The organism is Streptomyces microflavus (assembly GCF_014650075.1).
In the GTDB taxonomy this organism is placed as follows: Bacteria; Actinomycetota; Actinomycetes; order Streptomycetales; family Streptomycetaceae; genus Streptomyces; species Streptomyces microflavus.
Genome location: NZ_BMUG01000014.1, coordinates 1 through 57,671 on the forward strand (window position 1 = coordinate 1; position 57,671 = coordinate 57,671).

The 57,671-nt window shown below is 72.4% G+C and carries 41 protein-coding genes and 1 pseudogene (1 of these 42 running past the window's edge); 25 read left to right on the forward strand and 17 right to left on the reverse strand.

What is annotated here, in order from left to right:
- Positions 1–246: 246 nt before the first annotated feature.
- Together IE264_RS32545 and IE264_RS32550 are read right to left on the reverse strand one after the other, a co-directional pair.
- Entirely contained in the window at positions 247–1,407 is a 1,161-nt protein-coding gene (locus IE264_RS32545) for an IS701 family transposase (protein ID WP_032759536.1), read from the reverse strand.
- 53 nt (positions 1,408–1,460) lie between these two features.
- Positions 1,461–2,861 (reverse strand): isopeptide-forming domain-containing fimbrial protein, encoded by a 1,401-nt coding sequence (locus IE264_RS32550; RefSeq protein WP_190167746.1) that lies wholly within the window; start codon positions 2,859–2,861, stop codon positions 1,461–1,463.
- Between the two features lie 482 nt (positions 2,862–3,343).
- Between IE264_RS32550 and IE264_RS32555 the strand changes: the two genes are divergently transcribed.
- Positions 3,344–3,973, forward strand: a complete 630-nt coding sequence (locus IE264_RS32555) for a TMEM175 family protein (RefSeq protein WP_032759538.1) — start codon at positions 3,344–3,346, stop codon at positions 3,971–3,973.
- Between the two features lie 151 nt (positions 3,974–4,124).
- On the opposite strand, the gene IE264_RS32560 is transcribed toward IE264_RS32555, so the two are convergent.
- On the reverse strand, positions 4,125–4,706 hold the full coding sequence (locus IE264_RS32560; protein ID WP_032759539.1) for a snapalysin family zinc-dependent metalloprotease: 582 nt from the start codon (positions 4,704–4,706) through the stop codon (positions 4,125–4,127).
- Between the two features lie 355 nt (positions 4,707–5,061).
- On the opposite strand from IE264_RS32560, the gene IE264_RS32565 reads away from it, so the two are divergent.
- Positions 5,062–5,967, forward strand: coding sequence for an NAD-dependent protein deacetylase (locus tag IE264_RS32565; RefSeq protein WP_032759540.1), 906 nt, complete (start codon positions 5,062–5,064; stop codon positions 5,965–5,967).
- A gap of 57 nt (positions 5,968–6,024) precedes the next feature.
- Here the strand turns inward: IE264_RS32565 and IE264_RS32570 are convergent, their stop codons facing one another.
- The 3 genes from IE264_RS32570 to IE264_RS32580 form a co-directional block, all read right to left on the reverse strand.
- Entirely contained in the window at positions 6,025–6,765 is a 741-nt protein-coding gene (locus tag IE264_RS32570; RefSeq protein WP_106973141.1) for a DUF1775 domain-containing protein, read from the reverse strand.
- A gap of 72 nt (positions 6,766–6,837) precedes the next feature.
- A complete protein-coding gene (locus IE264_RS32575) occupies positions 6,838–7,248 on the reverse strand; it encodes a hypothetical protein (RefSeq protein ID WP_032759541.1) in 411 nt (136 codons plus the stop codon).
- Positions 7,249–7,604: 356 nt separating this feature from the next.
- Complete coding sequence (locus tag IE264_RS32580; RefSeq protein ID WP_032759542.1) at positions 7,605–8,183, reverse strand: TetR/AcrR family transcriptional regulator; 579 nt, start codon at positions 8,181–8,183, stop codon at positions 7,605–7,607.
- A 91-nt stretch (positions 8,184–8,274) separates the two neighbouring features.
- On the opposite strand from IE264_RS32580, the gene IE264_RS32585 reads away from it, so the two are divergent.
- The 4 genes from IE264_RS32585 to IE264_RS32600 all read left to right on the forward strand — a co-directional run bounded on the left by IE264_RS32585 (position 8,275) and on the right by IE264_RS32600 (position 12,494).
- Positions 8,275–8,721: an anthrone oxygenase family protein gene (locus IE264_RS32585; RefSeq protein WP_032759543.1), complete on the forward strand. Its 447-nt coding sequence runs from the start codon at positions 8,275–8,277 to the stop codon at positions 8,719–8,721.
- Between the two features lie 199 nt (positions 8,722–8,920).
- On the forward strand, positions 8,921–10,336 hold the full coding sequence (locus IE264_RS32590) for an NAD-dependent succinate-semialdehyde dehydrogenase (RefSeq protein WP_032759544.1): 1,416 nt from the start codon (positions 8,921–8,923) through the stop codon (positions 10,334–10,336).
- Positions 10,337–10,481: 145 nt separating this feature from the next.
- Positions 10,482–11,309: an aldo/keto reductase gene (locus IE264_RS32595; protein WP_032759545.1), complete on the forward strand. Its 828-nt coding sequence runs from the start codon at positions 10,482–10,484 to the stop codon at positions 11,307–11,309.
- Between the two features lie 204 nt (positions 11,310–11,513).
- Positions 11,514–12,494, forward strand: a complete 981-nt coding sequence (locus tag IE264_RS32600; protein WP_032759546.1) for an amidohydrolase family protein — start codon at positions 11,514–11,516, stop codon at positions 12,492–12,494.
- A gap of 60 nt (positions 12,495–12,554) precedes the next feature.
- On the opposite strand, the gene IE264_RS32605 is transcribed toward IE264_RS32600, so the two are convergent.
- From IE264_RS32605 to IE264_RS32635, 7 genes are all read right to left on the reverse strand, one after another.
- Positions 12,555–13,268, reverse strand: a complete 714-nt coding sequence (locus IE264_RS32605) for an LmeA family phospholipid-binding protein (protein WP_158706569.1) — start codon at positions 13,266–13,268, stop codon at positions 12,555–12,557.
- Between the two features lie 80 nt (positions 13,269–13,348).
- Positions 13,349–14,992 (reverse strand): MFS transporter, encoded by a 1,644-nt coding sequence (locus IE264_RS32610; protein WP_078657593.1) that lies wholly within the window; start codon positions 14,990–14,992, stop codon positions 13,349–13,351.
- A gap of 92 nt (positions 14,993–15,084) precedes the next feature.
- Positions 15,085–16,701 carry a bifunctional 3-(3-hydroxy-phenyl)propionate/3-hydroxycinnamic acid hydroxylase MhpA gene (gene mhpA, locus IE264_RS32615; protein WP_032759547.1) on the reverse strand — a complete coding sequence of 539 codons (1,617 nt, stop codon included), beginning with the start codon at positions 16,699–16,701 and terminating at the stop codon, positions 15,085–15,087.
- Positions 16,698–17,834, reverse strand: coding sequence for a VOC family protein (locus tag IE264_RS32620; protein WP_032759548.1), 1,137 nt, complete (start codon positions 17,832–17,834; stop codon positions 16,698–16,700). The genes mhpA and IE264_RS32620 overlap by 4 nt, the downstream gene beginning before the upstream one ends.
- Before the next feature lie 22 nt (positions 17,835–17,856).
- The gene (locus IE264_RS32625) at positions 17,857–19,773 is read right to left on the reverse strand and encodes an acyl-CoA synthetase (RefSeq protein ID WP_032759549.1); all 1,917 of its coding nucleotides are present in this window, start codon (positions 19,771–19,773) and stop codon (positions 17,857–17,859) included.
- Positions 19,770–20,729, reverse strand: coding sequence for a fumarylacetoacetate hydrolase family protein (locus IE264_RS32630; RefSeq protein ID WP_032759550.1), 960 nt, complete (start codon positions 20,727–20,729; stop codon positions 19,770–19,772). Before IE264_RS32630 ends, IE264_RS32625 begins: the two co-directional genes overlap by 4 nt.
- A 683-nt stretch (positions 20,730–21,412) precedes the next feature.
- Complete coding sequence (locus IE264_RS32635; protein ID WP_032759552.1) at positions 21,413–22,048, reverse strand: TetR/AcrR family transcriptional regulator; 636 nt, start codon at positions 22,046–22,048, stop codon at positions 21,413–21,415.
- A 144-nt stretch (positions 22,049–22,192) separates the two neighbouring features.
- Here IE264_RS32635 and IE264_RS32640 point away from each other — a divergent pair, with 144 nt between their 5' ends.
- Entirely contained in the window at positions 22,193–22,546 is a 354-nt protein-coding gene (locus tag IE264_RS32640) for a DoxX family protein (RefSeq protein WP_032759553.1), read from the forward strand.
- Between the two features lie 169 nt (positions 22,547–22,715).
- A complete protein-coding gene (locus tag IE264_RS32645) occupies positions 22,716–23,723 on the forward strand; it encodes an alpha/beta fold hydrolase (protein WP_051821989.1) in 1,008 nt (335 codons plus the stop codon).
- 89 nt (positions 23,724–23,812) lie between these two features.
- On the opposite strand, the gene IE264_RS32650 is transcribed toward IE264_RS32645, so the two are convergent.
- Positions 23,813–24,499, reverse strand: coding sequence for an SDR family oxidoreductase (locus IE264_RS32650; protein ID WP_032759554.1), 687 nt, complete (start codon positions 24,497–24,499; stop codon positions 23,813–23,815).
- A gap of 115 nt (positions 24,500–24,614) precedes the next feature.
- On the opposite strand from IE264_RS32650, the gene IE264_RS32655 reads away from it, so the two are divergent.
- The gene (locus IE264_RS32655) at positions 24,615–25,178 is read left to right on the forward strand and encodes a TetR/AcrR family transcriptional regulator (protein ID WP_032759555.1); all 564 of its coding nucleotides are present in this window, start codon (positions 24,615–24,617) and stop codon (positions 25,176–25,178) included.
- Positions 25,179–25,314: 136 nt separating this feature from the next.
- Here the strand turns inward: IE264_RS32655 and IE264_RS32660 are convergent.
- Positions 25,315–26,055, reverse strand: a pseudogene (locus tag IE264_RS32660) (hypothetical protein); the annotation flags it as partial.
- A gap of 3 nt (positions 26,056–26,058) precedes the next feature.
- Here IE264_RS32660 and IE264_RS32665 point away from each other — a divergent pair.
- From IE264_RS32665 to IE264_RS32710, 10 genes are all read left to right on the forward strand, one after another.
- Complete coding sequence (locus tag IE264_RS32665; RefSeq protein ID WP_051821990.1) at positions 26,059–26,262, forward strand: hypothetical protein; 204 nt, start codon at positions 26,059–26,061, stop codon at positions 26,260–26,262.
- Between the two features lie 159 nt (positions 26,263–26,421).
- Positions 26,422–26,841, forward strand: a complete 420-nt coding sequence (locus IE264_RS32670) for a hypothetical protein (protein ID WP_229887871.1) — start codon at positions 26,422–26,424, stop codon at positions 26,839–26,841.
- 62 nt (positions 26,842–26,903) lie between these two features.
- Complete coding sequence (locus IE264_RS32675; protein ID WP_032759556.1) at positions 26,904–27,236, forward strand: antibiotic biosynthesis monooxygenase family protein; 333 nt, start codon at positions 26,904–26,906, stop codon at positions 27,234–27,236.
- Positions 27,237–27,558: 322 nt separating this feature from the next.
- Entirely contained in the window at positions 27,559–28,050 is a 492-nt protein-coding gene (locus IE264_RS32680) for a hypothetical protein (protein WP_158706570.1), read from the forward strand.
- A 237-nt stretch (positions 28,051–28,287) separates the two neighbouring features.
- Positions 28,288–40,863, forward strand: a complete 12,576-nt coding sequence (locus IE264_RS32685; RefSeq protein ID WP_190167747.1) for a non-ribosomal peptide synthetase/type I polyketide synthase — start codon at positions 28,288–28,290, stop codon at positions 40,861–40,863.
- Positions 40,864–41,151: 288 nt separating this feature from the next.
- On the forward strand, positions 41,152–41,397 hold the full coding sequence (locus IE264_RS32690; protein WP_229887873.1) for a thiazolylpeptide-type bacteriocin: 246 nt from the start codon (positions 41,152–41,154) through the stop codon (positions 41,395–41,397).
- Positions 41,398–41,535: 138 nt separating this feature from the next.
- Positions 41,536–44,325: a lantibiotic dehydratase gene (locus tag IE264_RS32695; RefSeq protein ID WP_032759557.1), complete on the forward strand. Its 2,790-nt coding sequence runs from the start codon at positions 41,536–41,538 to the stop codon at positions 44,323–44,325.
- Between the two features lie 50 nt (positions 44,326–44,375).
- Positions 44,376–46,277, forward strand: a complete 1,902-nt coding sequence (locus IE264_RS32700) for a hypothetical protein (protein WP_229887875.1) — start codon at positions 44,376–44,378, stop codon at positions 46,275–46,277.
- Complete coding sequence (locus IE264_RS32705) at positions 46,274–48,184, forward strand: TOMM precursor leader peptide-binding protein (RefSeq protein ID WP_032759559.1); 1,911 nt, start codon at positions 46,274–46,276, stop codon at positions 48,182–48,184. The genes IE264_RS32700 and IE264_RS32705 overlap by 4 nt, the downstream gene beginning before the upstream one ends.
- 59 nt (positions 48,185–48,243) lie before the next feature.
- On the forward strand, positions 48,244–50,010 hold the full coding sequence (locus tag IE264_RS32710; protein WP_051821991.1) for a thiopeptide-type bacteriocin biosynthesis protein: 1,767 nt from the start codon (positions 48,244–48,246) through the stop codon (positions 50,008–50,010).
- Here the strand turns inward: IE264_RS32710 and bla are convergent.
- The gene (bla, locus tag IE264_RS32715) at positions 50,007–50,984 is read right to left on the reverse strand and encodes a class A beta-lactamase (RefSeq protein ID WP_032759560.1); all 978 of its coding nucleotides are present in this window, start codon (positions 50,982–50,984) and stop codon (positions 50,007–50,009) included. The two genes, IE264_RS32710 and bla, sit on opposite strands and share 4 nt — an antisense overlap.
- A gap of 221 nt (positions 50,985–51,205) precedes the next feature.
- Between bla and IE264_RS32720 the strand changes: the two genes are divergently transcribed.
- From IE264_RS32720 to IE264_RS32730, 3 genes are all read left to right on the forward strand, one after another.
- The gene (locus tag IE264_RS32720; RefSeq protein WP_015606374.1) at positions 51,206–52,078 is read left to right on the forward strand and encodes a LysR family transcriptional regulator; all 873 of its coding nucleotides are present in this window, start codon (positions 51,206–51,208) and stop codon (positions 52,076–52,078) included.
- Positions 52,079–52,101: 23 nt separating this feature from the next.
- A complete protein-coding gene (locus tag IE264_RS32725; RefSeq protein ID WP_229887876.1) occupies positions 52,102–52,989 on the forward strand; it encodes a serine hydrolase in 888 nt (295 codons plus the stop codon).
- A gap of 111 nt (positions 52,990–53,100) precedes the next feature.
- Positions 53,101–53,529 (forward strand): pyridoxamine 5'-phosphate oxidase family protein, encoded by a 429-nt coding sequence (locus tag IE264_RS32730; protein ID WP_032759562.1) that lies wholly within the window; start codon positions 53,101–53,103, stop codon positions 53,527–53,529.
- Positions 53,530–53,603: 74 nt separating this feature from the next.
- Here the strand turns inward: IE264_RS32730 and IE264_RS32735 are convergent, their stop codons facing one another.
- Positions 53,604–53,858, reverse strand: coding sequence for a hypothetical protein (locus tag IE264_RS32735; protein WP_031125350.1), 255 nt, complete (start codon positions 53,856–53,858; stop codon positions 53,604–53,606).
- A gap of 314 nt (positions 53,859–54,172) precedes the next feature.
- Between IE264_RS32735 and IE264_RS32740 the strand changes: the two genes are divergently transcribed.
- The 3 genes from IE264_RS32740 to IE264_RS32750 all read left to right on the forward strand — a co-directional run.
- The gene (locus IE264_RS32740; protein ID WP_032759563.1) at positions 54,173–56,383 is read left to right on the forward strand and encodes a HelD family protein; all 2,211 of its coding nucleotides are present in this window, start codon (positions 54,173–54,175) and stop codon (positions 56,381–56,383) included.
- 161 nt (positions 56,384–56,544) lie between these two features.
- Complete coding sequence (locus tag IE264_RS32745; protein ID WP_015606379.1) at positions 56,545–57,429, forward strand: SIS domain-containing protein; 885 nt, start codon at positions 56,545–56,547, stop codon at positions 57,427–57,429.
- 44 nt (positions 57,430–57,473) lie between these two features.
- Positions 57,474–57,671 carry the beginning of a class II fructose-bisphosphate aldolase gene (locus IE264_RS32750; RefSeq protein WP_032759564.1) on the forward strand. The gene runs 672 nt beyond the window's last position, so 198 of the gene's 870 nt are visible here — the first part of the coding sequence; its start codon is at positions 57,474–57,476; its stop codon lies beyond the right edge, outside the window.

The following is a 57,671-nucleotide window of genomic DNA, read 5'->3' on the forward strand; positions in this document are numbered from 1 at the left end:
CCAGCATCGCCTGCACCCTCATCTGCTACCGCAGACTCGCCAAATGAGATGACCTCTAATACTGCAACGGTCTTTGTTGTGACGTGTGGGCAGTTTCTGGTGGTGTGTGTCCGCGTCGTTTGTAGTGGCTGATCTGGGCCTGGAACTGTCGTCGGCGGCGCCAGTGTGACCAGTGCAGGACATGGGCGATGAGGTGGGTGCGGGGCCGGGGCAGGCGGGTGGTCAGTCGCCGGATTTCGGGGAGGGTCAGGGCGATGAGCTGGGAGGATCCGTTTCTGCTTTCTCCGTGTCGAGCGCGCGGGCCCGCAGGACGGTGAGGCAGGCGTGGGCGGCCATGGCCAGGGTGATGTGGCGGTGCCAGCCGGGATAGCGGCGGACCTGGTAGTCGTCCAGGCCGCACTCCTGTTTGGCGGTCTGGAAGCATTCCTCAACGGCCCACCGACTGCCGGCGACGCGGATCAGCTCATCGAGTGTGCTCTCGGCGGGGCAGTAGGCGATGTAGTAGGAGATCTCCTTCGGCCGGCTGACGCTGCGACGGGCGATGACCCAGTGCCGGCGGTCTTCGCGGTGCCAGGGCCGGACTTCGACCCTGGCCCAGTCGTAGACGCGTGGCCCGTGGGCGCCGTTGCCGCAGGAACGGCGCTTCCACTTCTGCCGGGACAGGCCGGGAAACAGATCGTGCACCGGGTGGTCCATGGCCCAGCGGGTGACGACCGTGTCGTGCCGGGTGGTGGCCATGACGTGGAAGACATCGGCCCGCTCGAGCTCGGTCCGCCAGCCTTTGGAGAAGCCGTAGGCGGCGTCCGCTGTCACCCACCGGAACGGGATCTTGTCGGTGATGGCCCGGCGGACCATCGCTTTGGCGGTGACTACTTTCGTCTCGAAGGCGACCGCGTCGTCAATGCCGGCGGCTCGGCATCGTTCCCGGTCATCGGTCCATGACGTGGGCAGATACAGGCGGCGGTCGATCAGTGTGCGGCCACGAGCGCCGGCATAGGCGAGGAAGACCCCGACCTGGCAGTTCTCCGTCCGACCCGCCGTCCCGGAGTACTGCCGTTGCACCCCGGCAGAGCGGACCCCCTTCTTCAGGAAGCCCGTGTCGTCCACGATCAGCACGGCGTCCGGGTCACCGAGATGCTCCACGACGTAGTCGCGAACGTCGTCCAGGACCTCATCGGCGTCCCAGTCGCACCGGTTCAGCAGCCGGTGCATCCGATCAGGAGCCGCGTGGCCGGCCTCCTCCGCCAGCGTCCAACCGTTCTTCCGCTCCAACGGAGCGATCAGCCCCTGCATGTAAGCCAGCGCCGACTCCCGCGGCTCCGACCGAGCGAATCGGTGCACGAACCGCTCATGCAACTCGCCCAGACCCGCTGCCCACGCCCTGACCTCACCGAGTTCCCCACCCATATTCGGATCAACGACTGTCCCGACCACCAGTCACACCAAACGCCGTTGCAGTACTAAGTTCCACTGGAGCACGGGTCGCAGCAGGAAGGCGCCCGTTCCACGCAGACGGTGACGGTGTCGGTGTTGTTCGTGACGTCGGGATCCTTCTCCTGGCCGGTGACCGTCGCGGTGTTGGCGATCGGGCCCGGCCTGGTGGCCTTGGCCCGCAGCACGAGCGTGGCAGTGGCGCCGTCGGCCAGGTCGCCCACGGCCCAGTGGCCGGTCGTTGGGTCGTAGCCGCCCTGGGTTCCGTAGGCGGACAGGAAGGTGAGGCCGCCGGGGAGTGGGTCGTTGACGGAGACCCCGGTGGCCGGGTTCGGGCCGGTGTTGCTCACCGTGATGCGGTACGTGACCGTCTGGCCGACGGTGACCGTCGTGGCGTCGGCCGCCTTCGTCACGGTCAGGTCGGCGGCCGGCTTGACCTGGGTGATCTGCTCGTTGGAGGTGGACGTCAGTGGCTGCGGTGTGTCCCCGAGCCGGTTCTCGTAGGAGGCGGTCGCCGTGTTGCTGATCTGACTGCCGCCGCTTTCCCGGGAGATGACGACCCGGTACTCCACGGTGGTCCCTGCCGGCAGGGTCTCGGTGTTGGGCAGGCTGCCGCCCGAGACTCCCGAAGCGCCGTTGCCGAGATGGAAGACGACCTTCTCGTCAGCAGCGTCGTAGTACGCCTGGTCGTCGCCCTGCGCGTCGCTCTTCGTCCCGGCGTTCGGACCGTCCACGACGCGCAGGGAACCGGGCAGATACGTCGTCCCCTGCGGGATGACGTCGGTCAGGACGAGGCTCTCGGCCGCTCCCCCGCCCTCGTTCTTGGCGGTGACCCGGTAGGTGACGGTGTCCCCCACCTCCAGTGGCCCCGTGGGAACCGCGGTCTTGGTGAGTTCCACGTAGGGGGCCGTGCCGAAGAAGATGCCGTCCAGGAAGTTCCCGATGCCCTGATTGCCACCGGCGGCCGAGATGGAGCGGAACGCGAAACGAGTCAGCACCTGGCCCACCGGAACGGTGTAGGTGCCCGTGTAGTAGCCCCAGGCGGTCGTGCCGTCGGTGAATCGCCGCTGCTCCACCGCGGAGCCGGGCGCACCGATGTCCAGCGCCATGGTGTCGTTCCCCTGGCGGCCGCGGTGGTAGAGCCGCCAGTACAACGTCGTACCGGGAGTGCTCGGCAGGTCCTGGTAGAGCGTGGACACCTGATTCGCGTTGAGTTCGGCGAACTGGGCGCCGTGGGCCGACGGCACCCCGTTGAAGCCCGAGCGCCACAGCTCGATCCTGTGATCGGTAGCGGTGGTCAGCCAGCCCGGGACGCGCTTGGCGGCCTGGGTCTGTGAGGAGTCCGGCAGGATCTCCACTCCGGTCACCACGGGCTCTTCGAAACTGCCGTTGGCCAGGGCGACGCGGAGTGGAGCAGAAGGTGTGGACATGGGTCTTCCCCTCAAGTCGATGCTCTTGGAGTGCACCGCCGGTCGGCACGTACCTCCATGCGCCGTAGCGGGACCGAACAGGCAGTAGCTCAACGCATTCGACTCGTTACGTAAAGCGACTTCGAGTGGTCGTCGGCCAACCCCGCGCCACGCGTTTGCGCCGCGGTTCCCGGTCGTTCCCCCGGCCCCTCCACCGCCGTCGGAACGCTCCCGCCCCACTCGCCTCACATCGCTCTTCCCTCCACCCCTGTCATGGCCTGAAGCTCACCGCGCCCTGCCGTCCCCACCTCCGCACAGGGTGAATCGGCAGCTGGGGAAGTTGACGCTCCGGGCGGGCAGCTGCGGTCCATCGGCGGGGCCCGTGGCCAGGGCGGAGCTGTCGGTCGTGGCTCCGGAGCCGTGGTCCCGGCCGTCATCAGTGGTGGAGAGCGGCGTGCCCGCAGTCGGAGCAATTCGCGTGCGCCTGCGGGCGAGGGGCCAGGGTGAACCGGGTGAGTAACGGCAGCCCTTCATCAGCACGCCCCGACCGTCTGATCACGTTGTCCGACGGCATCTTCGCGATCGCCATGACGCTCCTCGCCCTCGAAGTCAGGGTCGCGCCCGATCTGGACTCCGAGCAGTTCCACGACGCGCTGCGTGAGACCGCTCCCCAGCTCGCCGCCTACGCGTTGAGCTTTCTCATCCTGTGCATCTTCTGGCGTGACCAGCGTCAGATCCTGCTGATGTCCGCGAAGACGGGCGGTCTTCCCCAGCATCTGGCCCTCGCGGTGCTCGGCATGATCGCCCTGGTTCCGTTCCCCACGTCCATCCTCGCCGAGTACGGGGCCCGCGAGCCGTTGGCAGTGGCGATGTACGCCGCGACCATCTGCCTCATCGATCTGCTGCAGCTCGCCATGTTCGCGACGCTGAGGGGCCGGCACGGGGTACGCGCCGTGGGTGAGTGGCGCGACACCGCGGCGGACCTGGGTGCGACGGTCGTCGTATTCGGGGCCTCCGTGCCCATCGCCTTCTTCGCCCCGCAAGCGGCCATGTGGTGCTGGCTCGCCCTCTTCCCCGCGAAGGCCGCACTCGGCAGGCGGGAGCGGCTCCGGAGCACCCCGCAGGACAGCTGAACCCCGTGCCGTTCCCGTACGGGAGCACGCTCCGGAACGTGTACGCCCAGCACTCCGGTTCCCGGGGGTCGGCGGGAAGCCGTCCGGGGACCGGAGTGACTGAGGAGCGGTTCGGGAGGGGGCGGGTACCCACCGCTCGCTGTGCGAGGCGTTACGACGCGTCCACCAGGACCCGTCCGTCAGCGGGGATGCGTGAGGCGAAGCCGTTGGCGTAGAAGGATTCGACGCGGGACTGCTCGGTCGCGTTCGGGACCGCGTTCCGGCAGCTGGTACCGGCGCTGGAGCCGGACATCAGCTGGGAGCACGGGCCGGGCTTGGTGTCCGGCAGGCCCAGGCTGTGGCCGATCTCGTGGGCGGCGATACGGGTCTTGTCATGGCCCTGGGTGACCGCCTGGCTGCCCAGTTCCACCCGGACCTGGCCGCCCGGGCGCACCGGGCCGAGCGTGGCCTGCGGCCAGCCGCTGGTGGCCACGATCTGGATCTCGGCGCGCGTGCCGGGCGCGGCCTCGACCAGCTTGACGTTGTCGACGTTCGAGTTCCACGAGGCGACCCCTGCCGCGATCGCCGCCTCCCAGCCGCCCGCACGACTGTCGTCGTAACGGATTGTCACCACCGCTGCTGTGCTCTCGGCGGCGCGCGGAGTCGGCGCCGGCGTGGCGTTCGCCGCCGTGACCGTGGTCAGGGTGACTGCTGCGGCGATACCGGCCGCCTTCAGCCATATCGAATCCAGCATTGCTGTCCCTTCACTCATGGGGGGTTCGGTCCCGGGCGGGACCGTCAGTGCGGGAGGACGGTTGCTGCGAACAGGCCCGGCCGAAGGGCCGGTTGCCGAACCTCCGGAGCCGCAGAACCTATGCCCATCCAGAGGCATTCGTCATGCTCCTGTCATTCGAGGTAGGCCGGAAACGCACCTGTGCCCGACCGCGGGTCGGCAGCCCCCTCCCGTACCGGCCGGTACAAGGCACCCGCAGCCGTGGCTGGATAGCGCCTGCTCCCCTGGGCACGGGACAGGGGCATCGCTCTCGGGCGGCCGTGGCGCTATCGGTGGCGGAGCCGGGTGTCAGCGGCCTGTTACGTACCCTGGGGGCATGCGCATGCGCCCCACTCTGAGCTGGACCCCCACCGAGGAGCTCTCACCGGGCACCACCGATCTGGAGCCGGTCGCCGACGCGCTGAGCAGTGGCGGTGTGCTGGTGCTGAGCGGGGCGGGCATCTCCACCGAGTCGGGCATCCCCGACTACCGGGGGGAGGGCGGGAGTCTGAGCCGGCACACCCCGATGACGTACCAGGACTTCACCGCCGACGCCCAGGCCCGTCGCAGGTACTGGGCGCGCAGCCATCTCGGCTGGCGCACTTTCGGCAGAGCCCGCCCCAACGACGGCCACCGGGCCGTCGCCGCGTTCGAGCGGCACGGCATGCTCTCGGGGGTGATCACCCAGAACGTCGACGGTCTGCACCAGGCCGCCGGCAGCGAAGACGTCGTGGAACTTCACGGAAATCTGGGCCGGGTGGTCTGCCTCTCCTGCGGCACCCTCAGCCCGCGCCGTGAGCTCGCCCGGCGGCTGGAGGAGGCCAACGAGGGCTTCGCGCCGGTGGCCGCAGCCATCAACCCGGACGGGGACGCCGACCTCACCGACGAGCAGGTCGGGGACTTCCGCGTGGTCCCGTGCACCGTCTGCGGCGGCGTCCTCAAACCCGATGTGGTGTTCTTCGGGGAGGCCGTGCCCCCTGAGCGGGTCGAGCACTGCCGCGCGCTGGTCCGCGAGGCGTCCACGCTGCTCGTCCTCGGCTCCTCGCTGACGGTGATGTCCGGTCTCCGGTTCGTCCGCCAGGCAGCCCAGGCCGGACATCCGGTGCTGATCGTCAACAGGGATCCGACCCGGGGCGACCGCCACGCCGTCACCCGTATCGCGCTCCCGCTGGGGGCGGCCCTCACCACCCTGGCCGGTCGGCTGGGCATCCCCGTCGATGACGGGGATGCCCGGACGGGGTGAAGGCGCGGGCGGGTGGGCACTCCACGGCCCCGGGGCGGGGGCCGTGGGGCGCGTGGGTCAGGCGGTGCCGGTGCCGCGGCGCTTGAGGAACCACCACAGACCGCCCGCCAGCGCCACGACGGCTACGGCGACACCGATCGGCAGGGCGAGCGACGAGCCGGCCTCTTCCTTCGTGGCCGTCGCGCTGCCCGACGGCGCCGGCTCGGCGGCCGCGGTCTCCGAGGCGGGCGGGCTGGAGGGCGAGGGTGCCGCCGGGGCGGAACTCGCACTGGGGCTGGGGGTGAGCAGCTCGGCGCCGGGGGCGGCTTCCTTGAGCTCGAGCACGGGCGCGGAGTGTCCGTGTCCGCCGCCGGTCGGCTTCTCCACCTCGATCCAGCGGTCGACCCGGCCGTCGTCATAGGACTGGAGGGTCTTGAACACCAGCGACTTCGCGTCCGGCAACTGCCGAACGACAACGGAGTACGCGGCGTCCTCGCCGACGGCCATGGCCGGGCCCGAAACGGTGAAGCCCTCCTTGGTCGCGGTGAACTTCCAGCCCTCGGGGCCTTCTTCGTAGGTGACGTCGGCCGGGGTGATGCCCTTGGGGAGGAACACCTCCAGCTTGTTGATGCCCGCGGAGGCGGACTCGGTCGCGGCGCTGAAGCTCAGCGTGGCGTTCTCGGCGAGCGCACGGGCGCCATCGGACTCGACCTCCACATGAGCGGACGCCGGCGAGGCGAGAACGAGGCACGCCGTAATCGCGGCGGCGGCGACTCCGGCGCTCCGGCGGGCGGTTCGGGCGCGTGCAGGGGTGGACACAGGGATCTCCCAGGGGGTGTGACGGCGTGGGGGCACGCTGAAGCGGGCCCCGGGGGGGAAGAGCGGCGAGCGTCAGATCGTCGCGGGAGGTCCCCGGCGTACCACCGTGTGGTTGAGCACTGTGCGGTTGTACGGCGATGGCCAGGACCACGCCCGTAGCGGGCCCGCACCGAGCTGCCGTCCCGGAAACGGGCGTCCTGGGACCAGGTGCCCGAACCATCGGTCCAGCGTGTGGTCCAGGTGGTGCGCGACCGACTGGCACGCGCTGTCCGCACGCTGGAGGCACCAGCCCACCAGGAGCGACGCGATCGCGTGTCCGGCCGCCATCGCCACGGCGTGGTGATGGCCCGCGTGCCATGCGGGGTCGGCGCCGAGCCCGGTGTCGTGCTGGTGCGTCACGGGCTGCATGGCGGTCGTGCCGCTCTGTACGGCCCCGAAGAACCGGTGCAGTGCGGCCTGTCCCACGCCCGTGACCACGACCACCGCGGGCAGAGTTCCAGCACGCCGGGCGAAATGAGGAGCGAGAAGGACGAGAGGAAGCGCGAGGAGGAACAGCATCCCGCCCGCAAGGAGCACGGCGTGCCCTGGGACCGCTTGTCCGGACGCCAGATGGTGAGCGCAGACAGCGAGTCCGGTACTGGTCACCACGAACACCAGGGACCGGGCAGCCGCCACCGCCGCTCCGGCCCTGAGCTGTCGGGCGGAGCATTCGGCAGGGGTCGCGGCGGTCACCATGGCCGCCCCATCATGAGGCACTGCAGGGCCTGTTCGGCACTGCGTTCGGAACGGACTTCCAAGATCCCGGGAAATTGCCGTGTCCGTGAGCCCCCGTCCGTGCGTCAGACGGCGGCGAGCCGGTCCACCAGCAGCTCCACCCGCCGCTCCGCATCCCCGGGCGGCAGCCGTCCCGCCCGGGTCAGGGTCGCCAGACCGTGCAGGGCGGCCCAGAACACCTCGGTGAACAGCGCCGGGTGGACGCCGTCCCCGGCGACCTCGCCCAGGCTCTCCAGCAGGGCGGCGAAGGCGTCCTTCAGGGGCTCCGGGGTGTCCTCCTGGGCGAAGGCCAGGCCGCCGTCGAGCTGGAACATGGCGTCGTAGACGGCCGGGTGGCGTTCGGCGAAGTCGAGGTAGGCGAGGGCGAGGGCGGTGACCCGGGCGCGCGGGGTGGCCGCGGCGGAGGCGGCGGCCCGAACCGCCGCGGCCATCTCGGTGGCGCCCTCGAGGGCGACGGCGCCGATGATTTCGCGCTTGCCGCGAAAGTGGCTGTAGAGGACGGGCTGGCTGTACTCGATGCGCTCGGCCAGCCGGCGGGTGGTCACCGCGTCCCAGCCCTGCTCCTCGGCGAGTTCGCGAGCCGTCGCCACGATGAGGCGCTGCCTGCCCGCCCGTTCGCGCTCTTTGCGTTCCTGTACCGACATGAGGAAATCCTAGCACCGCTAGACAATCGAGCGGCAGTAGGGCTAGCGTTGAACCAACACCTAGCAACGCTAGAAAGTAGGAGGGGTCATCATGCTCAGTGCACTCGAGGTCTTCACCACCGTTGTCGTCGGCGTCATGGTGGGGGTGGAGTTCTCCGTCGCCTTCTTCGTCAACCCGATCCTCGACGGCCTCCCCGGCGACAACGGCCTGCGCGGCCGCACCCACGGGGCCCGGCTGCTCGGCGCCGTGATGCCGTTCTGGTACATCGGCTCGCTCGTCCTCGTCGCCGTCTGGGCCGTCGCCGGACGGCACCACCACGGCGCCGGCCTCGTCGTCACCGCCGCCGCGCTGCTGATCCTCAGCGTCATCATGTCGGTCCTGCTGCTCGTCCCGATCAACAACCGGGTCAAGACGTGGACCGCCGACGGCCTCCCCGCCGACTGGAAGCAGCAGATGAACCGCTGGGACCGCTTCCACTACGTCCGCGTCGCCGTCATCATCGCCGCCTTCGCCCTGCTGGTCGGCGCCCTCGGCTGAGGGGTCCCCCACCGGCGGGCCCTTGAGTGCCGAACGCGAGGGCAGGAGCGAAGAGAGCAGCACTCCGTAACGCCACGTAAGCGATTACTGGCTATATAGATGGTTTTAGGTAGTTTCCTGCGCGCTCAGTCGGGTACCCCGCAGTGAGGCGGAACGCAGCGTTCCGCCTCACCGCATCAACCGTCGTTCTGGAGAATTCATGTCAGAGCAGCGCAAGAGTCCGTTCGCCACCGTCAATCCGTACACCGGGGAGACCCTCGCGGAGTTCCCGGCCATCGAGGGCGCGGAGGTCGACGCCGTCCTGGAGACCGCGGGCGGCGCCTTCGACACGTGGCGGAAGCGGACCGTCGAGGAGCGTGCCGAGCTCGTCGGGCGCGTCGCCGGGCTGATGAGGGAGCGCAAGGAGACCTTGGCCCGCCTGATCACCCTGGAGATGGGCAAGCTGATCTCCGAAGCCCGCGGGGAGGTGGACCTCGCCGCGTCGATCCTGGCGTACTACGCGGAGCACGGACCCGGATTCACGGCCCGCGAGCCGCTCGACGTCGAGGAGGGTGAGGCGTACCTCGTCAACGAGCCGCTCGGGGTCCTGCTCGGCGTCATGCCGTGGAACTTCCCGCTCTACCAGGTGGTGCGCTTCGCCGGGCCCAATCTGGTGCTGGGCAACACCGTTCTGGTCAAGCACGCCGGGATCTGCCCGCAGTCGGCGCTCGCACTGGAGGTGCTGTTCCGCGACGCGGGCGCGCCGGAGGGTGTCTACACGAACCTGTTCGTGAGCCACGACGAGATCTCCCGCATCATCGACAGCCCCGTGGTGAAGGGGGCGTCCCTGACCGGCAGCGAACGCGCGGGGGCCCAGGTCGCCGAACGGGCCGGCCGGAACATGAAGCCCAGCCTGCTGGAGCTGGGCGGCAGCGATGTCTTCATCGTTCTGGACGGTGAGGGTCTGGAACGTACGGTGGGTGCCGCGGTGGCAGGCCGGATGGCCAACACCGGGCAGAGCTGTGTGGCGTCGAAGCGGTTCATCGTGCTGGCGGACGTCTACGACGACTTCGTCGAAGGGATGCGGCGCGCGTTCGAGGGCCTGGAACCCGGCGATCCGTCCGACGAGGCCACGACGCTGGGGCCGCTCTCCTCCGAGCAGGCGGCTTCCGGCCTCGCCGAGCAGATCCGCGAGACGGTGGAGCAGGGCGCCGAGCTGGTCATCGGCGGCGGCCGGATAGACCGTCCCGGTGCGTTCGTACAGCCGACGATCCTCACCGGCGTCAAGCCGGGCATGCGCGCGTACGCGGAGGAGCTCTTCGGCCCCGCCGCGGTGATCTACCGGGTCCAGGACGAGGACGAGGCGATCGCTCTCGCCAACGACAGCCAGTACGGCCTGGGCGGGTCCGTCTTCTGCGCGGACGTGGAGCGTGGCCGCAGGGTGGCCGAGCGGGTGGAGACCGGCATGGTCTGGGTCAACCACCCGACCTCGACCCAGCCCGATCTGCCGTTCGGCGGGATCAAGCGCTCCGGCTACGGGCGGGAGCTCTCGAAGCTCGGCATGCAGGAGTTCGTCAACCGCAAGCTCGTTCGTGTGCTGCCTCCCGATGCCGAACTGAGCGGCATCGCGGGCTGAGGAGCCCCTGGCTCTGCCGCGCCCGCCCCTGGAGTGCGATTCCGACCGGCCCGGCGTACCCGGCCGCAGACGGAGCCGTACGACCGGCCATCCCGTACACATCTCTCGCCGCCTTCCGAGGCATCGACAACAAAGAGGAGTAACCGTGCCCGCAGTACCCGACATCACCCTCAACAACGGTGTGACGATCCCCCAGCTCGGCTTCGGGACGTTCCAGATCCCGCCGGAGGAGACCCGCGAGACCACGCTGGCCGCCCTGGAGACCGGATACCGGCACATCGACACGGCGGAGATGTACGGCAACGAACGGGAGGTCGGCCAGGCGGTCCGGGACTCCGGTCTCAACCGCGCCGACGTCTTCGTGACCAGCAAGCTGAACAATGACGCGCACCAGCACGACGATGCCCTCCGGGCGTTCGACCGCACCATGGAGGAGCTCGGTCTCGAGTACCTGGACCTCTTCCTGATCCACTGGCCCCTGCCGGGTTCGGGGGACTTCGTGGAGACCTGGAAGGCCCTGGAGGAGATCTACCGGTCCGGGCGGACCAAGGCGATCGGGGTCTCCAACTTCCAGCCGAACCACCTGCGGCGGCTCCTGGCGGGCAGCACGGTGGTGCCCGCCGTCAATCAGGTCGAGGTGCACCCCTACCTCACCCAGGAGGAGGTACGGGCCTTCGGCGCGGAGCACGACATCGCCACGGAGGCGTGGTCGCCCATCGCCCAGGGCAAGGTCCTTTCCGACCCGGCGATCACCCGCATCGCCGAGCGCGTGGGCAAGTCGACCGCGCAGGTGACGCTGCGCTGGCACCTGCAGCGCGGGGACATCATCTTCCCCAAGTCGGTGACGCGGAAGCGGATCGAGGAGAACTTCGAGCTCTTCGACTTCGAGCTCACCGAAGGTGACATCGGTGAGATCTCCGCCCTGAACCGTAACGAGCGCACCGGGCCCGACCCGGACACGTTCAACGGCTGACCACGGCGCGTCGGCCCGGCCACGGAGTACGGCTCCGTGGCCGGGCCGACGTCTGTCTGCGAGGGCTCCGGGCCGACGCCCGTCCGTAAGGGCCGGGGCAGCCACGAGCAGGAGGCACTCCCCGCACATTGACTGATCTCATAATCGAATGTGATGCTTTCATCATTCAACGGCCACTCGGTGGCCCAGGTGGAGGCAGGAACCATGCACACAACCGACGCTGCATCGGGGGCGCTCGGCGGCGCGATCGACGTACACGCCCACTTCGTCACGAGCACGCTGCGCATGGCCATGCGGGACGCCGGGGTGGAACATCCCGACGGCATGCCGACCGTCCCCGAGTGGAGTCCGCAGAGCGCGCTGCGGCTCATGGACGGGACGGGTGTCCGGGCGGCCCTGCTCTCCGTCTCCTCGCCCGGTGTGCACTTCGGGGACGACGGCGCTGCGGTCCGCCTGGCCCGGTCGGTCAACGACGAGGGGGCGGCGCTGGTCGCCGAGCACCCCGGACGGTTCGGCCTGATGGCGAGCCTCCCCCTGCCCGACGTGGTGGCGGCGGTGTCGGAGGCCGAGCGGGCCCTGGGGGAACTGGGGGCGGACGGCATCATCCTCCTGACCCAGTACGCGGGCCGCCATCTCGGGGACCCGGTGTACGAGCCGCTGATGGCGGTACTGGACGAGCGGGCGGCGGTGGTGTGCCTGCACCCGACCTCTCCGGTGTGCTGGGAGGCGACGGCGATGGGGTACCCGCGCCCGATGCTGGAGTTCCCCTTCGAGACCACCCGAGCGGTGACCAACCTGATCCTCGGCGGCACCGTGGACCGTTACCCGCGCATCTCCTTCGTCGTCCCGCACGCGGGTGCGGCCCTGCCGGTCCTGGCCGACCGGATCGCCGCGTTCGCGATGATGCAGCAGGGGGCGGCGGCCGTCGACGCGATCAGTTCGCTGCGCCGTCTCTACTTCGATGTCGCCGGGTTCTCCTCGCCCCGGGCCCTGCCCGCGCTGCTCGGGCTCACCGACGACGAACACACGCTGTACGGGAGCGACTTCCCGTTCACCCCCGACTGGGTGGTCGAGGCGCTGGCCGCGGACCTGGCCGCGAGCAAGGTGCTGACCCCGCCGCAGATGAGGAGGCTGCGGGACGAGAACGCCGTGCGGCTCTTCCCCCGTTTCGGCCCGGCCCTCTGAGGAGAGCGAGGAGAGCCATGGGCCGCCGCGGCCTGCGTCCCGCGCGGCGGCCCATGGAGCCTATGCGCGGCGGAAGGTGACGTCCTGTCCGGTGAATCCTGCGGAGAGCCCGGTGGAGGTGACGCCGAGGCCGCGCAGATGCAGGTCCCCCGGCACGTTCTTCAGCGGGATCGCGTCGCGAAAGGCCCGCTCCAGCAGCGCATCGGCCGCCGCCGGGTGGTCGCCTCCGACCAGGTGGGCGTCGGCGAAGGTGATGCTGTTCCCCGGTCCGGGCCTCGGGGTCGCGACGAGGGTCAAGGGGGTCCCGCCGAAGGGCAGGTCCAGGTCTGCCTGTACGGATCCGGGTTCCCGGCCCTGCGTGATGGGGAACCCCAAGGACCGCGAAAGGTCCCCGTAGGAGAGGAACGCCGTGGCCCGGGCGGTGCGGGAGCTGGCCGCGCCGCCGTCGTCCGGCGCGCTCAGGCCCCGTAGGCGCACGTCGAGACGGGTGATGGGCAGGGGCCGGTTCACGGAGTCGGCCGGGATGTCGTGGGCGGATACATCGACCGTGTCGATCGTGCCCCGGGCCAGTTGTGGCAGCACGGGAAAGCCCCGGACGTCGACGTCCGGCAGTTCGGCCGTACCGGTGGCGCTCCTGAAGGCGCGGGCCGTGCGGTGCTCGGCCTGGTGGGCGGCCACGCGGTCCGCGGCCAGTGCCGTCAGCAGGAGAGCGGCCACTCCCCCGGCGACCAGTGTGCGGCGGCGCGTGGGGCGGAGTATCGGGGTGATGGGCACGGGGCGTCTCTCCTGGCGGTGGCTGCGAGGGTGCCGCCGCCCTGCGGGCAGGGCGGCGGGCTGCGCGGAAGGGGGGCAGGTCAGCGGGTCCGGGTCCGGCGGGGGGCCGGGGCGGTGTCGGGGGCGGGGCTGATGTCAGGCTCGGTGCCAGGATCGGAGTCGGGGCCGGTCGCTTCGGTGTCCGTAGCGTCGGTCTCGGCGGCGTCGTCGGCGTGCCGGGGCGCGCGCAGCAGGCACAGGAGTGCGGCCAGCGCCAGGATGACCGCGACGACACCCATGGCGGAGGTGAACCCGGACATGAAGGCGTCACGCACGGCTTGGGCCAACGGGGCTCCCTGGGCGCCGAGTTGGGAGGCGACCTCAAGTCCTCCGGCCGCCGAGTGGCGTACGGCCTCGGCGGCGTCGCCGGGCAGTCCGGTGAGCGCGGGGAGGCCGGAGCGGTACTGGTCGGAGAAGACCGAACCCATGACCGCGATGCCGACGGCCGCTCCGACCTCGCGGGTGGTGTCGTTCATGGCCGATGCCACGCCCTGGCGGTCGGGGCCGAGCGACCCGACGATGGCACTGGTGCCGGTGGAGCTGGTGAGCCCGATGCCGATGCCGGCGAGGACGAGGCCCACGAGGAAGGCTGTGTATCCGCTGTCCTCGTGGAGGCGGGTGAGCCAGAACATGCCGCCGGCGAGCAGGAACAGACCCGCCGACATCACGAACTTGAGGCCGATGCGCTGGACGAGGCGAGGGGTGAGGGTGGAGGCGGGCAGGACGACGGCGGCCACGGGAACGAGGGCCACGGCGCTCTTGAGGGGGCTGTAGCCGAGGATCAGCTGCAGGAACTGCAGGCCCACGAAGAAGAATCCGAAGACGGCCATGAACTGCGTCAGGATGGCGATGGATCCCGCCCGGAAGCCCCGCAGGCCGAACAGGTGCGGGTCCAGCAGCGGGTGGGAGTTGCGCAGCCCCAGCACCGCGTAGGCGACGAGGGAGAAGGCGGAGACGGCGAACGAGGCGAGGACCTCCGGGCGCGTCCACCCCTGCTCGCTGCCCTCGATGATGCCGTAGACGAGGGTGCCCACCGCCAGGGCGGTGAACAGGGTGCCGCTCCAGTCCACCGGCTCGGGCGTCGAGCTCTTCGTCTCGGGTGCGAGCAGGGCTGCCGCGAGGGCGCAGAGGACGGCGGTGGCCGCGCTGACGAGGAAGATCGACTTCCATGACCAGGCCTCCAGCAGTCCCCCGGCGACCAGCATGCCGATGATCGCGCCGGCGGCCGCGAAGCCCGACCAGATCGCCACTCCCCTGGCCTTGCGCTCGGGCGGGAAGGCGGAGGTGATGGTCGACAGGGTGCCCGGCATGATCATGGCGGCACCGATACCCATGACCACGCGCCACGCGATGAGCTCCTGGGTCGTCGAGGCGAAGGCCGCGAACCCCGCCGCCACGGCGAACAGCACGTTCCCGGCGATGAGGACCTTGCGGCGCCCGATCCGGTCGCCCAGGGCGCCCAGGGGCAGCACCAGCGCGGCGAGCGCCACGGTGTAGCCGTCGGCGATCCAGGTGAGCGACGCGTTGGAGGCGTCGAGGTCGACGGCGAGTTCGGGCAGGGCCAGGTTCAGGGCGGACACCGAAGCCACGACCACGATCAGCGACAGACACATCGCGAACAGCACGCCTTGGTGCCCGCCTCGGCCCTGACCGATGGGCGGGGAAACAGCCTTGGTTCGTTCCATGAATCCATCGTAATTGATGAATTCATCAGAGTCGACACGAGGATCATCGCATTCAGCTGCTCGCCGTGCCGCTCGTCCGGCGACGGGGTGGGTCAGGCGGTCGCCGAGGACGCCACGGCCGGGGACCAGGCGGGGAGCGAGGCGGTGATGGTCTCCGCGCGCCGAGCTCTCGCGTCGCATTCCGCGGCCAGGACGACGCGGTCGGGGCGGAGCAGGACGGCGCCTCCCCGCAGCCATGCCCGGAGCCGCCCGGTGGGGTCGGTCACGTGGATGGCGTCCGGCTGCGGTACGAGCGAGACCACGCGCGCGTCCAGCGCGGACGCCACGCGACGCAGGGCCGGGGTGAGACGGCGGCAGGTGACGAGGGCGAACTCCGGGCCCAGCAGATCGTCCAGGAGGGCGGCCCCGCCGTCCTCGGTGTGCACCGGCGGCTGGGGGCACAGGTCCCCGGGGCGGGGGCCACGGCCGGGAACGGCCGCGCGGCGCACCAGGCCGCCGCCGGACAGGGGCGGGCTCAGTCCGGCGAGGCCGGCCCGGGAGAGGGCCTCGGTGCGCTGCCCGACGGCCAGTGCCGCCTTGCGTGCCAGGGCGGTGCCCGGATGCGGGCTCGTCATCGCCCGCCCTATCAGGACGGCGGTACGGACCAGATGGGTCGCGTGGGGGCGGCGCTCGGCCTCGTAACTGTCGAGCAGCTCCTCGGAACTGCTGCCCCGCAGGACCCGGGCGAGCTTCCAGACGAGGTTGTGGGCGTCCCGCAGGCCTGCTCCCAGCCCCTGGCCGATGAACGGCGGGGTGAGATGGGCGGCGTCCCCGAGCAGCAGGACACGGTCGCGCCGCCAGCGGTCGGTGACCTGCGCCCGGAAGACGTAGGCGGCGGTCCGCACCACCTCCAGGTGCTCCTGGGGCACATCGCCCGTCCACGGGGCCAGCAGGGCGAGAAGGCGTGAGCGGTCGGCCAGGGCTCCGTCGGCGAGCTCCTCCGGCAGCCGGAACTCCCAGCGGTACCGGTCCTGCCCGATCCGCATGTACGTGGCCGGGGCGACGGGGTCGCAGACCTGGTGGACGCCGTCCCAGGCCGGCAGTTCCACCCGGCAGCGCACATCGACGACCAGCCACCGCTGGGGCTCCCCCAGCCGGACGGTGCCCGCCCCGATGGCCTCGCGTGTCGTGCTGCCCGCTCCGTCGCAGCCGAGCACGGCGGCCGCGTGGACGGTGCGCCGGTCTCCGGTGGTGAGGTCCTCCAGCTCGGCCCGGACGGGCAGGCCGCTCCCCGGAGGAGGCATCACCAGGCCCCTGACCTCGGTGGAGGCGTACAGGCGGGCCGTGGGGTGGCGCGCGAGCTCGTCCCGCAGTACGCGTTCGAGGTCCGGCTGGTCGAACATGTTGGCCTGGGGGAATCCGTGGGCCGAGAGGTGCCGGCCGCGCGGAAAGCGGGCGAGGACCCGGTGCCGGGCGTCGACCAGTTGCATGCCCAGCGAGGGCCGGCTGAGGGCGGTGAACTCCTTCTCCACCCCGGCGGCCTGGAGGATGCGCATGACCTCGTCGTCCAGGTGGACGGCCCGGGGCAGCGGGTAGAGGCCCGGATGCCGCTCGAAGACCTCGCAGGCGATACCGCGGCGGCTGAGGAGGATCGCCGCGGTCAGGCCGACCGGGCCGGCTCCGACGACGGCGACCGGGACGGTGGGCGTGGGAGGGGGTGTGGCGGTCATGAGCTCATGGCCTTCATCAGGGCTTTCAGGCGGGCCGGGTCGATCTCGTTGTCCTCGCGGAGTGCGGTGAGGACGTTGCGCAGCAGGGCGGGTGAGGGGGTGGCTCCGAGGAAGTCGCGGGTCGCGGGCGGTCCCCACTGGGCGAGCCCGGACGCGGACATGGCGGCCCAGCCCGGTTCGAGGGTGTTGTCGAAGAGGTCGCCGTCGGTGAAGTGCTCGACGAGGAAGCGGTCGGGGTCGCGCCAGTAGTCGAAGATCTGGCTGCCCTGGATGTGCCGCCCGATGCCCCAGGAGCGGCGGTAGCCGCGTTCGGCGAGGTAGGCGCCCCCGGCGGCGAGGGCGTCGAGATCCGCGACCTGGTAGGCGGAGTGCACATATCCGGTGTCGGGTCCCAGGTGGATCGCCAGGGTGTGGTGGTCGGCCGGTTCACCGCCGCGGTCGCAGCGGATGAACGCCATCGTGGGGCCTCGGTGGCGCCGGCCGTCGAGGTGGAGGAAGTCGCTGACGATCATCCCCAGGTGGTGCAGGTACCAGTCGAGGGTGCGGCGGAAGCTGCGCGTGGAGAGCACGACGTGGCCGAGCCGTTCGATCCGGGCCGGTTCCCGTGGCGCGCGCTGGGTCGCGTTGATCCGGGTGGCATGGCCCCCCGTATTGAGCGGGAGCGGCCGCTGCCCGGGGAGGGCGGGGTGTTCGGTGACGCCGTGGACGACACGGACGGGTGTTCCGGAGGGGTCCAGGAGGTCCACCACGTGGCCGCCGCCGTACTCGTGCAGGGGGCGGACGCGCCGGCCGGTGGCTTCGGCGAGGCGGTCGAGGTCGGAGCGGTCGGCCGCGAGGAAGGCGGGGCCCAGGAAGCGGGAGGCCGGGCCTCTGCGGATGACGAGGCAGTGAGGTCCGGGCAGGGTGGCGCGCAGGTAGAGGGCGTGGGGAGTGCGGGCGGCAACGGTGAAGCCGAAGTCCCGGGCGAAGGTCTCCGCACGCTCCAGGTCGGGCTTGACGAACTCCAGCCAGGCCAGGTCGAGGGCCTTGATGACGGGCTGCGGGTCACGCCCGGAGTGTTCGTCGCGCCGCGCCCCGTCCTCGCTGTGCAGGCCGTGGTGAGGGTCTTGGGTGGTGTGGGTGGTGGAGGTCATGGGTGGCTCCAGAGGGTGGCGCTCAGCGCTCGGTGAAGGTCCAGTCGAAGGTGTACCGGCCGAGGGCCGCGGCGAGGCGGTCCGCGTCGGCGGGCTCGGCGGGCCTGCGGACGGTGACCGTCAGGCGGGGTCCGTCGAGGCTGCAGCGGACGCTGTCGGACGGCCCGGGGAGCCCGATGGCGGCGAGTTCGTCGAGCACGGTCTGCTGGAGGGTGCGCATCCGGAGCGGGACCTTGGTGGGCTTGCCCACGGCGGTGACCGGCAGGCTGTCGAGGACGATGACGTCCTTGGGTACGGCCGCCCTGTCGTGGAGCAGGGCCCGGGCGTGCGCGATGAGGGCGTCGGGGTCCGTCTCGGCCTTGGGTGCGTCGGCGGCGAGGGTGACGTAGGCGATGGGGATCTCGCCTGCGTGGGGGTCGGGGCGGCCCACGGCGCTCGCACCGGTGACGTGGGGGTGCTGCAGGAGGGCGTCCTCGATGGCAGCGGGGTCGATGTTGTGTCCGCCTCTGATGATCAGGTCCTTGGCGCGGCCGAGGAGATGGATGAACCCGTCCTTGTCCACGCGGGCGAGGTCGCCGGTGTTCAGCCAGCCGTCGCGTATCGCGGACGTGGTCTCCAGAATCGGACCGGTCAGGGTGTGGCCCGTGACGTAGCCGGCGAAGACGGTGGGGCCCTTGACCAGGAGCACGCCGGGTGCGCCGTCGGGCACGCTCAGCCAGTTCCCCTGGGTGTCGAGCAGAGCGGTCCGCACCTGCTGGTAGGGCAGGCGTTGCCCGACCGATCCGGGGCGGTGGTCGTGACCGGTGAAGCTGCGGGCCGTGGCGCAGGTCGCCTCGGTCAGTCCGTACCCCTCGCAGAGTTCGACTCCGGTGTTCGCGGTGAAGGCTGTGCGTACGGTGTCGGGCAGGGCCGAGGCGCCGACGGCGGCGAACCGCATGGAACTGATGTCGGCGTCCACCGGCACGTGCGCCAGGACGGAGTAGACGGTGGGGACCGCGGACATCGCGGAGATCCGGTACCGCTCGATGATCTTCCAGATGTGGGTGTACAGGGCCGGTTCCCGGTAGCCGAGGGGGCCCGCCCAGACCACGTGCCGGCCGCGGAGCATGGGTGCCAGCAGGGTGACGATCAGGGCGTTGACATGGAACAGGGGAAGGCCGGCGAACAGGGTGGAGTCTTCGCCCAGGAGGGAGTCCGCCGCGACGTTCCAGGCGTTGACGACCTGGTTGGTGTGGGTGTGCGCGGCGAGTTTCGGGGCGCCGGTGGTGCCGCCGGTATGGAAGAGGGCCGCGAGATCGGACGGTGTGGGCGGCTGGGGGTCCGTCTCCTGCGGGTACCCGGCCGCGGCGGTGTGGAGGTGGCCGACGACCGTTCCCGGCAGGGGTTCCAGCTCGGGGCCGGGCCCCTCGGAACCGGTGGGCCTCAGTGCGTACAGAGCGGTCACGTGGAGTTCGGCCGCCACCGCGCGGGCGGTGCTCCACACCTCCGGATCGAGTTCGGGTCCGGCCGCGACGAGGACCCGGGCCCGGGCCGTCTCCAGCAGCCGGGTGATGTGCTCGGCCGGGAGGTGGGGGTTGACCGGGGTCGCGATGCCGGTGGCCTGGGCTGCCAGGAGCGCGGAGGGCAGAAGGGCGGTGTTCGGGGACAGCAGGGCCACGGTCACGCCTCGGCTGACGGTGTGGGAGCGGAAGAGCGCGGCGATACGGTCCACTTCGGCCCGCAGCTCGGCGTAAGTGCAGGTCGCGCCCGCGTCCCAGGCGTCGGCTCGCGGCAGGAACGTCATGGCCGGGCGGTCGGGCCAGAGTTCGGCGGCCCGCTCCAGGACGGCGTAGGTGGAGGCGGGCAGGTTCCGGTCGGACAGCGCCACCTGTTCGATCTCGGCGAGCGAGCTCGGGGAGGAGTAGTCGGGCCACAGGAGGGGGCTCGGGAGCGTGGTCATGAGTGTTCCTTGGGGGTCGCCGCGCGGACCGGGGTCCGCTGAGTGCCGAGGTCCAGGGACCGGTCGGGGGTGGCGATGGAGGTCGTCACGATGTCGCCGGGCTTGAGGTAGGCAGGGTTCTTGGCCTGGCGGGCGAAGAAGACCTGCCACTTCTTCGCGGGCGGCAGGAGGGAGCCGATCAGTTCGAGGGCCTTGCCCGGGGAACGCAGGGCGGTGCCCCCGGGGGTTCCGGTCAGCAGGACGTCTCCGGGCGCCATGGTCTGGAAGCGGGCGAGCGCGGTGAGCGCCCGGTCCGGCTTGGTGATCATGTCGGTGGCGGGGCTGTCCTGGCGGACCTCGCCGTTGACCGTGCACACCAGGCGCAACCGCTCCAGGGAGGCGAGGTCGTCTTCGTCGACGAGGAGGAGGCGCGGGCCGAGCGGGGTGAACGTCGGGTAGGACTTGCTCTCGTAGAACTGGGTCTTGGGCAGTTGGAGATCCCGGGCGCTGATGTCGTTGGCCACGACCAGGGCGGCCACGTACCGGCCGAGCGTGGCGGAGGTGACGTCGGTATCGAGCGGCAGCGGGGCCCCGAGGACGAGGCCGAGCTCGACCTCGTAGTCCAGCAGCCGTACGTGGCCAGGCCTGACGATCTCCGCCGTCGGCCCCGTCACCGAACCGGAGGCCTTGCGGAAGAAGGCGGTGGGGACCAGTTCCGGGTCGAATCCGGAATCGATCGCGTGCGAGCGGTAGTTCACCATCTGGGCGACCACGCGGCACGGCGAGGTGACCGGGGAAAGCAGCTCACGTGAACCGAGCTCCTCCCAGCCGCCCTCCGCCCGGTCGGCCCTCTCGACCGCCGGACGGTCGGCCAGGAGCTCGGCAGTGGTGCCGGCGTCGGTCTCGACCGGATGGATGCGGCCGTCGGCGCGCTGGACCCACCAGCCCTCACTGGTACGGACAACGGCTGTACTCATGGGAATCTCCTGCTCGGCATGGCCCAGGGCCCCGGACGGGACCCGGCGGGAAATCCGCGCGCGGGCAGGGGAAGAGATGCCCTCCGGCGGCGCTGACGGACTTCCGCATATCTGATGAAAGCATCAGTCTTGAGTGCTCAATCTGTCAACGGTTGGGGAGGTGGATGATCCGCCGAGGTCGATGCGTGCCGAATCTCCGGTGCTGAGCCAACCGCCGCGCGTCCCCCCGGACCGGACCGCCTGAGGCGGCCCGGTCCGGGGCCGTCATCGTCGGCGTCGGCGTCGGCGTCGGCCAGGTAGCGGCGGCGGAGTGCGTCGGTTGCGACCGACGCCTGGGCCGAACGCGGGGCCCGTAGCCACCAGCGGGACGCGGGCGCCCAGAACGGGGGGGAACCCGCGCGATCTCCGGTGCCAGGAGGCTGGGTTGAGTGGCAGAGCCACACCTGCGGTCCGGGGCGGCGAGAAGGAGGGCGGGGCCAGGTGGGTGGCGGGGTCGGGTATCGCCGCCATGGAACTCCGGCGGACGCCTCGGACGGCGCGCCGGAGGGCGGCCGGGGTCGGGGGCGGCGTCGGGGAATCCCCGATCCGAGACGCGACGAGTGGGCGGGCGGAGCGGGATCCGTCCGCCCGCCCACTCCGCCTGGCACCGGGCGTCGGCGTCGGACGGTCGGCTTTGTGCGGGCCTACCGACCCAAGGCCGGCAGGGGCTTGGTCGCCAACGTCTGGGCCTCCTCGGCGGGTACGCCGAGCATGCGCAGGATCATCTCGGCGGTCTGCTCGCCCGCCGCCTCGTCGAGCTCGGTGGTGGCGCCGAGCTGGATCAGCCCGAGAACCGCTCCGCCGACGACACTCAGGGCCACCTGCGCGTCAGCGACCCGGAACCGCCCCGAAGCCCTGCCGACCTCCACGTCGCGCAGGGCCCTGGGGCCGAGCCCGGTTCCGCTGTGCACGTGCTGCAGGCCGCGGAAGCGGAGGATCCCGGTGATCTCCGGATGACTCACCGCCAGACGCAGTGCCAGCCGGACGCTGGTGGCGACGGTCTCGGCGGGATCGTCGATCAATTCCGTCGCGGCGTCGAGCAGCTGCCCGTACTCCTCCAGGGCGTCGGCGACCGCCGCGTCGAAGAGGGCTTCCTTGGTCTCGAAGTGGTTGTAGAAGGTGCCGAACCCCACGTCCGCGCGTTCGGCGATGACCTGGATGCTCACCTCGGCGTTGCCCCGCTCGGCAAGAATGGCGCGGGCTCCCCTGATGAGGGCTTGGCGGGTCTGGGCCCGGCGGCGCTCGAAGCGGTTCACGGGCTGAGGGGGCGACGGCTGCATGGGGCGACTCTAGTCCATAGCACAATTGATGAAAACATCAGAATACTGGCCCGGATCGCCGCCGGCACGGCACGAACCGGGGGCCGGCCCGAGGCCACGGCGCTCCGCTCCGGGATCGCCCACTCATCACTGAAACGGATATCCATGACCACCACAGTCACAGCTCTCTCGCTTCTCCTCGCCGCGCTGTTCGCGGCGCTGGGGACGGCCAAGATTCTCGCCCTGGGCAAGATGCGAGAGCTCGCCGAGAAGGACGGGTTCTCCGTGACCGGCTTCCGCCTGATAGGGGCCCTGGAACTCGCGGGCGCACTGGGGCTGATCGCGGGACTGACCGTGCCACCCCTCGGCGTCGCAGCCCTGTGCGGGCTCCTTCTCCTGCTGGGCGGCGCGGTCATTGTCCATCTGCGCCGAGGGCACAAGCTGGGGGAGCTCGTTCCGGCACTGCTGTGCGCAGCGCTCTCGGGAACCACTCTCATCCTGCTGGTCCTCCAGTGCTGAGCAGAGCGCAGCGAGCCATGCCGGCACGCGCCGGAGCCGCCACTCCCCCGCCCGGCGGCGCCGTGGGCTCCCCACCGGGTATCGAGCGAGGGTCTTGACGCCCTCACAGGATGATGCTTGTGTCAATGATGATGAAATCATCATTTCATGATTCGAGAGAGGACCGACCGTGCCGCACAACGCGATTCAGCACGAGTACGCCCCGCTTCCACAGAGGGTCCGCGCGGGACTGGAAGCAGGGTTCGCCAAGCTCTCCGAGGTCGATGAGTTCATGGACGAACTGCCGCAGACCTCTCCCCGCCCCCTCGACAACGACGGGGACGAGGAGCACCTGGGCGATGTCACCGTCACCCATCGCCCCGCAGACGCTCCCGGCGACGGCGAGACCGTGCGCTGGCACTACGTCGAAGCGGGCCCTTCGGACGGGCCCGTCGTGGTGTTCCTCCACGGCGTACCCGACTCCTGGTGGCAGTGGCACTACGCGCTTGAGGCCTTCGGCTCCGAATACCGCTGCCTGGCCATCGACCTGAAGGGATACGGCCAGTCGGAGAAGGGCACCGGCGACTTCCGGCAGGAGGGTGTCGCCGTCCAGCTCGAAGCCCTGCTGGAGCAGCTGCAGATCGAGCGGTTCAGCCTGATCACGCACGACAGAGGCACCCCGGTCGGAGACCACCTCGTGGCTCTCATGGGGGACCGCGTCCTCCGCTACGGCCGAGGACAGCAGCACCTCTGGCACCTGAGCCCTGATCTCCACCCTCAGCAGGCGATGTTCACCTCACCCGACGCGCCTTCGATGCTGGCCGACGCCGGCCGGTTCGTGGCCACCGCCTACCTCCTGCTCACCGAGCGCAGGGTGAAGGTCTCGGACCTCGCGCGGACCGTGCAGGAGTTCAGCTACGAGGGAATCAGCACGGCCGTACCCCGCTACTTCAACTCTTCGTCGTTCCGCCAGGAATGGATCGAGCGGCGCACCCGTCTCATACCTCGGTGGAAGTGCCCGGTCCTGCTCCTTCAGGGAGCGGACGACCCGCTCCAGCCCCGCGAGTTCTACACCGACCCCGACGTTCTGGCACAACTTCCGCGGGGGAGCGGCGTGCACCTCTTCGACTCGGGCCACTTCTGGCCGTTCGAAGTCCCGGAGGAAATGATCACTGTCCTGCGAGATTTCCTCAAGTAGCAGCGGACGCCTGCGCAACGCGTCGGGCGTCTCCTCGGCCACCCCGGCAGGTGGGATCCGAGGAGAGGCCCGGGTGCGGCCGCGCGTGTTCAGGCCGCTTCCGGCAGGGCGGCCAGGCCCTGCCTGATGTACCGGGTCGTCTCGTCGGCGAGGATTTCCGGCAGGCCCTTCTCGATGCCGCGCAGGGCCTGCGCGGCGACATCGGCGGGGTCGGCCTTCTGATCGGCGGGTACGGCCGCGGCCATGTCGGTGTCCATGTATCCGACGTGCAGCGCCGATACGGCGATGCCGCGGGGGGCCAGCTCCTCCCGGGCCGCGTCGGTCAGCGCCCAGGCGGCGGCCTTGGCCGCGGCGTAGGAGCCGAGGCCGGCCGGGTGCAGCCAGGACAGGACCGACAGGACGTTGAGCACGGCTCCCCCGCCGTTGCCCTCGATGACGTGGGTGAAGGCTCGCGTGACGGCGAGGGGGCCGTAGAAGTTCGTCTCCATCTCCAGGCGCACCGCGTCCAGGTCGCCCGTGAGCAGCGATGTGGCGGTGGAGATGCCCGCGTTGTTCACCAGCAGTGTGGTGTCGGAGGCGGTGCGGGCGGCGGCCCGGATCGACTCCTCGTCCGTCACGTCCAGCCGCAGCGGGACAGCGCCCGGCAGGTCCACCGACTCGGGGCGGCGGGCCGCCGCGTACACCTTCGCTCCGCGCTCCAGGAGCTGGGCGGCCAGATGCCGTCCGAGCCCTCGGTTGGCACCGGTGACCACGACGACCGCGTCCTTGAGTTCCATGTCCGCTCCTCGGGGGTTGCGCGGATGCCTGACGACCCGCACGCTTTAGATTATGTCCATAATCTAAACACCGGCTAGAATAGATGTCAACCGACATCCACATGGGAGGTGGCTCATGGGCCGCGTATCGCAGGCGCAGGCGGAGGAGAACCGCCGACGGGTGGTGGAGACTGCATCGCGGCTCTTCCGCGAGCGGGGCACCCACGTCAGCGTCGCCGACCTGATGAAGGCGTCCGGGCTGACCCACGGCGGCTTCTACAAGCAGTTCGCCTCCAAGGAGGCACTCGTCGACGAGGCGACCGCCCACGCCTTCGACGGGCTCACCCGGCGGCGCGACGACGGGCTCGAACAGCACGCCGGGCAGCGCGACGCCGCCCAGCGGGCACTGATCGCCACCTATCTCTCGGTGGAGCACCGCGACAGCGCCGCGGACGGATGCCCCGCCGCCGCCCTCGCCTCCGACATGGCACGCGAATCCGGGACCGACGAGGCACGCCGCGTCTACGCCGAGGGTGTGGGCGACTTCGCCGAGTGGCTCGCGGCCGAGGACGAGGACGGTATCGCCCGGCTCTGCACCATGGTCGGCGCGCTCGTCCTGGCCCGGGGCACCAAGGGCTCCCCGATCTCCGAGGAGATCCTCACCGCCGCGCGCGAAGCGCTGACGGCCGGCGGTCGATGAGGGCCACCGTCACCGCCCGCGCGCATCGGTCGTGATCGCGTGGGCGGCGGGCGGGACATGTAAGGAGCGGGCGGTGTCCGGGCAGGTGGTGTGCGGTGATGGACTGCGGAACGCCGGATCACCGGCACCACGTGCCTCAGACGGCGGGCGGTGGCGGCGCCAGGAGAGCCCTCATCACCGCGTGCGGCAGCGAGGGATTGGCAGCAGCTTGTTCCGCCACCCGCAGGTCGGTGTCGGTGCCGGTGCCGGTGAGGAGATCGGCAATGGTCTGCGGCGGGAGTGCCGGATGGCCGGCGGCCAGGGGACGTACCTGTTCGGCGCCCAAGCAGGCGAGCAGCGCGGAGGCCGTGACGTTACGGTGCCGGGCGACTTCCCGGAGCGCCTTCGGTACAGGTGGTTCGTGCCGGGCCAGTTCCTCCAGCAGCGCCGGGGTCGCGTCGGGATTGGTGGCCACCTTGGCCAGGACCCGGACTCCATGCCGGCCGACCATGGCACGCAGTTGTGCTTCGGAGAGCCCGGGGTGCGGGGCGACGGACTTGACCACCTTCGCGTCGGCGTCGGTGGCCAGGGCATCGCGTATCTCCGGCGGTAGGTCGCGTCGTTGCGCTACGAGCATCCGCACGGCCGGATCCGGGGAGCAGGCCAGCTCCTCGGCCTCGGCACCGGAGGCGGCGGCGATCCGCGGCAGCAGGGCTCCACCGATCCTGGTGCCGCGGGCCAGGCGGGTGAGTACGTCGAGCGGGATGTCCGGGTGGTGCGCGAGCCGGCGCCGCACGTCGTGGCTGTCGTCGCCGGCCAGCGCGCGGATCAGGGTGCCGTCGATCGCGGGGTTCCCGGCCACGTCGGCGCGGACCCCCGGGTCGGGGTCCGCGGCGAGGGGGTGACGTCGTTCGAGCCGGGCCTGCCGCATCTGACGAACGGTGTCCCGGCGGAGGAGGCGCTCGGCTTCGTCCACCACGGTACGGGGGCGGGTGACGTGGCGTTCCTGCGGTTCCTGGAGGACGAGCTCGGCATCTGCCTCTCCTTCGAGGAGACGGAGGCCGAGCTGTCGTCGGCGGCCTTCCCTCATGCTGCCGACGGATAGCTGCGCCGGGTTCTGCCACCTGTGGTGTGTCCGGCCGCAGTGGTGACGGCCGGGGCTCGCTTCATATGTGTGCGTGGGTGTCATGAGTATGTGTACTCGTGCGGCCGGTCCACCGCGCCACCATGCTGTGGCTTTCTGCCGAGTAGCTGAGGAGTGAGCGTGACGGGTGTTCGGAAAATCGCGACGGTAGCGCTGCTGACGGTGTTCGGGCTCGCGGGGGCAGGCGTCGTACCTGCCGTCGCGGCGACGGCCGGGGGCCTTCTGCCCCATCCCGGCCCGGACGGGCTGGTGTGGGTGCAGGAGAGTAAGGGTGACGGCGGTGTCGTGTCGGCGGGAGCATCGAACACATTGCCGACCGTGCTCACGGTGGCATGTGAGGGCGGCGGCGATGTGCGAGTGACGATGGAGTCGCAGGGGGTCCAGGTTGCCGCGTTCACGGTGGACTGTCCTGTGGGCAGTGCGGGTGTGGGCTCGGTGGCGATGGACCCGGGAGTGGTGCAGTGGGGTTCGTTCTCCGTGGGAGTCGACGCCTCGCAGGACGACATCCGGTGGGCGCTGACCGTGACACAGCCCGAGTAGAGGGTTCCCTGGCGCGGGGGGTGGCGCCCCTCCCGCCGAGCGCCGTACGGCAGGATGAGGCCATGAGCGTAGTCAAGATCAATGTGCTGACCGTCCCCCAGGAACAACGCGAGACGCTGGAGAAGCGCTTCGCCTCCCGGGCCCATGCCGTCGAGGGCTCGGACGGGTTCGAGTGGTTCGAGCTTCTCCGGCCTGTCGAAGGGACGGACAGCTATCTCGTCTACACGCGCTGGCGTGACGAGGAGTCCTTCCATGCCTGGATGGAGGGTCCGATGAAGGCGGCCCACCAGGGCGGCGGCACGGGTGGCGGCGAGCGGCCGAAGCCGGCGGCCAGCGGGTCCACCGTGTGGTCCTTCGAGGTCGTGCAGCAGGCCGGGCCGGCCGTCGGCGCGTAGCGGTACGACGTGAACTGCCCTGCCGGGCAGGCCGACCGGTTCTCCGGCGCCTCCGGGCAGGGCAGCGCCGCCCTCACCGGACGAACGGGCGAACGGGCGAACGGGCGAACGGGCGAACGAGTGGTGCTACCGGGCGAGCGGCGCTGCCGGCCGGTGAGACCACCCCCGAGCTGAACGCGTTCAAAGACCATGTCAAGGTGTACTCGTCATGGCGCTGCCGTCTCGGGGCGTCCGTTTCGGGATGCGGTCGGGGGACTTGACGGTGGGAGCGAGCGGGCTGCGGTGGCGACGGGGCGTCCTCGGGGTTGTGGGGGCGGCATTGATGGTGTTGAGCGCTTGCGCCGGTCCGGCCCAGTACTACGCCGGGACCGGTGTGCACGACGCCACGGTGGCTGAAGCCGCGGGGACCTGGGAGAACATCGAGAACACGCGGCTGACGCTCCGCCGCGACGGCACCGCGTCCTTCCAGCACCTGGACGGCCGGAACTTCGACTTCGACGACGGCTGGCGGGTCTCCGGCACCGGGACGTGGAAACTGAGCGACGACGCCGACGGGCAGGACATCCGCCTCACCATGACCGCCCGGACCGGAGCCGGGACGCGGAGCGATGCCGCCGTCGTGGATGCCTCGGCCTCCGCCCCCGCGACGTACAGGTGGAGCATGTATGTCGACCGTGATGAGCGCGACGCGTTGGCGCTGTTCTTCTTCATCGGCGATCCCGACAACGGAAGCACGTACGTACTGAGGAAGGTCGCCGCACAGAACGCCCCGGCCACGGCAACCCCTGCTGCCGATGGTGAGTCCGAGCGGTAGGGGCGCGGGCGCGTCGCGGTGGCCAAAGATACCCGGGCCCTCTCCGGCGATCCCTTCAGGCGGGGTCAGCCTCAGGGCGCACGCGGTCTCGTCCCGGCGGTTGATCCCCGGTGGCCAGGGCGTTCTTAGGATCATCACGGGGACCGCCGACCGGCGGGCGGGGGCGAAGCCCTCGGCAGAACCACGAATGACCAGTGCGCGCCTTGCCGCGTGAGAAGAACGGACCGACGGGGACCGGTGGACGACAACATGACACTGCTGGATGTACTGCTGGGCGCGGTCCGTAAGGATCCGGAGCAGGTCGTCGTCCATGTGTGCGGCGACGGCAGCGAGTTGACCGTCACTCTGCGCGAACTCCTGGACGACGCGCTGAGCGTGGCCGGCGGCCTCCGGGAGGCCGGTGTCGCGCCGGGGACCCGCGTGCCGTTGCTGGCCGATCGCAGCGAGGACTTCCAGCCGATGTTCTGGGGCGCGGTCGCCGCGGGACTCGTCCCCGTACCGCTGGCTCCCGATGCCCGGCGCGTCCTGCCGGTGTGGGAGCACCTGGGTCGGCCGCCCGTCGTCGTGGACGCGGCGACCGCTTCCGTGGTGGCTGAAATCCCGGGCGACGTACGCTCCCTGACGCTCGATGTGCTGCGGCGGGGGCCGGTGCTGCGGGAGCCCGTCGTCGCCGGGCCGGACGAGGTCGCGTTCGTACAGTTCTCCTCGGGGAGCACCGGTGCGCCCAAGGGTGTGGAAGTGACCCATCGTGCGGTGCTGGCCAATCTGGAGCAGATCCGGAAGGCCTCGGCGCTCGGCGCGGACGACGTCGTGGTCAGCTGGATGCCGTACTTCCACGACATGGGGCTCATCGGTACCCATCTCGCCCCGCTGGCCGCCGGGGCCAGGCAGGTGAAGATCGGTCCGCTGTCGTTCGCCAAGCGGCCCCGGGTGTGGTTCGAGGTGGCGGACCGGCACCGGGCCACCGTGCTCTCCGCGGCCAACTTCGCCCTGGCCCTGGCCGTACGGCGGGTTCCCGACGAGGTCGTCGCCCGGCTGGATCTGTCGGCGGTGCGGCTCATGCTGGTGGGCGCGGAGCCGATCGCGCCCGCCGTGTGGCGCGACTTCGCCCGCAAGACACGCCCGGCGGGGCTGGATCCGTCGGCGGCCCAGCCGGTCTACGGGCTGGCTGAGGCGACGCTCGCGGTGACGTTCCCGCCGCCGGGGGAAGTGGCCGAGCCGCTGGTCCTGGACCGTGCCTCGCTGAGCCGGGGTGTGGCGGTGGACGCCGTGGCCGGCGAGGGGGCCGTGGCGGGCGCGAGCGCCGTCGAGCTGATGGACGTCGGGCCTCCGGTGGCGGGCTGCGCCGTGCGGATCGTCGACGACGGGGGCGCGGAGCTCGGTGACCGGAGGGTCGGGCACATCATGGTGCGCGGTCCGCAGCTGGCCCGTGGCTACCACGGTCTTCCCGGCGTGAGCGCCGAGACGTTCGCCGACGGGTGGCTGCGCACCGGCGATCTCGGCTTCCTGAGGGACGGACGGCTGTGCGTGACGGGGCGCCACAAGGACGTGCTGTTCCTCAACGGCCGCACCTTCCACGCCCCGGACATGGAGGGGGTCGCGGCGGCCACCCCCGGGCTGCCTCCCGGTGCTCCTGCGGTGATCGGCTCGACCGATCCCGTGACCGGTGGGGAACGCGTCGTGGTGTTCGTCCCGTGGGCCCGGCCGCCGGGCGGGGCGGCGGAGGTGCTCGAACGGGTCGCCGCCCGGGTGCGCGAGGCACTGCTCCACGACGATGTACGGGTGTTGGCCCTGCCTCCGGGGGCATTCCCCCGTACGACGAGCGGGAAGCTGCAACGGCAGCGACTGCGGGAGCGGTTCGAGGCGGGTGAGTGGGGGACGGGGGGCGCTGGTGCCTCCTCGGCCGGTGGCGGGGGTGCGTCTGCAGGAGGTGCCGGGGAAGCGGCTGCGGCAGGTAGCGGGGAAGCGGCTTCGGCCGGTGCGGAAGCTGATTCTCCGGATGGTGCCGGGTCCGCATTTCCGGACGGTGCCGGGCCCGCGTTTCCGGACGGTGCCGGGTCCGCCTATCCGGTACCGGTGGCGGCGCCTCGGTCGCGGGGCGAGGCCGAGCAGGTCGTACGGGACGTGTGGGCGCGTGTGTTGGGGCTCCCTGCCACCTCGATCGGGCGGCACGAGTTCTTCGGGAGCCTCGGGGGGACATCGCTCAAGGCCATGGAGGCTCTCGTGGCGCTGGAGGACGCCTTCGGCGTGCCGCTGCCACCGGCGGTGATCCGTGACCACGGCACCGTCGCCGCGCTCGCCGGCCATCTTCTGGCCACTGTCCCGGCGCGCCCGTCAGCCACCTCGCAGGGCGAGCAGCCCGAAGGAGCGGCCGGGGCCGGTACCACCGCTGCGGCCGTCATCGGGATGGCCTGCCGGTTCCCGGGGGCCGACACACCCGACGCCTTCTGGGACCTGCTCATCGACGGGCACGACGCCGTCGTCCCCGTACCGGACGGGCGGTGGGACGACACCGGGGCCCCGCCGGCGGCTCCCCGGAAGCGCTGGGGTGCTCTGGTCGACGACCCCGCCGGGTTCGACGCCGAGTACTTCGGCATCGGCGAGGACGAGGCCCGTGCGCTCGATCCGCAGGGGCGGCTCTTCCTCGAACTCGCCCATGAGGCCCTCGAACGCGCCGGCTATGCGGGTCCCCGTCGGCGCGGCCGCCGGATCGGGGTCTTCGCCGCAGTCGGGGAGAGCGGCTACCGGGAGGTGCTGGACCGGGCCTCCGCCGAGGGGGCCCCGCTGCCCGCCACGCTCACCGGGAACCTGCCCGGCCTCGTCGCCGCCCGCGTCTCCCAGTGCCTCGACCTCGACGGGCCCGCGCTCGCCGTGGACACGGCCTGCTCGTCGGGGCTGGTGGCCCTGCACCTGGCGCGGCGCAGCCTCCTGGAGGGCGAGTGCGACCTCGCCGTCGTCGGCGGGGTCAACCTCCACCTGACGTCGACCGGTCACCGTCTGCTGGAGGAGGCGCAGGCCCTCTCCCCCACCGGCCGCAGCCGCGCCTTCAGCGCCGACGCCGACGGCTTCGTGCCCGGTGAGGGCGGTGCCGCGATCGTCCTGACGCGGCTGGATGCCGCCCTTGCGGCCGACGACGCCGTGCTCGCGGTGGTCCGGGGCACGGCCGTCAACAACGACGGCCGTTCGATGAGCCTCATGGCGCCCAACCCGCTGCGGCAGCGCGAGGTCATCACCCGGGCGTACGAGGCGGCCGGTGTCGACCCCGCCTCGGTGACCTATGTGGAGGCCCACGGAACGGGCACGGCCGTCGGGGACCCGATCGAGCTGCGCTCGCTCGCCCACGCGTTTCCCGTACGGCCCGACGGCGTGGAGCGGCTGCTCGGTTCGGTGAAGACGAACATCGGGCATCTGCTCAACGCGGCCGCTCTGCCTTCCCTGGTGAAGGTCGTGCTGGCGCTGAACCACCGCAGGCTTCCCCCGTCGTTGCACCACACCTCCCCCTCGCCGGGTCTCGCGCCCGCCGGTTTCTCCGTGGTGACCGAGGCGCGGGAGTGGACCGCTACCGGGCCGCTCGTGGCGGGCGTCAACGCCTTCGGTTTCGGCGGTACCAACGCCCACGCCGTGCTTGAGCAGGCCCCGCCCCGCACCACACAGGTTCCGCCCCGCACCTCGTACGAGGGTGGGGAAGCCGGGCCGCATCTGCTGACCCTGTCGGCCCGCAGCGCGGCCGGGCTGCGGGAGGCGGCAGCGCAGCTCGCCGCCCATCTGGACGGCCACCCGGAGCTGGACGAGGGCGATGTCTGCCTGACCGCGAGCACGGCCCGGGACGACGGTCCCCACCGGCTCGCCGTCGTCGCGGACGGTGACCTCTCCGCCCGCCTCACCGTGTCCGCCCGGGGAGGAGAGGGAGTGGCCCGTTCGCGGCCGCGCCTCGTCTTCCTGTTCCCGGGGCAGGGCGTGCAGTTCCCCGGCCGCGACCGGGCCCTGTACCGTACGGCGCCGGTGTTCCGGGACACCCTCGACGAGGCGTCCGCCCTCCTCGGGCCGGTGCATGGGCGGCCTTTGGTGGACTGGGGAGTGGATCCGGACGCGGACCCCGGCACCCAGGCCCTGACAGAGGTGGCGCAGCCGCTGCTCGTCGCTTCCGGGGTCGCGCTCGCCCGCCAGCTGCGGGACTGGGGCGTGGAGCCCGACGCGGTCGCCGGGCACAGCGTCGGGGAGATCACCGCCGCCTGCGTCAGCGGGGTGCTGACCCTCCGGGACGCCGTACGGTTCGCGGCCGAACGCGGCCGTCTCATGGGCGCGTTCACCGAGCCCGGCGCCATGATCGCCATCCGCGGCGGTGAGGAAGCCGTCGCGGCGGCGGTGGCCGGGGCGGAGGGTGACCTCGCCGTGGCCGCGTACAACGGTCCGGGCCTCCAGGTCCTCTCCGGTTCCGTTTCCGCGGTCGAGCGCGCCGCCCACGCTCTCGGTGCCCAGGGCGTTCCCGTACGTCGGCTGCGGGTCTCCCGTGCGTTCCACTCACCGCTCATGCGGCCCATCGCGGACCAGCTCGCCGCCGCGGCGCGTGCGCTGACCCTCCATGAGCCGTCCGTCCCGCTGATGAGCACGGTCACCGGCGAGTGGCAGCCGGTCCTCGGGCCGGAGTACCTGCGCGACCACGCCCTGCGGCCGGTGCTGTTCGGAGCCGCCGTGGAGCGCCTGGCCGGGGAGGGGTACGACACGTTCGTCGAGGTCGGGCACGGCGCGACCCTGTCGGGTGCGGCGCGCGCGGCGGCGGCCACGGGGGTACGTCACGGGGCCGATCCGGACGACAGACCTGGTGGTGGGCCGTGTGCGGCCGCATCGGGGGGAACTGTCTCCGGTGACGTGCTGGTGCTCCCGGCTCTGCCTGGCGGTTCCCACGACCGCGAGCCAGGCGGTTCCGGCGACCGTGAGCCGGGCGGTTCCGGCGACAGCACGCAGCGCGGTGACGGGCGCGGGGCGCTCCTGGAGACGATCGGGCGGCTGTGGTCGCGTGGTGTGCCGTTGGACCGGACCGCGCTCGACGCCGGCCACCACCGGGTTCCGTTGCCCGCCTATCCCTTCCAGCGCAGGCGGTACTGGGCTGATCCGCCGGTGAGCCCGCTGCTGCACCGGGTGCTGTGGGAGGACTCCGTCCTGCCCGGGACGTCGGCAGCGGGTTCGGCATCGGGGTCGGCGTCGGCGACGGCGACGGCGACGGCGACGGTGCGTTCCGTCCTGTTGACGGGTCCTGACGCCTCGTCCGTCAGCCGGCTCGCCGGGCAGCTCGCCGCCCAGGGCATCAAGGTGCACACCGGGGGCGAGGAGCCACCGGACGCCGTGGTCCTGGTGGCCGGTCCCGCGCCCGGCCAGGAGGACGCCGACGCCCTGGGACGGGCTCAGGAGACCGCGCTGGCCGCCTTCGATGAGGCCCTCGCCCGGCTCGACGAGACACGAGCGAGGCGGCTGCTGGTGCTGACGGAGGACGTCCACACCACGGGGGCCGCGCCCGAGCGGCCGCGACCCGCCCATGCGGTGCTGGGCGGACCGTTGCTTGCGTTGCCGCAGGAGACACCGGGCGGTTCGGCCACCGGCGTCGATCTCCGTTCACTGGACACCCCCGCCCAGCGGCTGGCGGCCGTGCTCTCCGAACTCCGTGCGGAGGGCACGCCGGGCCGGGCCACCTCGGTCGCCTGGCGCGCGGGCCGCAGGCTCACCCGGAACATCTCGCCCCTGGCGTCGAGGGACACGGTGGTGTCCCCGTTGCCGGTCGACGGCACCTTCCTCGTCACCGGCGGCGGTGGCGGGATCGGGGGTGCGCTCGCCCGGGACCTGGCCGGAAGGGGCCGCCCCACCCTCGTACTCGCCGGGCGCTCCCCCCGTCCTCCCGCCGGACTCGTCGAGGAGCTCCGGGCGCTGGGCGCCACCGCCCACTACCGGGTGGCCGATGTGACGGTGGAGCGGGACGTGGACGCGCTCCTCGCGGGACTGCCGCGCCTGGACGCCCTCTTCCACGCGGCGGGGGTGGTCCGTCCCTGCACGCTGCGGAACAGAAGCGCGGACGGGACGGCCGACGTCCTGGCGGCGAAGACCCGGGGGGCTCTGCTGCTCTCGCTGGCCCTGCGGCGGCACGGGCTCGACCCGGCGGTCTGTGTGGCGTTCTCCTCGGTCTCCGCCCTCCTGCCCGGCCTGGCGGGTGCGCTGGGCGACTACGCGGGGGCCAACGCCTTCCTCGACGCGTTCGCCGCGTCGGAGCGGCGGTCGGGCAGGCCGTGGCAGTCCGTGAACCTCGCCGCGTTCGCCGGTACGGGCATGGCCGCCGCCCTCGGCACCGGTGGGTTGCCGGGCTCCGCCCCCGTACAGCGGCCCGGAAGCAGGCCGGTGGCCACCGCTCCCGCGCTGGCGGCGCTCCGCACGGCGTGTGCGGTCGATGCGGCGCAGGTGCTGCTCGCCGATCTGACGCCGCCGACCGCGAGCACGGAACTCCCGGCGGCCGGGAAGGAATCAGGCGCGGCGTCGCTGCCGATGCTGCCGCTGCCGGGTGCGGTGCCCGGGTCCGTAGGGGATCGTCGGCCGGAGTCCCCTCCGATGGCCGCAGAGCCGACACCGGGCGCGGGTACCCGTACGCAACCGGGCACAGGTACCGCCGCGTTGTTGCGCCGGCTCCTGGCCTCGGCACTGCGGCTGCCCGCCGCCGAGGTCCCCGACGACGCGCCGTTCCTCTCCCTCGGCCTCGACTCGCTCGCGGCCGTCGACCTCGTCCGGCAGCTCGAACGGGAGCTGGGCGCCGCCCTGCCCGCCACGCTCTTCTTCGAGTACCGGACCGTCCGCGAGCTGGCCGCGCACCTCGACGCCCCGGCCGGCCCGCCTCCGGCCCACCGGGTGGCCCCCTCCCCCGTCGCGGACGGCGTGCCGTTCCCGCTCACCCCCGTGCAGCTGGCCCTCCACACCAGCGGCCGGCTCCACCCGGACATCCCGGCGCACGGCTATGTCCGCCAGACCGTCCAGGGGCCCCTGGACAGCGAGCTCCTCGGCCGGGCGCTCACCGCGCTCGCCGACCGGCACGCCATGCTGCGGGTCCGCGTCGAGAACGACACGGACGAAAGCGGGAGCGGCGAGGACGGGAGCGGCCGGACGGTGCCTCGGCAGTACATCGCGCCGCCCACCGACCTGTCCGCCTGGTACGAGGTGCGGGAGCGCCCCGGCCCTGTCGAGGACCTCGAAACCGCCCTGCGCAACCGGCCGTTCGACCTCTCCGCCGAGCCTCCCGTACGCGCGGTCCTCGCCCGGGAGAGCCCTGACCTGGCCCATCTGGTCCTGGTGATCCACCATGTGGCCGGCGACGGCTACAGCCTCAACGTCCTCGCCGAGGAACTCTGGTCGCTCTACACCGCCCTCGCCCACGGGCAGGAGGCCCCGCACGAGCCCTCGCTGCCCGCTCTCGGCACCGACTTCGCGCGGTACGCCGCCGCTGCCGCCGAGGAGCGTTCCTCCGCGGCCGGTGCCGCGGGCCTCGCCGCCGACCTGCGCTACTGGTCGGACCGGCTGGCCGCCCGGGGCGAGGTGCTGCGGCTGCCGTACGACGGTGATCCTGCCGCCCTCCCGTCCGCTCCCCTGGCCTCCCGTCAGAGCGCCCTCGACGCACCGCTGACCGCCGCGCTGGAGAAGCGGGCCGCTGCCCACGGCGTCAGTCTGTTCCACCTGCTGCTCGCCGCCCATGTGCGCTGTCTGGGCCGGTGGAGCGGGCAGCGCGAGGTCGCGGTGAACGTGGCCCGTGCCCGGCGGGATGCCCGGCTGCCGGGTCTGGACCGGCTCGTGGGGCCGCTCGCCGACACCCTTCCGCTGCTGTGCGCGACCGATCCGGACGAGTCGGTGGCTGATCTGGCCGAGCGGCTGGGGCAGATCTGGCCGGAGAGCGAGCGGCATGCGGCGCCCACCAGCCTCGATCTGGCCCGGCTGCTGCCGGAGAGCCCGGTCGGGGCCGGGCCGCGGACGGTGAGCCCGGCCGGCTTCAGCTTCGCCCGCTTCCCTGCGGCGCTGGACGCGCGGTGCCCGGTGACCGTGCGGCCGACGGCGGCCGGGACCGGCACCCCGGCGACCCGCCTCAGCCTGCTGTGCTGGCAGGACGGGACGGTCCTGCGCTTCTCGTGGAACTACCCCGTCCACCTCTTCGACGCGGGGACGGTGGCCCGGCTGGACCGCGACTTCCACGACGAGCTGACCGCCCTTGCCGGGGCCCCGGCCATACGCGCGGAAGCCGGCTCCGCCACGATCGCGGGGCGGCTGCTCGCGCAGTTCCGGGCCACCCCGGACGCGGTCGCCATCGACACAGGCGCGGGCACAGGCACAGGCACAGGCACCAGTGCCGGCACCGGCATCCTGACGTACGCCGAACTCGACCGCGCCTCCCACGCGCTCGCGGCCCGGCTCCTGGCCCACGGTGTCACTCCGGGAAGCCTGGTCGGGCTCCTCACCGAGCCCGGCGCCGACGCCGTCGTCTCGGTCGTCGCCGTCCTGCGCGCCGGCGCGGGCTGGGTGCCGCTGGACTCCGGCCACCCGACCGCGCGCCTGGCGGACCAGCTCGCCCGCTCGGGCGCCCGTACGGTGCTCTGTCACGCCCCCACCCGGGCGGCGGGCGAAGCCCTCGGTGACGTAACTCTGGTGTCCGTCGACGCGTCGACGCACGCGCCGCAGGGGGCGTCCGACGACCCGGTCGGTCCCGTCGACGCGGACTCGACCGCCTATGTGATCTTCACCTCCGGGTCCACCGGGCGGCCCAAGGCCGTGCCCATCACCTACCGTTCGATGGAGAACTACCTCTCCTGGGCCATCAGCACCTTCGGGTACGACGAGCACGACCGCCTCGCCCAGACGGCGTCGCTCTGCTTCGACGCCTCCGTCCGCCAGCTCCTCGCGCCTCTGCTCGTCGGCGCGACCGTGGTGACCGTGGGCCGGGATCTGCTGCGCGACCCCGATCTCCTGCTGACCCACGTCGAACGCGCCCGGATCACCGTGTGGAGCTCCGTACCCACCCTCTGGGAACAGCTCCTCAGCGCCTCAGAGGAGCGGGTTCGGCGCGGCGCGCCCCGGCCCGGTCTCTCCTCGCTCCGGTGGATCCACGTCGGCGGCGAGGCTCTGTCGCCCGCCCATGTGCGCCGCTGGTTCGATCTGCTCGGCAGCGGCCAGCACATCGCCAACCTCTACGGCCCGACCGAAGCGACCATCAACACGACCTGCCACATCATCCGCGCCCGGCCCGGTGACCACGTACGGACTCTGCCCATCGGCCGTCCGGTGGCCGGGACGGAGGTCGAGATCGTCGGGCCCGACGGGGAGCTGCGGCAGCCCGGCGAAGCCGGTGAGCTCCTCATCGCCGGGATCGGGCTGACGCCCGGATACCTCGGCGAACCGGCCCTGACCGAGGCCGCGTTCACGATCCGGCGGGGTCGGCGCTGGTACCGCAGCGGCGACCGCGTGCGGGCCGCCGAGGACGGCACCCTGGAATTCCTCGGGCGCCTGGACGACCAGGTGAAGGTCCGTGGCAATCGGGTCGAGCCGGGCGAGATCGAGGCCGTGCTCCAGGCCCATCCGGACATCACCCAGGCCGTCGTCCTCCTCCAGGACGGCCGCCTCGCCGCGTTCGTGACCCCGAGGCCGGGAGCGTCCGGCGTGGACCCCGTGGCGCTTCGGCTGCACCTGGCGGAGACGCTGCCTCCGTACATGCTGCCGTCCCGCATCAATGCCGTCGGCAGGATGCCGCTCACCGGCACGGGCAAGATCGACCGACGTCAGCTGCTCGCCCTCGGGGCGGGTGAGCGGACGGAGGGCGACGGCGAGCCGGTGGAAGCGGGCGCGGTCCCGCGTACGGCGCCCATCACACCGACCGAGGTCCGGCTTGCCCGTATCTGGTCGGTGCTGCTCCAGGCCGACGACGTGTGCCGTGAGGACGACTTCTTCGCTCTGGGCGGCGACTCCCTGCTCGTACTGGAAGTGTTCGCCCGGCTGGAGAAGCACGGCGGGCCGCTCCCCCGGCCGACCGTGATCTACCGTCACCGCACCCTGGCCGCCCTCGCCACCGCCGTGGACGCGGCTGAGGCACCGGACGCGGCGGACACGTCGGTCCCGGAGCCGGCCGTGAGCGTTACGGAGAGCGCAGGGCCCGCGCCCTTCCCCCTCACTCCCTCCCAGCGAGGGTTTTTGCTGGCGGAGGCCATCGCGCCGGGTTCGGCGTCGTCCTGGCTCACGCGGCTGCGCCTGCGCGGCCCGCTCGACACCGCGCGGTTCCAGGCGGCGGTGGACGCCCTCGTCGCTCGGCACCCCATGCTGCGCACCGTCTTCCCGGCCGGGGCACGTCCGGCCGTGCAGCAGGAGCTTCCGCCATCTCTGCGCCTGCCGGTCGACTTCGAAGTCCTCACCGGCCCGGATCAGCTGGAGGACAGGGTCGCCGCCGAACGGGCGCGCCGCTTCGAACCCTGGGCCTGGCCCCTGCTGCGGCTGCGGGTGCTCACCCTCGCCCCCGACGACCATGTCCTCGTGGTGCACGCCCACCACATCATCGGCGACGGCTACAGCGCGGCGCTCCTGGTCCGGGAGCTGACTACCGTGTACGACGCGCTGTCCTACGGTGAGGAACCGGGTCTGGCCCCGCTGCGCAGCACTTTCCGCGACCACGCCGCCCAGCTCGCCGTACGGGCGGGCGCGGACGCCGCAACCGCCCCCGGCACACCCGCCGTCACGTCGGCGCCCGCGCGGGGCGAGAGCCTGTCGACGCCGGACGAGGACCGGTGGGCGCGGCTGAGCGCCCCCTACCGGCTGCCGGAACTCGGCGGCGGCCAGGGCACGGCGAGCCCCCACATACCCTTCCGCACCCACGGGTTCACGATCGAGGCCGACCGGGTGGAGGAATTGCGCGCCCTGGCCTCCCGCACCGGCACAACCCTTTACGCCCCCGTGCTGACCGCCTACTACCGGGCGCTCGTGGCGGCGACCGGCCAGGCGGACTTGGTGCTCGGTCTCGCCGTGAGCGGCAGGGACCTCTCCCTCCCGGACGCGCACCGGGTGTTCGGCCCCTTCGCCACGGCCGTGCCCCTGCGGCCGGCCGGCCCGGGCTCCGGGCGGTCCTCCGACGCGGACTTCGAGGACGATCTGCGGCGGGTCGTCGCCGAGGCCAACGCGGCGCAGGTCCACGACGGTCCCGTACCGGCGCTGCCCAACGGGCTGCCCCTGGCCTCCCAGTTCTTCTTCACCTACCTGGACTTCTCGGCCCTGGGGCCGGAGAGCGGGCGGACGCTGACGGTCGGCCGGCAGGACGGCGGGAGCGAGTACGCGCCGCCTCCGGTCGGTACGGATGTGTTCCTGGCGGCCGCCCTGGACGCCGGGTGTCTGCGCCTCACCGTGCGCGCGTCGGCGGCGGCCTTCACTCCGGAGGCCCTGGCCGTGCTCGCGGACGGGGTACGGGACGGGCTGACGCACGCGGTGGCCGCGCCGGCACCGGGTCAGCGGCGCGCCGGGAGCCTGACCGCGCCGAGCCCGGGCGGGGCCGGGCGGGAGCAGAGGCAGGGGCAGAGGCAGGGGCAGGGGCAGGGGCAGGGGCAGGGGCAGGAGCAGGAGCAGGGGCAGGAGCAGGAGCAGGGGCAGGGGCAGGAGCAGGAGCAGCGGATGGATGCCGCGCTCATCGGCTATCTGCCCTCCCCCGGCCACCTCGCCCGGCTGGCGCGGCTCCCGGAGGCGGCTCTGCCGCGCGAGGAGTTGCGCACCCTGCTCTTCCCGGACGGGCGGCCACGGCTCCTGGAAACGCTGAGCACCCCGTTGGGGCGTTCGGGCTTCGTGTGTGTCCCGCTCTTCGCGGACGAACTGGCTCCCGGCGACACCCTGCTCGGGCACACCGCACGCGGCGTGGACCTCGCCTCGTCCCTCGGTGCCCGGTCCGTCTCGCTCGCCGGGATGATCCCCTCGCACACCGGTTACGGATTCGACGTCCTGCGCGCGATCGGCAGCACCGGAACCGCCGGAACCACCACGGCCGTGACCACCGGCCACGCGGCGACCGTCGTCTCCGTCGTCAAGACCGTCCACGCCGCGCTCGATGCCAGCGGGCAGGAACTGGGCGCTCTCACCGTCGCGTTCGTGGGGCTCGGCTCCATCGGCTCCTCCTCCCTGGAGCTGCTGCTCGGCCAGGCCCAGAGTCCGCCCGCCCGGCTTCTGCTCTGCGACGCACCGGGCAGCGGCCCACGGCTCAAGGAGCTCGCCGACCGCCTCCGCGAACGCCGTCTCGCCGATGCCGTCGACGTATACGAGTCGGACCGGGGGCTTCCCGACGCGGTGTACGGGGCCCGCCTCATCGTCGCGGCCGTCAGCGGCGGCGGCACGCTCCTCGACGTCGACCGCCTCGCACCCGGTACGACGGTGGTCGACGACTCGTTCCCACACTGCTTCGACACCGGGCGCGCCCTCAGCCGGATGCGCCGGGCGAAGGACGTCCTGGTGGTCGGCGGCGGGCTGCTGAGCATCGGGACCGTCGAACGGCAGGTGGCGGACGGGCTTCCGGCGGCCGCCGTGGCCGGTTATCTCGCGCAGCCCTCGCTGCCGGACACCATCGCGTCCTGCCGGCTGGAGTCCCTCCTCCATGCCTCCGGAACGGACGTACCGCTCGTTCGCGGTCCGGTCGGTGCGAACACCGGCCTGGCCTACTGGGCTGCGGCGGAAGCCACCGGAACGCGCGCCGCACCACTCCATCTGCTCACCCACGCCATCGACATGGATACGGCCCGGCAGATCCCGCACCGGGCATTCCGGGAATTCCGGGAATGAAACGTAAGAATTGTCTCTCCGCACCTTCCGCACGACGGGAAACATCCGGATGAAACCCCTCCGGAAAGCCGATTCACTTTTCGACACCACTCCCTCCGGAGAAAAGGCGACAGAGGCGCACCCTCCACCGCCGATATTTCCCGGAAGCAAATACGCGACATCACACCCACTGCGGCCTCTGCAGGGTAATCAGCCGGTAATCACGCCTTTGAGACATTCCTGCACCGTCCCGTTGGCTGAATAGTGCGCTGCTCCGGGCGTCGTGCGCCGACCTACGCTGCCGAACCGGTGCACAAGGGCACCGTTACTGCTCTCACGACTCCTGGAGAAGACATGTCACTTCCAGAGATGGCCACTTCGTTCGACCTCAGCGCGCTGGATCTCGGCGAGATCACCGTCACCGCAATGCGTGACACGGCAGGAATAGGCGAGTCCACCTATTCGCTGTCCTCTTCCTCCTCGACGTCCTGTCAGGGTTGCAGCGGTTGCGGCGCATGCAGCGTCCAGCCGCCGTTGCCGCTCGACACCGTGTGACACAGGCACCGTAAGGGCTTCCGCGGCACCGTCTGCCCGTTCAGGGGCTCGGTGCCGCGGAGGCCCGTTCGTGTGCGAACCCGGCGCGTCCGAACCCCGTGCCGGGGCCCTGTCCACCGCTCGGCCGACTGGATCGATGTGAATCCGCCCGTACCCGAACTCCAGATACCCGCTGCCCCAGCTCACGGCGGGGCCACCGTCCCGCTCCCCCGGACCGCCCCCGGCGCGCTGATCCGCACAACCCTGCTGAGCCTGCCCGCCGAGCCCGGCCCCGCCGCCCTGTTCCGCGCCGCGCTGGCCGAACTGGTGGTGCTGGAGGGCCGGCTCACGGCTCTGGCCCCCGCGCTCGGTGACGCGCTGTACGCGAGCCGGGCGGACCACACGGAGGACTTCCACCGCGACGTGGTGCTTCCGCTCCGCCGGGCCGTGCACAACGGGCGCGACCCCCGGCCCGCCCTTCTGCGACGGCTGGGCAGCCTTCCCGACCGGCTGCCCGAACTCCGCGACTGGCTCGGCGCACGGAGCCGCAGGGAGGAGTTGCTCACCGCGCTCCGGGCCGGGACGGCTCCCGCTCTCGCCGCCGGGCGGTCGGTGCTCGCCGGGTTGTGCCGGGAGCCCTCGTTCCTGCGTGCCGCGTCGTTCACCAGCGCCGATCTGTTGCGGGCGGTGATGCGGGCCGGGGAAGGGCTTGAGGACCGCAGGGCCCGGAAGGAGGAGGCGGGTGTGCTGCGGCACGTGACGCGGGCGGTGGCCCGCACGACACCGTTGTCCGCCTTCGCGGCCGTCGGCTGGGGGGTGCTGCCGAGGGCCGCGAAGGCGGGTAACGGCCCGGAGCCGGGTACCGGTTCCTTGAACGGTGCGGACCTCGGAGCCCGTTCCTGGAACGCGGCGGACCTGCCGCTCGGTTCGTCCCGGTCCGTCGTCCGCCCCAACCGGACGCTGGTGGACACCCTGTTCGCAGCACTGGCAGCGGACCCGGACCGTCGCGCCACCCTGCCGCACCGCATGTGCAGCAGCCTGCGGGCCTCCGACGGGCGTGCCGCCTTCGCCCGCTCCCGTACGGCCTTCACCGCCGCCCGCTTCCTCGCGGTGGAGGACGATGTGGTCACCCTCGGCGCGGCGGAACCACTGCGGGGGCTCGCCGCACTGTGCGACCCCCCGGCCACCCTCGACACCCTGGCCGGAATGCTCGCAGGAGCGGGAGCAGCAGTAGGACGGGAGGCGGGGGCGGCAACGGGAGCAGGACCGGAGCCGGAACAGGTGGCAGCGGCCTTCGCCTTCGTCCGGCAGGTCTGCGACGCCGGGCTCCTCGTCCCGGCCGAGCCCTTCGACCCGCAGGACCCGAACCCCTTGCCCCGGCTGGCCCGCTGGCTGCGGGAGACCGGCCTACCGCGCGACCCCGAACTGGCCCTCCGTGTCGAGGATCTCTCCGTGCTCACCGGCGAGTTCGGCACAGCCGAACCGGCCCGCCGCGCCGCCGTACTCGCCACCCTCAGGGACCGCTGGGTGACGCTCCTCGACGAGGTGGGCCGCCCGGTGGGCGCCGCCTCCGCCCGCCTCACCGTCCTCAGCGAGGACGTCGTCGTGCGGCAGCCGGTGCGGCTGGACGGCTTCCTCGGCGACGCGGACCACCGTGCGCTCGGCGAACTGTCCTCCCTGGCGGAGGTGTTCGACCTCGGCCCCGAGGTGCGTCGGCAGGTACGGGACAGCTTCGTCGCACGGTACGGGCCCGGCGGGGTCTGCCCGCACGTGTGGGACTTCGGCGCGGACGCCAACGAGGCGTGGCAGCGGGCCGCGCGGGCCGTCGGCCGTGCTCCTGGCGCGGACGGTGACGGTTCCACCGCCGTCGGCGGTCTCCGGCAGCTCACCGCGCTCCGGGCCGAGCTGGTGGACGCCGCGCACCGGGCACACGCCGACAGCGGCGGCGGGCCCGATGACGACGTCGTCCTGCCGGCCGGTGCGGTGGCCGGGCTCGGCTCCCGGCTGCCCTCGTGGGCGACCCGGCGCCCGGTCTCGTACACCGGGTTCCTCCAGCGGGCGCCCGGTGGAGCGCTGTGTGTGAACCACGTGTACGGGGGGTGGGGGCGCTTCAGCAGCAGGTTCCTGGATTCCCTGGACCCGGGGGCCGCGCGGGAGACGACCGCTGCGGTGCTCGACGCGCTCGGCCCCGGCACCCAAGTGGCCCAGGTGCGCCCGGTGAGCGGCTTCAACGCCAACCTTCATCCGCTGTTCGTGCCGGACGAGATCGGGGCGGACCGCACGTACGCCTCCCTCGGCGCGGACGACGTCGAACTCGTCCATGACCTGAGCGGCGACGAGGTACGCGTCCGGGTCAAGGCCACCGGCGAGTGGGCCGACGTGCTCTACGCGGGGGTGTTCGCCCCGCTCCTGCTGCAGCCCAGGCTCGCGCCCCTGTTGATGGACCACCCGCACGGCATCACCGACTTCGGTGCCCTGGTGCCCCGTCACATCACCCCCGTACCGGGCGGAGACCTGGTGCGCACTCCCCGCCTGCGCCACCGCCATCTCGTGCTGCGCCGCCGCCGGTGGGAGCTGACCGGCTCCACGGTGGCGGCGCTCCTTTCGGAGCTGGCGGCCGAGGGCGAGGTGCCGGTGGGGACGGTGGCGCGCTGGCGGGCCCTGCTCGGCGTGCCCGATCAGCTCTATCTGCACGGAGCGCCACCGGCCCGGGGCGGGCGGGTGGACGAGGACCTCCTGCGCGCTCTCGACCGTCCCAAGCCGCAGTACGTCGACCTCGGCGACGCGCTCCATCTGCGCTGCCTGGGCAAGTGGCTGACCCGCCACCCGGACGGAGTGGTCCTGGAGGAGGCGCTGCCCGCCCCCGTCCGGGGCGAGACGTACGCAGCGGTGGAGCTGGTGGTGGAGACCTACCGCGCCGGGCGGGCGAACCGAGAGGAAGGCCGATGACCGTCGACCAGGCGCAGGATTCTCCGGGCTCTCTGAGCTCTCCGACCTCTATGGACTCGCTCGAGTCGCTCGACTCCCTGGATTCTCCGGGGCGGTGGACTTTACGTCCGGGGGTCTCGGTGACCGTGCTCCACAACGGCGTACACCTCCGGGGCTGGATCACCAGCGTCACGCTGGAGGGCGGCCCCGGGATGCCGGTGCTCTGGGCCGGTCTGGCCCAGGTCCTCTCGGCGGACGGGGACCGGGACGGATACGCCGAGTTGGTGCGGGCGGCTCCGGCGGGTTCGCCGCTCCGGGCGGCCCTGCTCACGGTGATCGGCCAGTTGCACGACCACGACCTGCTGGTCGAGCGTTCCGGCGAGGAGCCGGAGGGCAGGGCCGGGCAGTGGCTCGGGTCGGTGGCCGACCGGCCCGCAGCAGCTGCGGCCGCGCTCACCCGCAGCCGGGCGCGGGTCCTCGGCGCGCGTCCGGACGGCCCGCTCGCCCGCACCGCCGCGCGGGCGCTGGACCGTGCGGGTATCCGCACGGAGGCCGTGGAGGCGGCGGATCTCCCGGACGGGCAGGTCTTGCTCGTCGCCGACAGGGGCGGCGAGCCCTCGGACAGCGTGCGGGAACAAGGGGCGGAGGAGTTGGCGGTGGCGGTCGGCGTGCGGGCGGGCGTCGGGTTCGTCACCCCCGTGGGCAGCGTGGCGCAGGCGCGTGGCGACGCCGACGGGCTGGCGGGCAGGTTGCGCCGGTGGGAGGTTCCGGGCGGGGCCGGGCACCCGGGGCTGCCGGCGCTCCTGGCCTCCTCGGCGGCGCAGCGGCTGGTGTGCGCGGTGGCCGGGCTCCGGGACCCGTCGGCCGAGGCGGGCGACGCCCGGCTGCTTCCCGGGCTGCCGACGGCACTCGTCGCGGAGCAGGAGCCGTTGCGGGGCGAGTACCGGAGCTGGCCGGGGCCCGTGCTCGTGGACGCCGACCGGGTCCGGCCCCCTGCTGCCGTACGTACGCTGGCCGAGGCGCTGGCCCGCATTCCGGTGCTCACCGACAGCAGGACCGGGGTGCTGGACGAACCGGAACCCGGGTCGCTCCCCCAGCTGCCCGCGGCGCTGGTCCGCTGCGCGATGGCGGACGGCGATCTGGTGTCAGGTGCCGCCCGGGCGGACCTGGCGCGGCTTGAGGCGGTGTGCCGTGCGGCCGAACTCCGCCTGGGTGAGGGCGAGACGGGCCTGACGGTCGGGGCGGGCGCGGAGCACGCGCGCGGTCGGGCGCTGCGGCGTGCGGCGATCGGGCAGGACGCCATGACGTCCGTCCGCAAGGATGCGACGGCCGACGGACGCGCCGGGGAGACCGCAGGACCGGACATCAGATACGCGCACCACATCACGACCGTGCCCTGGTCCCCGGAGACCGCACGCCATCCGCAGGCGCTCCACTGGTGGTCCGTCCTGGTCCGGCGGCTCGGCGTCGACGCGGAGGTGGCGGTGTCGCGCCTGGACACGGGCGGCGGAGCCGTGTTCCATGCCCGGGTTCGGGGACGTACGACGGCGGGTGACGCGCCCGTCCTGCTCGGCACGGCCGTGGAGGCGTCGGTGGACGACGCTGTCGCCTTCGCCGCGCTCTGTGCCGTGGTCGGGTTCCAGATGGCCGCCGACGTCCCGGGCGCCCGGCACCTGGTGACACCCAGTGGCGCGTCGGCCGCGCTCGCCCGGTCGGCCGAGCCGGCGCCCTGGGAGGACACGGGGTGGACGACGGAGTGGCTGGCGGAGGTGGCCGGCCGGGAACCGGACCTCCAGGAGGCCCTGACCGGCCTCACCGGGTGGTCCCCGCAGCCGTGGGAGCCGCCGTCCGGTGCGCTCGACGACGTACGCGCGCTCTGGTCGGCGCTGCGTCAGTGCGGCTTCTCGGTTCTGTCCACCCGCCCCGCGAGCGGCGCGCACCCCACGCACACCCCCCTGGAAGGACTCCGGTGACCGCAGCAGCCCCGCTCCGCCAGGCTTTGGCCGAGGAGATCCCCACCGTCCTGGACGCGGCGGGCGCCCTGCGCCTCACCGAGGGCAGCGCCGTCGTGGTCCTGGACACCTGGACCCTGGGGGTGGCGGAGGAGCTGTCGCGGCACGCGCTGGTCCATCCGGTGACGCTCGTCCCCGTCCGGGGCGACGGTGCGCTGACGGTGGTGGGGCCCGTGCTGCGCCCCGGCGCGCGGGGGTGTCTGTCGTGCAGCGAGTACCGGCGGCTGGCGACGATCGGCGGCCGGGTGCCGTGGCACAGCCCCGGACTGCGGCTGGAGGGACGGCCCTCGCCCGCCTTCGTCGACGCCGTCGCTGTGCTGGCCACCTCTCTCCAGGAGAGCGGTGAGGCGGTCGTCCATGTCGTCCACAACGGCCGGGGCACCTGGTCGACCCACCGCTTCGAGCCCGTGGGCGGATGCGCGGTCTGCCTGCCGCTGCCGCCGGACGGTACCGAGGTCGCCGAGGCCGCCTTCGGCCCGGACGCGCGCCGCGCCCCGAGGCCGGCCGGCGGCCCGGAGTCGCTGCGTGAGCCCAACCCGCGTACCGGCGTGGCGGGTCTGCGGGAGGTGCTGTTCGACGAGCGGTTCGGGCCGGTCCACCAGATCCTGCGCACCGAGGAGTCCGTGCACAGTCTGACGAGCGCGTACGTGACGTACGGCCGTCATACGCGCGACGGCGGCTACGGGCGGAGCATCGACTTCGAGAGCAGCGAACGTGTCGCCCTGTTCGAGGCGGCGGAGCGCCTGGCGTCGATGAGCCCCACCGGCCACCGGACCGTCCTGCGCGCCCCGTACGCGGAACTCGGCCCCGAACGCGCGGTGGACCCGGTGCGGCTCGGGCTGCCCGATCCCGTCCACCACGGTCATCCCGCCTCCGCGACCGTGCCGTACACACCGGACCTCGAACTGGACTGGGTGCACGGCTGGTCCCTGACCCGTGACCGTACGACGGTGGTGCCCGAGCACGTGGCCTACTGGGACGCGAGCCCGGGCCGGCCCCGGGTGGTGTACGAGTGCTCCAGCGGCTGCGGGCTGGGCAACAGCGCGGCGGAGGCCGCGTTGTACGGGCTGTTCGAGGTCGCCGAGCGGGACGCGTTCCTGATGGCGTGGTACGCGCGCACGCCGTTGCACCGGGTCGCCGTTCCGGCCGGGGACCTGGAGGTGGCGCACCTGGTGGACCGTGCGGCGCTCGCCGGGTACCGGGTGGCGCTGTTCGACGCGACGAACGACTTCCAGGTGCCCGCCGTCATCGCCGTCGCCCTGCACCGGGGCGAACCCACCACGGCTCCGGGCGCGTTCGTCGCCGCCGGGAGCCATCACCATCCGCGTGCCGCGATCCGCTCCGCCGTCGCCGAGGTGGTGACCAATGTGGTGAACGCCGTGCACCGGCACCGGGCCGAGCCGGAGATGTTCGACCGGCGGCGGCTGCTCCCGATGCTGGAGCGGCCGGAGCTGGTCACGACGCTCGCGGACCATGTGGCCGTCAACACGCTGCCCGAGGCCCGCTCCCGGCTGGACTTCCTCGACCCGGACGGCCCGGAGACGGAGTGGCAGGACATCTGGCCCGAGGCGTCGGAGCCGGCCCCCGTGCCGGATGTGACCAGCCTGTTGGAGGAGACCGTGAACCGGCTGGCCGGTCTCGGCCTGGAAGTCGTCGCCGTACCGCTGAGCGAGTCCGCCGTACGCGACCGGCTCGGGCTGCACACGGCGAAGGTCGTGGTCCCGGGCTCGCTGCCGATGACGTTCGGGCACGTCAACCGGCGCACGATCGGGCTCGACCGGCTCCTGGAGGTGCCGTTCCGGCTGGGGCGTACGCAACGGAGAGCACGCCACGACGAACTCGCCCTGCACCCGCATCCGTTCCCCTGAGGCGGGGCCCTTCCCCCCATATGCCCCGCAATCAGGACACCAGGACAGGAACTCATCACGTGACGAACCGACTCCAGGAGCCGCCTGCCGGTACGGGCCGGACCGGGCCGGATACCTGGCTCAGCCTCCACTGCTTCCTGCGGTCCGCGCCCGAGGACGTCGACGCCTTCCTCACCGGGGACGTGGCCCCGCTCCTCGACGGGCTCGTCGCCGAGGGCGAGGCCACCGGCTGGTTCTTCATCCGCTACGACGAGGGCGGGCACCATCTGCGCCTCCGGATACGCGGGGTGTCGCAGGCGCGGGCCGCGTCCCTGCCGACCGCTCTCGCGCGACGGGCCGAGCGGCTGCCGGTCGCCGGTCCCGTACCCGGGCACGACGGGGACGGCCGGGGGCTCCACGCCGAGGTCCGCGTCGAGCCGTACGTTCCGGAGACCGGGCGCTACGGAGGTCCCGCGGCCCTGCCGGTGGCGGAAGAGGTGTTCGTCCTCTCCAGCCGGGTGGCCGTGCGGGCCGTCGGTGACGCCCCGCGAGGGAGCGCCCGGCTGTCCCTGGGCATCGATCTGGCGCACGCCACCGCTCTCGCCTGCGGCATGGACCGGCTGTCGGCGGCGCAGTGGTTGCGTCGGCACGCCGCGAGCTGGCGGTGGGCCGAGGACGTGCCGCTGCTCGGCCCCCAGCACGTCCACGCGCGGGTCAACAGCGTCTACGCACTCCAGCGCGAGGCTCTCGCGAGCCGTGCGCGGGCGGTGCGGCAGGCGCTGGAGGACGGCACGGCCCCCGGCCCGCTGACCGACTGGTACGACGGTGTCCGCGACGCCGACCGGGCCCTGCGCGCGGCTTCCCCGCAGGTGGGGCGCCCGCAGATCTGGGCGTCCCAGCTGCACATGCTCTTCAACCGGCTGGGCCTGGCGCCCGACGAGGAGCGGGCGGTGTGCCGGCTGGCCGCGCGCACGCTCCTGGACCGGGGCGACGCGGCCTCGTACTTCCCGGACGACCACACCTCCCCCGACCGGCAGTACCTGGAGCGGAGCAAGTTCCACCTCGGGCGGGAGCAGGACTCGGCGCCGCTCGACATACCGGCCCGCCCGGCCGGAGAGCACGCGCTGCGGGGCGGCTCCGAACTGCCGCTTCCCGCAGGCCCGTTCCCGGACACGGATCTGCGGACGGTGATGAACAGCCGTGTCTCGCGGCGGGGCGCGCTGACGGGTCCGCTGGACGCGGCCTCGCTCGGCACCCTGCTGTGGGGCTCGCACGCGTCCGGGCACGAGTCGGTCCACCGGTTCGCCGGCGGCGGTGAACGGCTCATGCGCCACCGGCCGTACCCGAGCGCGGGCGCCCTCTACACCGCGGGTCTCCGGCTGATCGCGCTGGACGTCCAGGGGCTCGCGCCGGGCACCTACCAGTGTGTGCCGGACCGGCGCTCGCTGCGGTACGTCGGCCCGGCACCCGCCCTGGAGGACATCAGGTCGCTGTCCTCGTACCTCTCTCGCTCCGACGACGACCCCGACGGAATCGTGCCGGACTCGCTCCCGGTGGTCCTCGGCCTCTACGTCGACCTGGGGCGGCTCAGGGAGCGTTACGGTCTGCGGGCGCTGCGGCTGGGGCTCCTGGAGGCGGGCCATCTGGCGCAGTCGCTCCTCCTGACGGCCACCGCGCTGCGGCTGGGCACCACGACGCTCGGCGGGTTCCGGGACGATCTGGCGCACGAGATCTTCGGTCTCGACGACCTGGACCAGCCGCTCCAGTACGTCCTGCCGGTCGGCCGGCACCCGGAGCTGCCGGTGACGGATACGCCGGTGCCTGAGGACCCGCGTCCGGGCGGTTAGGCGAACGCTTCGAGGGCGACCTTCGCGGCTCCGGCGATCAGGGCGTCCTGGGGTTCGGCGTCCTTGGTGTCGCGCCGGGAGAGAACGGCGAGCGCGATCGGGGCGGCGCCGCCCGGGGGCCGGACGATGGCGATGTCGTTACGGGTCCCGTAGCCGCCGGTGCCGGTCTTGTCTCCGACCTCCCAGCCGCGGGGTGTGCCCGCGCGGATGGTGTGGTCGCCGGTGGTGTTGCGCTTCAGCCAGTCGGCGAGCACGGCCTGCTTCTCGGCGGGGAGGGCCGCCCCGAGGACGTACGCACGCAGGTCCGTGGCCAGGGCGCGGGGTGTGCTGGTGTCACGGAGGTCGCCGGGGGTCGCATCGCTGAGGGCGACTTCGTAGCGGTCGCAGCGGGTGACGCGGTCCCCGAGTCCGCGCAGGGCGTCCTGGAGGCCTCGGGGGCCGCCCAGTTCGCGGAAGAGCAGGTTGGCGGCGGCGTTGTCGCTGTAGCGGATGGCGGCGTCGCACAGTTCGCGCAGGGTCATGCCGGTGGCGACATGCTTCTCGGTGATGGGCGAGTTGCTGATGATCTCCTCCTCGCCGTAGCGGACGAGGCGCTCCATCTGCGGGAGGCTCTTCTTGGCCAGTACGGCCCCGGCGAGGAGGGCCTTGCAGGTGGAGGCGTAGGCGAACCGTTCGTCGGGGCGGTGGGCGACGATCCGTCCGTCGCCGGTGTCGACCGCGTACACGCCCAGCCGGGCGTCGAACTTCCGCTCCAGTCCGGCGAAGGCGCGGTCCGTACGGGGCAGGGCCGAGGCCGACGGCGAGGGCCCGGGGCCGGAACGGCTCGGCCCGCTCCTCCCGTCGGTGGCGGTATCCGGTCCGGCCGTCGAACAGCCGGTGAGCGGGAGCAGGGCGGCACCGGCCAGTGCGGCGAGTGCGGACCGGCGGGAGACATGGGCGGGAGTGCGGGTGGACGCGGCGGTACGGGTGGGCACGGCGGCGGACCTCTCTCTCGACGGTGGTGGTGGCTCGACGGTGATGGCGGCTCGTCGGTGGTGGTGGAGCGCACGGGCCCGGTCGCGGCCCGGCTCCGACGCGGGGTGCGGCCGCGTCGTCGGCCTCTGCGGAGTCAAACCTGCCGTCGGCCCGCAAGTCGAATACGATCTCGGCATCGGAGTGATTCACCGGCCGTATCACCGCATGCCAGGGAGATGGAGTGCTGACGGAACGGCACCTGGAAATCTTCATCGCGTTGGCGGAGGAGGAGCATTTCGGCGCCGCCGCCCAACGGGTGGGGATCACCCAGCCGCCTCTCTCCCAGGGGCTGCGCCGACTGGAGGCGCTCCTCGGTGTCCGCCTGTTCGAGCGGGAGCGGGGGGTGTTCCTCACCGAGGAAGGTGCCCTGCTGCTCCCGCACGCCCGCAGGGCGCTGGCCGCCCTGGCGGAGCTGCGGGAGACCGGTGCCCGCGAGCACGCCGACGGTCGCCGTCTGCGGCTGGGGCTGGCCCCCGAGGTGCCGGCGCCCCTCGCGGCCGATGTGGCGGCGGCCCCGGTCCGGGCGGGTGACCGGACCCGCATCAGCACGGTGACGGCTCCCACCGCGGCCCTGCTCTCCGATGTCGCGTCGGGCCGCCTCGACCTCGCCGTGGTCCGCCACCCCTCGGTGCTGCACGGCCTCGCCGCCGGGCAGGTGATCCTCCTGCCGACCTGGATCCTCGCCCCCGCCCGCCCGGCGGACGACGTTGGTAGCGCGCCGCGGCGACTGCCGGTGGCCGTGCGCCCCCGGGGTGAGGCGCCCGCCGCCCATGACCTGTTCGTCGACACGCTGGCGAGCCGGGGCCGCCGTGTGGAGACGGTGGTGGTCGCCGACGAGCGGGCCGGGCTGGCGTTGGTGGCGGCGGGCCAGGCCGTACTGGTCACCGCGGACGAGGGGCTGACGGCCTCGCGGGTCGAGCGGCGGCGGGCGACCGACCCGCCGCTCCCCCTGCGGCTGCGGGTGGTCTGGAACCCCCGGCGTCCGGGTTCCGGGGATCCGGCCGGGACGGCACGGTTGCTGGAGGACGTCCTGGCCCGTGAGGCGGCGAGGTGAACGGCTCCCGGCACGGTGGCGGGGTGGACCGGACCATCCGCTCCCTCTTCGACGACGCGGGCGTCCGGGGCTGGCTGCACGTGGCGGAACTGGACCGCCCGTCCGCCCACGTGGTGCTCGACCCGGACGAGCAGGTGCCGATGGGTTCCGTCTACAAGGTGCCGCTCATGACCGCCTTCTGCCGGCTGGCCGATGCCGGGAGGATCGACCCGTCCCACCGGCTCACGCTGGAAGCGGCCGACCGGGTTCCCGGGCCCACCGGTCTCTCGATCCTCCGTGACCCGGTCACCATGTCGCTGCGTGACCTGGTGGTGCAGATGATGAGCGTCTCCGACAACACCGCGGCCCATGCCGTTCTGCGTGCGGTCGGCCCCGAGGCCGTCGACCGGGTGTGCGCCGACCTCGGTCTGCCGCACACCCGGATCCACGGCGGGGTCGTCGGCACGTTCGACCGGCTGGTCGCCGATACGGGCGCCGGATCGCTGGACGCCGCCATGGACCGGGTCGCGGACAACGACACCGTCGTCCCCCCGGACGTGTACGACCCCGCGTACAAGGCCTCCTCCACACCGGCCGACATCGCCCGGCTGCTGCGGGCGATCTGGACGGACGAGGCGGCGTCCCCCGCAAGCTGCTCCTTCATGCGGGCGGCGATGGGCACCCAGGCGTGGGCCCACCGTCTCGCCTCCGGATTCCCGTACGACGACGTGACCGTGTACGGAAAGACGGGCACGTTCGGCTCCATGCGCCACGAAGCGGGGGTGGTGGAGCTCGCGGACGGCAGCGCGTACACGGCCGTGGTCTTCACCCAGGCCGCCCGTGCCGACAAGAAGCTCCCGCGTGCGGACGCCGTGATCGGCGCGGTCGCCAGGGTCGCGGTGGAGGAGCTCCGCAGGAGCCAGGACGTCTGAGCCTGCCGGAACCCGGGACGTCCGGCTCGCGGCGCCGGAGGCGTGACCGGGCCACGCGGCGCGCTCTGCGGCATCCTGGGCGCAGGACAACCGGTCGATGGAGGAGTACCCGTGGCTCTGACCCGTGACGAGCGTGAACAGTTCCTGGCCGAACCGCATATCGCCGCGCTGGCCGTGGACTCGGCGGAGGAGGGGCGCGCCCCACTCACCGTGCCGATCTGGTACCAGTACGAACCCGGTGGCGACATCTGGATCATGACGGGGCGTGACTCCCGCAAGGGGCGGCTGATCGCCGCGGCAGGGCGGTTCTCCCTGATGGTCGACCGGGTCGAGCCGACCGTGCGCTATGTGTCCGTCGAGGGCCCGGTCGTCGCGACGCGCCCCGCCACCCGTGAGCAGCTGGTCGAGGTGTCGTCCCGCTATCTGCCCGCGGAGAAGGTCGACGCCTATGTGGACTTCGCCTGGAAGGAGCACGGCGAGCAGGTGGTCATCCATATGCGGCCCCAGCGCTGGCTGAGTTCGGACCTCGGCGGGTCCTGAGCCACCGGGACCGGGCCGGACAGCACGGACAGGGCCCGCCCCCGAGGGGACGGGCCCTGTTCACGACTGGAGGATCAGTGGCCCTGGAGGTACTCGGCGTAGAGGTAGCCGCGCTCGGCGCCGAAGTGCTGGCGGCTCTCCTCGGCGTAGGTGATCCCGTACGGGCCGCCGAGGTTGGTGTACTCGGCGTGGCCGCGGTGCCCTTCGATCGCCTGGTAGCCGGCGCCGGCCTTGCCGCCCTCCCAGCCGCCGTCGGCGACGGCGGGGGTGGCCGCCACGAGGCCTGCCGCGGCGACGGTCGCAAGAGTGATGGCGATACGACGAAGCATGGGTGCTCCTTCTCAGCAACTGCGTAACGGATGGTGCGGAGCCCTAACCATTACGCGGGAGGGCCGCGTCGGCAGGGCGGACACGCACATGCCAGAGGCAATACACCTGGACGGGTGCACCCCGTCCCTCCGGCACCGTGCGGCCTCCTGCGGCCCCGTGAGACAAGAAATCCCCGGTCCGCAATTGCGTACCAGGGATTATCCGCCGTATATTTGATTCTTCTGTGTTCATGAAGAAAGGCCCCACGCGGAGGCCTTATAAGAAGAACCATATCCGGCAGGGAGCCGTTTTGTCAAACCGGGAAGCCGTCGAATTGCGGGAAGAGCAGGAATTCATCGACCGTGTCCACGCGCGGGTCGACGAGCTGCGCGGGGTCACGGCCCAGCATGTCGAGGAGGCGCTGACGCCGGTCGGGAACGGGCTGCAGGCCAGGCTCGAACGCGATGTGCTCGTCGCGGAGCGGTCGGGTCTGCTCGCCGCGCTGAACGCGGTGGACGGCTCGCTCTGTTTCGGGCGCATCGATCTCTCCGACGGCGCCGCGCACCATATCGGCCGCATCGGGATCCGTGCGGACGACACCGAGCACACGCCTCTTCTGATCGACTGGCGCGCGCCGGTCGCCCGGCCCTTCTATCTCGCCACCGGGCATGTGCCGATGGGGCTCCGGCGGCGTCGGCACATCACGTCCCAGGGGCGTACGGTCACCGAGCTCCATGACGAGATCCTGGACCTCGGGGACGACGACCGCACCGGTTTCGAGGACCGCAACGGCGACGCCGTGCTGCTGGCCGCGCTGAATTCCGCCCGGACCGGCCGGATGGGTGACATCGTGCGGACCATCCAGGCGGAGCAGGACCGCATCATCCGCGCCCCGCACCGCGGTGTCCTCGTCGTCGAGGGCGGTCCCGGCACCGGCAAGACGGCCGTCGCGCTGCACCGGGCCGCCTTCCTGCTGTACGAGCACCGGGAGCTGCTGGCCAAGCGTGCCGTGCTGATCGTGGGCCCCAACCCGGCCTTCCTGCGGTACATCGCGGAGGTGCTGCCCGCTCTGGGCGAGACCGGCGTCCTGCTCGCCACGCAGGCCGAGCTCTTCCCCGGCGTCCACGCCACCGGCACCGACACGCCCCGCGCCGCCGCGGTCAAGGGCGGTGCGCCGATGGCCGAGGCGCTCGCCCTCGCCGTACGCGACCGGCAGCAACTTCCCGAGCCCGGAGCCCCGTTGGTCATCCCGCACGACGACGGGGATCTCGTCCTGGACTGGGAGATCGCTTACGAGGCCCGGCAGGCGGCCCGGGACACCCTGCTGCCGCACAACCTGGCCCGCCCGCACTTCGCCTTCCGGATCATCGACGCGCTGACCGCGCAGCTCACCGAGCGCATCGGCGCCGACCCGTACGGCGGGCCCAACTTCCTCGGGCCGGACGACATCGCGCAGCTCGGCAAGGCCGTCGCGATGAGCGGGGAGGTGCACGACGCCATCGAGACGCTGTGGCCCGAGCTCACCCCGCAGGATTTCCTCGCCGGATATCTGGCCGAACCGGTGTATCTGGCGGACGAGGACGCCGAGGCCCTGCGGCGGGCTCCCGGGGGCGGGGAGTGGACCCCTGCCGACGTGCCCCTGCTGGACGAGGCGGCCGAGCTGCTCGGGGCCGACGACAGTGCAGCGCGGGCCGCGGCGGAGGCCGAGCGGCAGGAGCGGATCTCTTACGCGCAGGGGCTGTTGGAGCTGTCGCGGGGTTCGGAGACGTTCGAGTTCGAGGACGAGGAGTCCGAGATCCTCGCCGCCCACGACATCATCGACGCCGAGCGGATGGCGGAGCGGCACGAGGAGACCGACCACCGCAGCGCGGCCGAGCGGGCCGCCGCCGACCGCACCTGGGCGTTCGGGCACATCATCGTCGACGAGGCGCAGGAGCTGTCGCCCATGGCGTGGCGGCTGCTGATGCGCCGCTCACCGACGCGTTCGCTGACCCTGGTCGGCGATCCGGCCCAGACGTCGGAGGAGGCCGGCGTGGGTTCGTGGGAGAAGATCCTCGACCCGTACGTCGGTGACCGCTTCGAGCATGTGACGCTCGGGGTCAACTACCGTACGCCCGCCGAGATCATGGAGCTGGCCGCCCGCGTCGTACGGGAGCGGAATCCTTCCTTCGTGGCGCCCGGTTCGGTGCGGTCCACCGGTGAGGAGCCGTGGGTGCGGGACGCGGGTGCGGACCTGGCGGGCGCGGTGGCGAAGGCCGTCGTGGAGCTGACGCCCGAGGAGGGGCGTCTCGCGGTGATCGCGCCGCGTGAGCTGCACGAGGAGATCGCCGCGCCGCTGGACGGGGTCACGGCGGGGGCCGAGCCCGACCTCACGCGGTCGGTGGTGCTGCTCGACCCGCGGCAGGCCAAGGGGCTGGAGTTCGACCATGTGCTGGTCGTGGAGCCCGCCCGGTACGGGACGAGCGACCTCTATGTGGCGCTGACCCGTGCCACCCAGCGGCTGGGCATCGTCCACCGCGAGGAGCTGCCCCCGGCGCTGCGCTGACCACAGCCGCCTTCCTTCCGTCCGTCACGCCCCCCGGTACCGCACCGGGGGGCGTTTCCGTCTCCCTGCAGCGACCAACCACACTCCTGCTGCTTGATAATGCTCGAAACTCGGGCCTAATATGCAGCTTCGAGCATCACGCGCGGAGCAGGGGAGATCAGATGACGCATGTGGCACGGGAGCTGGCCAGTCAGCCCGACTGCTGGCAGCGGGCAGCGGGGATGGCGGACGGGCTCGCGGAACAGCTTCCGGCGGCCGGTGAGCGCATCGCCGTCGTCGGCTGCGGCACCTCCTACTTCATGGCCCAGGCCTACGCGGCCCTCCGCGAGGGCAGTGGCCAGGGCGAGACCGACGCCTTCGCCGCTTCGGAGTTCCCCGCCGGGCGCCGCTACGACCGGATCGTGGCGCTGAGCCGCTCCGGCACCACGACCGAGGTGCTCGGCCTGCTCGCCCAGGCCCGTGGCACCACGCGGCGGACCGTGGTCATCGGGGACCCCGACACCCCCATGGCGGCGCTGGCCGACGACACGGTGGTCCTGGACTTCGCCGACGAGAAGTCCGTGGTGCAGACGCGGTTCGCGACCTCGGCGCTGACCCTGCTCCGCGCGCACCTGGGCCTGCACACCGACGCGGTCGTCGAGGACGCGCAGGTGGCTCTCGCCGAGCCGTTGCCGGCCGGTCTGGTCGAGTGCGGCCAGTTCACCTTCCTCGGGCAGGGCTGGAGCGTGGGGCTCGCCAACGAGGCGGCGCTGAAGATGCGGGAGGCGGCGCTGGCCTGGACGGAGGCGTATCCGGCGATGGAGTACCGGCACGGCCCGATCAGCATCTCGACGCGCTCCACCGCCACCTGGATGCTCGGTGACGCTCCCTCGGGGCTGTCCGACGAGGTCCACGCGACCGGGGCCCGCTGGGTGGCCGGAGGGCTCGACCCGCTGGCGGAGCTCGTCCGGGTGCAGCGTCTCGCCCTGGCGATCGCGGACGCCCGCGGCCTCGACCCGGACCGGCCGCGCCACCTGACGCGCTCGGTCATCCTCAGCACGGCCTGACGGCTCCTCACCACCGCCCGACAGTCCCTCATCCCGGAGTTGCCATGCCCATCGCCGCCACCGGCGAGCTGATCGCCGAAGCCGCAGCCCGGCGCGGTGCGGTCGCCGCGTTCAACGTCATCACCCTGGAGCACGCGGAAGCGATCGTGGAGGGAGCGGAGGCCGCGCGGGCGCCGGTGATCCTCCAGATCAGCGAGAACGCGGTCAAGTACCACGGCGGCCGGCTGCGGCCCCTGGCCCGC

Coding starts and splice junctions, on each gene's coding strand:
- IE264_RS32585 (WP_032759543.1), top strand. CDS start 8,275: ATGCTCAGTGCACTCGAGGTCTTCACCACCGTTGTCGTCGGCGTCATG.
- IE264_RS32590 (WP_032759544.1), top strand. CDS start 8,921: ATGTCAGAGCAGCGCAAGAGTCCGTTCGCCACCGTCAATCCGTACACC.
- IE264_RS32560 (WP_032759539.1), bottom strand. CDS start 4,706: ATGCTGGATTCGATATGGCTGAAGGCGGCCGGTATCGCCGCAGCAGTC.
- IE264_RS32545 (WP_032759536.1), bottom strand. CDS start 1,407: ATGGGTGGGGAACTCGGTGAGGTCAGGGCGTGGGCAGCGGGTCTGGGC.
- IE264_RS32735 (WP_031125350.1), bottom strand. CDS start 53,858: ATGCTTCGTCGTATCGCCATCACTCTTGCGACCGTCGCCGCGGCAGGC.
- IE264_RS32675 (WP_032759556.1), top strand. CDS start 26,904: ATGAGCGTAGTCAAGATCAATGTGCTGACCGTCCCCCAGGAACAACGC.
- IE264_RS32680 (WP_158706570.1), top strand. CDS start 27,559: ATGGTGTTGAGCGCTTGCGCCGGTCCGGCCCAGTACTACGCCGGGACC.
- IE264_RS32745 (WP_015606379.1), top strand. CDS start 56,545: ATGACGCATGTGGCACGGGAGCTGGCCAGTCAGCCCGACTGCTGGCAG.
- IE264_RS32550 (WP_190167746.1), bottom strand. CDS start 2,861: ATGTCCACACCTTCTGCTCCACTCCGCGTCGCCCTGGCCAACGGCAGT.
- IE264_RS32625 (WP_032759549.1), bottom strand. CDS start 19,773: ATGACCACGCTCCCGAGCCCCCTCCTGTGGCCCGACTACTCCTCCCCG.
- IE264_RS32655 (WP_032759555.1), top strand. CDS start 24,615: ATGGGCCGCGTATCGCAGGCGCAGGCGGAGGAGAACCGCCGACGGGTG.
- IE264_RS32610 (WP_078657593.1), bottom strand. CDS start 14,992: ATGGAACGAACCAAGGCTGTTTCCCCGCCCATCGGTCAGGGCCGAGGC.
- IE264_RS32700 (WP_229887875.1), top strand. CDS start 44,376: ATGGACTCGCTCGAGTCGCTCGACTCCCTGGATTCTCCGGGGCGGTGG.
- IE264_RS32650 (WP_032759554.1), bottom strand. CDS start 24,499: ATGGAACTCAAGGACGCGGTCGTCGTGGTCACCGGTGCCAACCGAGGG.
- IE264_RS32620 (WP_032759548.1), bottom strand. CDS start 17,834: ATGACCTCCACCACCCACACCACCCAAGACCCTCACCACGGCCTGCAC.
- IE264_RS32580 (WP_032759542.1), bottom strand. CDS start 8,183: ATGTCGGTACAGGAACGCAAAGAGCGCGAACGGGCGGGCAGGCAGCGC.
- mhpA (WP_032759547.1), bottom strand. CDS start 16,701: ATGACCGCCACACCCCCTCCCACGCCCACCGTCCCGGTCGCCGTCGTC.
- IE264_RS32640 (WP_032759553.1), top strand. CDS start 22,193: ATGACCACCACAGTCACAGCTCTCTCGCTTCTCCTCGCCGCGCTGTTC.
- IE264_RS32600 (WP_032759546.1), top strand. CDS start 11,514: ATGCACACAACCGACGCTGCATCGGGGGCGCTCGGCGGCGCGATCGAC.
- IE264_RS32630 (WP_032759550.1), bottom strand. CDS start 20,729: ATGAGTACAGCCGTTGTCCGTACCAGTGAGGGCTGGTGGGTCCAGCGC.
- IE264_RS32635 (WP_032759552.1), bottom strand. CDS start 22,048: ATGCAGCCGTCGCCCCCTCAGCCCGTGAACCGCTTCGAGCGCCGCCGG.
- IE264_RS32565 (WP_032759540.1), top strand. CDS start 5,062: ATGCGCATGCGCCCCACTCTGAGCTGGACCCCCACCGAGGAGCTCTCA.